Raw genomic sequence first — 57,671 nt, forward strand, 5'->3', positions numbered from 1 at the left:
ATCTGCTGGATAGGTTTATAGAACATAAAGAAAAGATCCTGAGATTCCTGACAGATTTGAAAGTTCCGTTTGAGAATAATCAAGCAGAAAGAGATATCAGGATGATGAAACTACAGCAGAAGATATCAGGAACTTTCAGAACAACACAAGGAGCGGAAGCTTTCTGCAGAATTAGAGCTTACATCTCTACAATTAGAAAGAACGGATTACCTGTTTTGGAGGGTATTATAGCGGCGCTCAAGGGAGCGCCGTTAACTATAATCTGAATAGTTACCTTTTTTATTCTTTTAAATTCTTGTTATCTATCTTATTTTTTTTATTTTACATTCGTTTTACTTTTTTATTAACCTAATTTATCTATTCATTTTATTTTTATATCCATCCCATTTTTTATATGTTATTTTCTTTTTTCTGTCAATATTTAAAAAACGTACCCCTTCAACTCCCGATCTCTCTTATTTTTCCAGTTGTCATAAGATAATTATATCTGCCTGTATGCTTAGCCTCTTCTATAGAGTACTGTAAAGGATACTGTAAAAATCCTCGTGCCTGATTTAGTTAATAGCTACTATTGAAATGTATGGACGCGCTTCTAGTTATTTTTGTTATGCTGTCTAAAAGAAGATTAAAATGCACAGGTTCAGGAAGGGTTTTTTACAGTTCTTATTTGTATTGGTTTACTGGACCTGTTTAAATCCCCATTTCCTTTTAGGTCAGTACCTTACTGGAAATAGATTATAGTACCGGAAATAAATTCTAGCAAGGTAGGCAAAATTCTAGCTACTCTCAAAACAGGGTTAAATGGAGTTTTGAGACAGGTTCAGCAGGGGTGTGAATTAATGGGAGCAAGCAGAATAATTATTCTAGTAGCTATTGCGCTTATCGCAAGTGCAGTTTACATGCCTGCATCCGCAAAAGAAATCATTGCGGGTAATGGCTCTGAAGCGAATTTCAGCTCCGTCCAGGAAGCGATAAATAATTCGTCTCCGGGGGATGTAATTCTTGTTTTACCGGGAATCTATAACGAAAGTGTAGATGTGAAAGTAGAAGGCTTGAGTATTCTTTCGGGATCCGGAAATCCTGACGATACTGTTGTTACGGTTTTTATTGTAAATGAAAATAATGTCACTATTTCCGGATTTGGCATACAGAAGTATGTAATCACCAGTATAAATCAAGAAGTAAAGTACTGTGTTGTAAAGAATAATAGATTTTTAGGAGTGGGCGCAGATACGGGCCCGACTGGTATTGTTGGTCAACACTGCTTTAATTGTGTGTTCTCTGACAATGTACTTTTTGATTCAGTTATCGGATTGCAGGCAGGTGGAGACATAACCAATGTTACGATAGAAAATAACACCATACAGGGCGGTTATATCGGATTGGGGAGTTCCAGTGAAAACAGAATTATCAACAATATGATATCAAACAATATCTCAGATACTGATGATAGCTATGGAATTACTCTCTTTGAAGGGCATTCTAACTATATAGCGAATAATCAGATTTCAGGCAGCAAATATGGTATTTTGATAGCTCGGCTTTCAGGAGCCAACGAGATAATCAATAATACTCTGACTTCCAATTATGTGGGACTCTCGGTAGCAGATGCTGCATCAGGCAACAATATCACCAGCAACATAATCACAAACAATAGTATAGGGATATGGGAAGAATATGCCTGGAATAATCTGGTGACTGATAACAACGTGTCATTGAACAAAGAATATGGAGTATATCTCAACCAGGTCAGTTATGAGGCTCCATACACTGGAACAACTCTATTCTACAACAATATATTCAACAACACAGTCAATCTCCTGAATGACACAATCAACTACTATACTGCAGATGCAGTAAATAACGGAGCAGGAATGACACCTGTTGTCTGGAATACTACAAAAAAGTCGGGAACCAGCATTTTAGGCGGATCTTATTTGGGAGGTAACTTCTGGGCAAAGCCCGATGGGACTGGCTTTTCGCAGGTCTGTATAGATTCGAACGGAGATGGAATTTGCGACCTGCCTCACAATATCACTGAGAACGATTCTGATTATCTCCCGCTTACTGCACCTCCCGCTCAGCTTGTAGATGGCCAACTCATCCTTACGGAAATTCGGCTCACAAAAAATGAGTCCGATCAGTATATCCCTGCTATCAATGGGAACAGGATAGTATGGACGGATACTCGCAATGACAATGAAGATGAAAATTACGATATCTATATGTATGATCTATCTGCTTTCAGGGAAACTCAAATCACAACCAATGAATCATGGCAGAGTTCTCCAGCGATATACAACAACAGGGTAGTGTGGGTAGATAATCGCAGTGGAAACTGGGATATCTACATGTATGACCTTTCTACTTCCAAGGAAACTCAAATTACCACTAATAAATCAAATCAGTTCAATCCTGTAATTTACGGGGACAGGATAGTCTGGACTGATGAGCGTAATGGAGTGGGTAATACCGATATTTACATGTACGATCTTCTTACTTCCAGGGAAACTCAAATCACAACCAGTGTACTACGTGATCTAGGTATTGCTATTTATGGGGACAGAATACTATGGGCAGTTAACCGCGAATACCAGGACGCCGGAAACACTGACATCTATGTGTATAATCTCTCCGAGTCCAGAGAAACCCAGATCGCTACCAACAAATCAGTGTACGGTCTCGCAATATATGGGGACAGGATAGTGTGGGCTGATGATCGCAACGGAAACGCCGATATATACATGTATAATCTCTCTACTTCGAAGGAGACTCAGATTACCACAAACGGATCAGAACAGATATATCCTGATATCTACGGGGACAGGATAGTGTGGGAGGATTGGCGTAATATGAACGATGGGGGTAGGCGTAATGTGAATAGTGATATTTACATGTACGATATCTCAACTTCCAGGGAAATTCAGATTACAACCAATGAATCGATCCAGCAAGCGCCTGCTATCTATGGTGACAGAATAATTTGGATGGATTGGCGCAATGGACATCATGACATTTATATGTGTATTATCTCGTCGAAAGAAGAATCAAAACTTAAATCACCTGTTGCTGACTTTTCTGCATCTCCAATTTCAGGATATGCACCATTAAAGGTACTATTCACCGACAACAGTACAGGTTCTCCTACCTCATGGCTCTGGGACTTCGGAGATGGCATTCATTCAAAACACTCTATGAATGCAACTCATACGTTTACCAGGCCAGGAAAGTATAATATCAGCCTTACAGTTGCGAATGCAAATGGCAGCAACACAACCATAAACCCCGGTTTTATCAACGTTAAGAGTTCGGAAGCTCCTGTTGCTGATTTTTCTGTGAATGTGACATCAGGAAACGCGCCCTTGAAGGTATTGTTTACGGATAATAGCACAGAATCTCCAACTTCATGGTTCTGGGACTTTGGAAACGGAATTAACTCCAAGCATGCCATTAACGCAACACATACATTTACTAAACCAGGTGTATATGATATTACCTTAACAGTAACCAATACGGCAGGCAGTGACACGATGAAAAAAACGGAGTATATAACAGTACAAAGTACGTAATCTCCAGACTGACCTGATTTAAAAATAATAAGAAAGATCGGGCTAAGAGATAGTATGAGTTGCTATTAAACCTGGAAAATGGATTATTGATTATACTGACGTTTATATAACTGATTGTTTATTGTATTTGAACTGAAAAAACAGAAAATATATCCATGGTCAGATCTCAGAACTTGATTCTGTTTACGGTTTTTTAGCAGCTGACTCCCTACCTGAATTTTTCATTAAGAAAAAAATTAATCAGCCTTTATTGAACAAAAAACACAGCTAGTTAATGTCTTTACTTTGAAATTTGTTCCGATTTAAAGAGGGGGACAAGAAATGGGGATAAATAGAGTAATTATTCTTTTAGCGGTTGCTATCTTTCTCATAGAAAGCGCAGTTTATAGCCCTGTATCAGCAAAGGAAATTATTGTAGATGACGATTTTGAAGTGGGCTTTATGTCAATTCAGGAAGCAGTAAATAGCTCATCCCCAGGGGACACTGTCATCGTGAAATCTGGAACTTATAAAGAAAATATAATTGTAAATGTAACCAGGCTGACTATCAGGTCAGAATCAGGGGAGCATGATGTGGTTGTAGAACCTCTTAATAAAAACGAAAGCATTTTTCTTGTAAAAGCCGATAATGTGACAATTACTGGTTTTAGTATTAAAGGAGCTGGAGAACCTCCCAACTATCCCAGAGGCTTTATCGCCAGAAACTTTACTGAAGCTGAGAGTCTAAATAGGGGTTTAGCTACTGAAAACATTCCTACTTCTATAGCAGAGGAGATTTTTAAGACCAGGGGATCCGAACACTACCGGCCTCCATGCGGGATCTCACTTGAAAATGCCAGTAATTGCATTATTACCGAAAACATGCTGTTTGAAAACTATAGAGGAATACGCTTTGATAATGCCAGTGACAATACTGTTTCAAAAAACCTGTTTTTCAATGATGGGATTGCTGCGAGCGAAGGAAGCGTGACAAATAATCTGACAGGAAATATCATTGAAAAGGGTTACATTTTACTGGGACCATGGGCATCGAATAATTTAATAACAGGAAATAAAATTTTAAACGGCACAGGAATAAGCTTTGCCTGTTGCGGAGGAGGCGATATTGTATCCTATAACACGATTATTAATTGCTCCAGTGGAGTCGATGCATATGATCGGAGCATAGAAATTAGGAATAATACGATTACTGACTGCTTTCACGGGATAGACCTTTCACTTTCAGGTGGGACTGGAATCTATAATAATAAGATCTCAAACTGCAGCATCGGGGTTAATTTAGGAGATGCTTGTCCTGGCATTCAAGTATCAAATAACACAATAACCTCCAGTGCAGACTGCGGAATCCTTATTCCAGACCATGAAGGTGATGAGCAGGTCTATAATAATTATTTTAACAATACTATAAACATAAAGCTGGGAATCAGTGACGGAAATACCTGGAATAATTCTCTTATCTCTGGTACTAATATTGTCGGGGGCCCGTTTATAGGGGGAAATTTCTGGGCAAACCCGGATGGCAAGGGTTTCTCTCAGACCTCAGGGGACTTTGACCTTGACGGCATCTGTGATTCAGCTTATGAGATTGGCGGTCCTGAAAATATCGATTACCTTCCCCTCTCAAGACCCCCAGAATCTGTGCCCATAACCGTAGGAGATGACGAGCCAGATGCCGATTATGACTCAATCCAGAAGGCTGTTTCGGCTGCTCCTCCAGGTTCAACCATTCTTGTTTATCCGGGGACTTATGTAGAAAATGTGGCTGTAACTATAGAAGGCCTGAAAATTTACTCAAGATCAATCGACCCTGAAGAGGTCATGGTTCAGGCTCTTAATCCTGATTACAATATCTTCCATGTGAATGCAAACAATGTCACATTCTGCGGGTTTACCGTGAAAGGTACAGGTGGGGAATCAGGAGAAACAGCAGGAGTATATATCGATTCTGTTTACGGATGCAGAATATGCAATAACACTGTATTAAACAATAGGAACGGCATCCTTCTCTCTTCTTCAGATGGGAATATCCTCAGGAGCAATAATGTAACAGAAAATGTCTTCGGTATCGTCCTGCTCTCTTCAAGCAATAACATTCTCGTAAAAAATACTCTCGTTAAAAATATCCTCATCAAAAACAGTGCAGAAATTAACAGAGACTCCGGAATATATCCCGATCTTTCAGATAGCAACCCTCCGGATAATAATACTCTCATTAATTCTTCGGATAATAATACTCTCATTAATTCTTCGGATAATAATACTCTCATTAATTCTTCGGATAATAACATCCTAATTAATTCTTCGGATAATAACACCCTAATTAATCCTTCAGATAACAATACTCTCATTAATAATACTCTCATTAATAATACTGTATATGGTACAGATTCTTCTTTCGGGTCTGCTGTTTATCTGTCCGGTTCAATCTCAAATATCCTTCAGGATAACGAGATAAGGGCAAATTCCTATGGGATCATGATGGAGACTTCGGAGAATAATACAATTACTCGAAATAACCTCAGAGAAAACACAGCCTGTGGAGTCCTGCTATCCGATTCTAATGGAAACAGGCTGTATGACAATTATTTTAACAATACAATAGATGTGAAGATGAAAAAGAGTGAAATCAATCACTGGAACATAGACAGGATCCGGGGAACGAATTTTATAGGAGGCCCCTATCTGGGTGGAAACTTCTGGGCAAAGCCGGATGGAAGCGGTTTTTCGGAAAATGCTAAAGATTCAGATATAGATGGCATCAGTGATTCAGCTTATATTATTGAAAGTACAGGCATAACTGATTCTTTCCCTCTTACGAGAGATCCCGAACCTGTACTGCTTATAGAGAACGGAGTTCCTGTTAAAGATTTCTCCAGGATTCAGGATGCCGTGGATTCTGCAATCCCAGGGAGTACAATCGTTGTTTATCCCGGTACTTATAAAGAAAATATTATTGTAGACAAGGAAAATATAAGCATAGTTTCAGAATCAGGAGACCCGGGAAATACAATAATAAAGACTTCCAATACTACTGAAGACGTTATTAATGTAACTTCAAAAGGCGTTAAAATTTCAGGGTTCCATATAGCCGCTGAACCCGGTTATACAGGAGAGAGAAAAGCCGGGATATGTCTATACAATACTTCTGAAAATACAATTGATAGCAATGTATTTTCTAAACATCTTTATGCCGTATATATGGTTTCTTCCGACTCTAATAATGTTATAAATAATGCTATGGAAAAAAATGAGCGGGGTTTATATCTTGAAGATTCGGAAAGAAATTCTATAACTAATAACATGGTTCTGAACAACATTGAGGGTGCCGTTTTGAATCAATCCGGCAATAATTCCCTTTTAAATAATACTATATCTCTGAACAAATATCAGGGAATCTATATTTATTCCTATATTTATTCCGACGAGCATGATTCAGCAGGTTCAAATCTGATTAAAGATAATCTTATTTATGGAAATGATTATGGGATTTATACATCTTTCTCTGAAAATAATACTGTATGGAATAATATCATAAATCTTAATTCAATGGGAATTTTTCTTTCTTATTCAAGTAATAATTTACTTAGGGATAATTTGATAGAATCAAGCAGGGATTTTGGGCTTTACATGTATTCAGGCAGTAACAATACTTTCTATAATAATCTCTTTAACAACACCTTGAATCTGGATCTCGCCTATGACAACAGGAATATCAGCTGGAACACAACAAAAACTTCAGGAAAAAACATCATAGGCGGGCCCAGCATAGGGGGCAATTTCTGGGCAAAACCCGATGGTACGGGTTTCAGCCAGAACTGTACGGACTTGGATGAGAACGGGATCTGCGATTACTCATATGAGGTTGATGAGAGTGAGTTTGACTACCTGCCGCTGTGCGCTGCCCCTCCTATGGGTATGGAAAATGGCTGTAACAGTTGAATCTCTGCTTGCTCTATTAGCCAGCCGAAATTAAATCCCATTAATCTCTAATCTGGAGCTATGGATTAGCTCCTAATTTTATTTTACTTTCCGTTTTCATTATTCTTTAGTTATGGTTGTCCACCGCTAACGGTTAGTTTTAGAGTAAAATGAAACCAATAACTTTGCTAGCTCTAAATTCCGAGTGCCCGATTCTAACCCGTGAAACCATAGCTATAACAGGTCACTCCTGTCACTCCAGAATTGCGTCTCGGGAGCACGCGGTCCTTTTCGCTTCGCTCAAGAGGACTAATTTATGAGTTATAGCAGTGAGCTTCGCTCAAGAGGATTAATTTATGGGTTATGTTGGTGAGTTTCGCTCAAGAGGATTAATTTATGAGTTATAGCAGTGAGCTTTGCTCAAGAGGACTGAATTATTGATATTTCGAACCCATAAAACCTATTTGCCATATAGAGCCGTTCTTGTCACGCTCGACGAAGGAGAGAGGCCTTTCCCAAGAAGAAGAAAAAAGAGGAAAAAATAGAAACTAAAAACAATGCCGCCTGTTAAGAGTGTCATTTTACTCAATTTCCTTTTTAATAAAAGACATAAAGAAAGACACAATAATTCCAAGGACAATAATTCCGGCCCCGACCATTATAGCTGCAGGGTCATAGCCTCCATAGGGTGCAGCAAGGTTTGACCGGGTTTCTCTGTAGACAATGTATAACAGGACAGCCGGAATTATTATTTTTATGCAGATATCCCACCAGATTCCGGCTCTGATATCCGAATAAGCGTTAGCCCATTCTCTTATTTTATCTGCACCATAGATCCAGCCGATTGCCACGGTCTCGAGGATGCCCACTATAATCAGCCCATAGGTATTGATAAAATGGTCTATGATATCAAGCCAGTAAATTCCCGCTCTGGTTGCATAGATAAGGCTGAAGAGCAGCCCAAAACAGATGGTAAGATCAACTGCCTTGCTTCTTTTCATCTCAAATTTGTCCATTATTGCTGAGGCAAAAGCTTCCACAAGAGAGATGAGAGAAGAAAGTGCAGCAATGACTATGCACAGGAAAAAAGCAACTGCAGTAAGGGTTTTTAATCCAGGGAGCATATTAAGGGCTTCTGGCAGCACTACAAAGACAAGGCCTATGCTCTGTGCCACTACTTCTTCAATTCCAAGCCCTTTGGCATAAGCCATATATCCGAGAGTCCCGAAAACCGCAAAACCCATAATGAAACTGAAGGCTCCGTCTGCCAGGCTGATAATGAAGGCGTTGTTTACAATATCACTCTTTTTCGGAAGATAACTTGAATAAGTAATCATTATTGCCATGCCAAGGCCCAGGCTGTAAAAGGCCTGTCCGTAAGCTGCCTGCCAGACCTTTATGTCCGTAAGTTTGCTGAAGTCCGGCTTCAGGTACCATTCTATTCCGTTAATCGAGCCTTCGAGGGTTATTGCTCTTAGTACAAGCACAATTAGAAGAATCCAGAGAAGAGGCATGAAGATCCTGCTTGACTTCTCGATTCCTGCCTGCACACCTTTTTTTTCAATCACCCAGACAATCAGCCATGTCATCAGCAGCCCTATGAGGACAGGGTAGGAGAAGTTTCCCAGATTCCAGGGAGAATCGGACACGTGTAATAATTCGTTATTGAAAAAAGCTCCCGTATCCGAGCCCCACCCAAGGGTGAAAGCTTTTACCAGGTATACAAAACTCCAGCCTACTATGACAGAGTAATATGTCGTGATAATAAAGCTGGCAATTACACCCCACCAGCCCATCCATTCAAAACTTTTCTTTGCCCGCTTAAGTGCTATTGGAGCTGAACCCAGAAACTTGCTTCCAAGCCCGAACTCGAGGATCAGAAGAGGAATTCCTGCAGTCAAAAGAGCAATCAGATATGGGATCAGGAAAGCCCCTCCTCCGTTTTCATACGCTATGTAGCTGAACCTCCAGATATTCCCAAGACCGACTGCAGACCCTATTGCTGCAAGAATAAATCCGGTTCTGGTGTTCCAAACTTCTCTTGTCACTAAAAATCACATCCCATAATCCGTTTTTGTTTCCTGCATCCGGAATAGTTCGGGTAAAAAATAGACTAAATCCGATAAAATAACTGCAGATTAGTCAGGAAGCGCCTTATTTGTCCAGCACGCTTCCAGTTATTCAATAAACATAATTTTAATTCCCTATTTAACCCAGAACTCCTTTTTTTAAATACGGATCAGGTAACTTTTTTCAGAATCTCCCAATTTTTTCTGCCGTATAAGTCAAATAACATACAGAGCAAATACTTACTTACATAATCAGGCCAATTATATGTTCAGTGCTAATTTGTCAGTATTAATTTGTCAGTATTAATTTGCCAGTGCTAATTTTTCAGTGTTAATTTTTCAGTGTTAATTTTTCAGTGTTAATTTGTCAGTGTTAATTTGTCAGTATTTTATTTCTAAACATTTCAATATTAACAATAGTGATAATATGTTTAGAATTTAATTATTATTGTTCATTCTGGCTGCAATCTTGACTGAATAAATTCCCTGAACTTTCCCCGGCAGGTACACTGTAACAAAAAATTCATGTGCAATAAAGTACTTCATTATAAATTATATGAGGCATTCATTGGAAATAAGGTTATTTTTGTCATTAGGTCTGTTTTTCTGCTTTATTTCAGGAGCGGAAGCTGCAGGCCCTCTTGTTCAGGATAGCGGGAATGCGAACCTTTCGGAACTTAAGGCTTTTGACCTGTTATACAAATATGAGACCGGGTGTATAGTAAATACCGTATCAATGTCTTCAACAGGGAACTATATTGTAGCCGGGGGGTTTGATCACAAAATTTACTATTATAATTCCAAAGGGACGCAACTCTGGAATTATACTACAGAAGATATTGTATATACAGTATCGCTTTCTTCAGATGGGTCTCGAGTTGCGGCAGGAAGCAATGATAAAAAAGTGTATCTTTTTAACCGGGAAGGAGATCTGCTATGGAGCCGCAAAACAGGAGGCAATCTCAATAGCGTAGCGGTTTCTTCCGACGGTCGGTACATTGCGGCAGGCAGCGAAGACGGTAAGATTTACTTCTTAGACGGGGAAGGTAAACTTTTATGGAGTTTTGATTCAGGGAACGCCGTCCGAAGTGTTGCTATCTCCAGAGATGGGTCTTACGTGGTAATCGGAAGTGCTAATAATTACGTCTACCTCCTTGACAGGGAGGGAAAAACGCACTGGGGAAAAAAGACCGGAAGCCTGATCAATTGCGTAAGCATGACTCCGAATGCTAATTATGTGGCTGCTGGGGGATCTAACTCTAATGTTTATCTTTTTGACCGTAAAGGAGAATTTTCATGGATGCACAACCCGAATTCGGACTGGGTCAGCAGTGTTTCTTTAACAAATAACGGCTCGCATCTTGTGGCAGGAAGTTTTGACGACAAGGTTTACCTGTTCAATCGCACCGGAGAAAAACTATGGGATTACAAAGTAAAAGACGACGTCTATGTTGTAGAAACATCCACAGACTCCTCATTCATTGCAGCCGGAAGCTGGGACGATAACCTCTATGTCCTCAATATGGGCGGGGAAGAACTATGGAATTACAGCTGCGGAGGGAATATTAACAGCCTGGATGTTTCTCGCGACAGCTCAACCATTGCTGTTGGTAGTGATGCAGGAGCAGTATATCTTTTTGAACGAAATTCCACAGCTTTTGCACTGCTTCTCGGAGACGAAAGCTTTTTGCCAAAAGAAACGGTCAGGGAAACGGATGCTGCTCTTGCAGTAAAAGTTATTCTGCCTATAACAGAAGATACTGCAATTACGGGGGGAATTGAAAATCAGGTCGAAGACGCTTCAGCTACCTCAAACAGCGCGGCTGAAAATACCAGAACTGAAGAAGACTCGGGTTTATTTGAGTTACCTTCTGAAGAGAGTTCTTTAAAGGTTCTGGAAATATTTGATTCGATAAAGTTTCCTTTTGCTCTCCTGATCGGAGCTCTGGCAGGTACAGCCTTCTTCTTGAAAAGAAGAAGCCTCAAACAACAGGAAATGGATGATAACCTGGAAGATTTTGAAGACCTTGAAGAAAACAACTCATCCGAGAATAACTGAGAAAATCTGGGATGCGAGGATGCGAGGATGCGAGGATGCCCGGATTTTCATCCGGGTTCATTTAACTTTTCCCCCGATTTCTTTACTTGCAGCCTCGGATAGTGTTCTTATATGGAACTCCGAACCGAGTTCTTCTGAAACCTTTCTGCATTTTTCCACATCAATCTCGGGGATCTTGACCACTGTAACCCTTATGGAAACCCCAGCTTTTTTTGCTCTCTTTACAAAATCAAGCACTGCTTTGTAAGCATTTTTGTGGACAGGTCTGCAAAGTTTATTATATTTTTCTTCGGATTCTGCATTAAGGCTGACTGAAATCGAATCCATGCCTGCGTTTTTCAGTTCAGAAACTACATCCAGTCCAGGATTAATCAATGCAGCATGCCCGTTAGTGTCAAGCCTTACTCTCATACCCCGGTTTTTAAGCCAGCGGGTAACTGTCAGCACCACATCGAACCTGAGGGTAGGCTCTCCAAGACCTGTGAACACGATTTCCCTGTAGTTTGAAAGGTCCAGCCCTTCAAGAGCTTCGATTATCTCTTCTGTTGACGGTTCTTTTGAAAGCCTCAGGTCGTACCCATAAACACCGTCTGCAAAGTTGCGGATGCAGAAGACACAGTCTGCACTGCAGCGGTTTGTAAGGTTAAGGTAAAGATTATTATGGGCTTCATAGTAGATTGTGTTCATACGAATCAAAATTCTTACATTCCTTATAACCATGACGCATTTATCGTTTTTTACTCTACCTTTTACTCTGCCTTTGACTTCACCTTTTACTCTACTTTTGCTCCAATTTTTACTCTACCTTCTACTACTTTTTATTCTACTTTATGCTCTACCCTGTACTCTACTTTCTACTATACTTTCCACTCCACCTTTTACTCCTCTACTTTGCTCTCTTCTTTAGCTTAATATCCGGCTCAGACGCAGGGTTTCTCTTATATTTTCTTATTTTTCTGCTTTTTGTTGATTTATTTCAGTTTACAGGTAATTGCCCTCCTTATCAAGCAGAAAGTTTATAGGTGATTATGTACTTGTAAGGTTCAATCTGCAGCATTTAGCTAGCAGTATCTATGTTTCAACTCATTTACTTTCCGCATTGAAGCATTTCAGGTTCTTTTTCTAGGAATTTGAATCTCCAATGTTGACAGATATGTGTTAAAAACCTATGATTGATGAAAAATTGCGATATCCGCAATTTCGAAGGAGAAACTTAAATGGCACAATTCGCTAAATTCGATGTTCCTGAAGAACTCACAAACAAAGCACTTGAAGCTCTGGAACTTGCCAGAGACACTGGAAAGATTAAAAAGGGCACAAATGAAGCTACCAAAGCAATCGAAAGAGGCAATGCAAAGCTTGTCCTGATTGCCGAAGATATCGAGCCTGCAGAGATTGTCGCTCATATCGGCCCTCTTTCTGAAGAGAAGAAAGCTCCTTACATCTTCATCAAGAACCAGAGAGATCTTGGTGCAGCCAGCGGACTTGGTGTCTCCTGTGCAACTGTGGCAATTGTAGATGCAGGAAAAGCAGCTGAAATGATCCAGGACATTTCTCAGAAACTTGAAGCTCTTAAATAATCCTGATAACATGGGGTGCTGATTATGGCTGAAGAAAGCACAACCGGCGGCTTCGCTGCCGAAGTTATTGACGTTATTGGGAACACAGGTATGCATGGTGAAGCCAGCCAGATCCAGTGTAGGGTTCTGGAAGGCAGAGACAAGGGTCGTGTAATCACAAGGAACTGTGTGGGCCCTGTCCGTATCGGTGACATTCTAATGCTTCTGGAAACGTCAAGAGAAGCAAAGAAACTGACTACCAGGTAAAAAGGTACGCGGTGAAAATAAATGGAACAGAGGAAATGCTATTTTTGCGGACAGATGCTGGAGCCTGGTACCGGTAAGCTCTACGTCAAAAAAGACGGCTCTACCTACTTCATGTGCTCCTCCAAGTGCATGAGCAACTTCGCCCTTGGCAGGCTTCCGCGCCGCACCGAGTGGACTGAGAAAGGCAAAATCCAGTTGAAAAAGGCATAATGCCGTATTAGTTCAACACAGTAAGGTGTGCAATATGGAACAGACATACGTTATGGTGAAACCTGACGGAGTCCAGCGCGGTCTGGTCGGAGAGGTTATTTCCAGAATCGAAAAGAGAGGCTTAAAGATTGTCGCTCTCAGAATGAATGTTATTGCCGAAGCCACTGCAAAAGAACACTATGGTGAACATGCAGCACGGCCCTTTTTCCCCTCCCTTATCGAGTTCATCACTTCCGGCCCCTCAGTCTCAATGGTAATTGCCGGAAAGGATGCAGTTAAGGTTATGAGAGCAGTAAACGGGGCTACAAACCCTGTGGATGCTGCTCCGGGAACTATCCGTGGGGACTTTGCTCTGGATGTAGGCAGGAACATTGTTCACGCATCCGATTCACCCGAAGCTGCAGCAAGGGAGATTGCAATTCACTTCAAGGACTCTGAAATCAGTAAGTATTCCAGAGTCGATGAGGTCTGTCTGTACGAGTAATGCAGGTGCTTCTTCAAAGTCTTTTCGTGTACCTGATTTTTTCGGCACGATTCCAGGACTTTGTTTATCAGGCGCCTGCAAAATGGGTCCTTCCGGGGAAACCCGGGCCCTTCTGGACCTGCAGCAAATAAGACGCGGGAATGAGAGAGGTTTTGTATATGACCGACAAGAAAAATCTACGGACTCCTATAGTCTGCGTGATGGGGCACGTTGACCACGGGAAAACTACTCTGCTTGACAAGATCAGGGGTACTGCAATTGTTAGCGGAGAAGCAGGGGCTATCACCCAGCACATCGGAGCAACCGAAGTCCCTATAGACGTGATTGTCAATAAGCTCGGAGACCCAAGGCTCAGGGACCGCTTTATGGTGCCAGGGCTGCTTTTTATTGATACTCCGGGACATCATGCCTTTACAACCCTCAGGAGCAGAGGAGGCGCACTTGCCGACCTTGCAATTGTTGTTGTTGATATAAACGAAGGCTTTAAACCCCAGACCCACGAGAGTTTGCAGATATTAAAAAGGTTCAAGACTCCTTTTGTTGTCGTCGCCAATAAGATCGACAGGATAGGCGGCTGGGTTTCACAGAAAGATATGCCTTTTGCAGCTACCTTCAAAAAGCAGTCCGGTGATGTCCAGGCACGGGTTGAGACAAAGCTCTACGAGGTAATAGGTGAACTCTATAACCAGGGCTTTGCCGCAGAACGTTATGACCGGGTTACAAACTTCCAGAAAACTCTGGGCGTAGTCCCTGTAAGTGCTGTTACAGGAGAAGGTATCCCTGATGTCCTTATGGTGCTTTTAGGCCTTGCCCAGAAATTCCTTGAGGCAAATTTGCAGTACAATGCTAAAGGCCCGGGTGTAGGGACAGTCCTTGAAGTAAAGGAAGAAAAAGGTCTCGGAGCAACCCTTGATGTTATCCTCTATGACGGCACATTAAAGAAAGGAGATACGGTTGTTATCGGAAGCCTGGGCGAGCCTATCCAGACAAAGGTAAGGGCTCTTTTAAAGCCAAGGGAACTTTCTGAAATCCGTTATGAGAGCAAGTTCCAGCAGGTGAATAAAATCACTGCTGCGGCTGGTGTGAAGATCTCTGCTCCGGGTCTGGAAGGCGCACTTGCAGGCTCTCCCATAAGGGTTGCGACGGAAGAAACCCTTGAGGATATCGTAGCCCAGGTAAAGTCCGAGATCGATGAGGTCAGGATTGATACGGGTTCAGTCGGGATCATGATTAAAGCAGATACCCTCGGCTCCCTTGAAGCCCTTGTCCATGAATTCCAGAAAGATGAGGTCCCTATCAGGAAAGCTGAAGTAGGAGACATCTCCCACAGGGACGCGGTTGAGGCTTCAACTGTTGAAGACCCCCTTTACTCGGTGCTTATAGGTTTCAATGTTAAGATTCACCCTGATGCCAGAGATTTCCTGCAGGAAAGCAACGTAAAGGTACTCACAAGTGACGTGATCTACCGCCTGATTGAAGATTACCAGAAATATGTAAAGGAACAGCAGGAACTGGCTGAAAAGAAGATTTTCGAAACGATAATTCGTCCGGGAAAGTTTAAAATCCTTCCAGGATGCGTTTTCCGGCAGAGCAAACCTGCCGTCGTCGGGGTAAGGGTGCTTGGCGGAGTCGTGCGGACAAACGCAGATGTCATGCTTGAAAACGGAACCGTCGTGGGCAAAATAAAGGGACTGCAGTCCGAAGGGGAAAATATTCCTTCTGCAAAGGTGGGCAAAGAAGTTGCGATGGCAATTGACGGTGCAACCGTAGGCAGGCAGATCAAAGAAGGAGACGTGCTCTATATTAACGTGCCTGAAAGGCATGCTAAGGTTCTTGAGCACGAAATCTACGATTCCCTTTCAACCGATGAAAAGGAAACTTTTGATATTTTCCTCGGACTCAAAAGAAAAGATAATCCTTTCTGGGCAAAGTAAAGGCTGATATGCAGGGCAGCGGTATAATTCACAGCTAGAAGGGACTCAATTAAAGAGTCAGGTAAAAAGTCAGGTACAGATCAGGTAAAACCCGGATAAAAAAAGGCAAGGCAAAGATTATTACAGATAAATCTGATTGGAGGATTTCACATGGCAAATTTTAAAGTTGTAGTTTCTGACCCAAAAGAAGCGCGTGCTTACCAGATCGACATTAAGGATGCTGAAGCAAACGCATTAATTGGAAAATCAATCGGTGACGTTGTTGACGGTGCCATTTTCGGGCTCGCCGGCTACAAAGTCAAGATCACTGGCGGCTGCGACGGCAGCGGTTTTGTTATGAAACCGGACCTTCCAGGCCCCAGAAGACAGAGAATTCTGCTGGCAGTAGGTGTCGGCTATGTTCCCAAACTTCCGGGACAGCGCAGGAGAAAGATGATGCGCGGCAAGGAAATTGCTCACGACATCGTCCAGGTAAACGCCAAAGTCGTTGAATACGGAAGCAAGTCCATAAGAGCCCTTCTCGGCCTCGAAACCGCAGCCGCAGAAGAAGCTCCGGCAACAGAGTAATTTCAAGTTCCGCCTTCGGGCGGGATTTAAAATACTCTTTATTTTTCTTTTATTTGATCATTTTTTTGCAGATTCCTTTTTGCATCACTTCCCATTTTATAGGTCTATGATTTTCTTTCAGAGGCGTTAGAGTTTTTACCTTGAGCACAGCGAAAATCTGGCTTCTCACTTTTAATCACCCTGAGTACATTTAAGCTTAGAAGAAAAGGACTTTCAATCAAACTCCCGGTTTTTCCCAAAGAACACTTTATATAACAATTTACAAGCCACCAATCTACCGATATCTGTTTGCGGAACCGTATCCCCGTATCCTACAGTTAGAAGTGTTGTGATAGCCCGGCAGATACTCAGGGATATACTGGCAAAACCACCAGTTTCTCCTTCTATAAAGTGCATCAGAATACCTAAGATTATTGTTAAGCTTAGGATAAAAAACAGAAATAAAACTAATTTACGGCAAATCTCATCTAAGGTTCTCGTAAAACGCCTGTTGAAAATTTTAATCACCAACAACCAGTAATACACTAAATGTGATCGCAACGCATAGGATTTGCTTGGAATAAAGTTTCGAGAGTGGTATTATCGACGGTTAGGAGATAAACTATTATAGACAAGATATAACTTCTTTTCATAAAGCATCATTATCAGTCGACTGCTTTAGAAGCAGGCGAGTAAAAGAGTCATGAACTGGACTATTTGAGTCTAAAAAACTGCACTTCAAAGATCTCAGGTTAAAATATGTTACTCAAGAGGCAGGATCAGGCAAGCCCTGAACATCTCAAGACTGACATTACCATGCCTCCGAGTATACATCGGGTTCAAATTTGCTCAGGAGGTATATTTGAACTCCATAGTTATTTCTAACATACTCAATATAAACTATAAGGTTTTTAGACACATCATCAAACAATCAGAATGAATACTTAAATTATGATTGCGTTTTTCAGCAATAATACTGAATGTGACAAGTTGTTTGATACTTTGGGAAGATCATATATGGATACGAAAAATAGTGCCATATGAAGGCATTTTGATTTTTATGTCTGAGATCTGATTATTTAGAGGAAAAATGGGTGTTAAACTATATTAATGAAAATTATGAATGAAAATCGTGTCCAATTTATGGAAGAGATCGGAATATGAGCCGAGGAGCATCTGGTGCTTAATTAAAAACAATGGGATTTAAAGTGTCTTTATTTGTTTGAGCCTGTAATTTGTTTGAGCCTGTCAAAGAATTTCATATACGTTCTTCGAGTGCATCCCGATAAACAGGATTTATGCTGTATATTGTACTCCTTCCCATTTTATTTTCTTCAATAAGATCTAAATCTTTTAATTGTTTTATATACCAGGTAACTGTACCTTTGGAAATTCCTGTTGTCCGGGCAAGATCCCTGTTGGTGTTGCATTCTTCTTCTAATATCTTAGAAATTATCTTGCGGGCCATCTCATTTTGAAGGACTGAAATAACCAGTTTTTCTTTTTCACCGTATGTGGAATTATTCTGGAAATATCGGACTTTTCCGTGATCACTGTGAGTTTCAACCATATTCTCCGTCTCGAGAATATTAAGATGATAGCGCAGAGTCCCACGATTCAGGTCCATGTAATTTGCAATCTCACTGATACAGGTCCCGGGACTGGCTTTAATAAAGGCATATATATTCTTTCTCTTTATAACCCCAACAGCATTTGAATGGTCTGCCACTCGAAATCCGAGTATTGCGAAAAGAAACTTTGCAGGTAATAGTAGTATATCTATTACCGACAGGATCTGCATGATAGCCAGCCAGAGCAGGAACTGCCAGTAGACTGTAAAGTCCCTGGCTACTGTTACTTCTTCTCCCGCCCTGGATACTCCAAATTCATCACCTGGTGCTGGGCTTACGATATATTCCGTAGCTCCGGCTGCCATTATTAAAAATAAAGAAAAAAAGAGAAGGAGATAGATTCTCCTGCAATTAACGCTGCGCAACGTTAAACGTGTAATCTTCAGTACCACTAACCGATTCTCCGTAGACTTTGAACATCCATGTTCCCTGTTCCACATATCCCTGTGAGGGATCTATATTAAGGCGTATCCTGCCGTTTACGCTTCCGTCAGAATTGTCACGATAGGTTCCGACTTTGCTTCCTGATGGAGTGTAAACGTTAAGGGTGAGGGAATCACTAGTACCACCCCAATTCAAATCAACTTCAAGAGAACTTACTTCTGAACCTGCATTTATTTTGTGAGTAACAGTCTGCCCCTGGATTATGTACTGAGTTGATCGGAGAGAAAAAACTGAATCCTCTGTATCAGAAAGATTTTCTATCCATGGGCTAACAATGTAATCTTTTCCGGCAGAAGCCAGACTGTCTTCAGTAACGGAATTTTCCGCGTGTTCCTCTTCGGCTGAAACCGTAGGCACAGCCATCAATCCTATTATTACACATAATACAAATATCATCCAGGATTTCAAATAATCATCCAAAAAAGAGCTTAGAAGTCCGGATATATATAACTTCTGTGTAAATTATCAAACAATCATCATATCTGCCTTTATGAAAGAATGTTACTAAATTAAAAAAATAGTCTAAAAAAAGACGTCATAAGACCTTTTATCTGGCATATTTCGTCAAAAAAGAAATAGAACGAGGATGAAAAGCACCCTCTACATCAGAATTAAATCGTAAATTTTATAAACTATTCAGATAAATTTCATAAAAGCTGCTTCCCTGCCCCATCTCCGGGCCTGCACTCATAAACCTCCGTGATCTTCATGACGGTAAGGGCTTTTGCAAGAAATATCTCTACATACTTCTGATCACTTTTAGCTATTTTTCAAAAACTTGGAACTAAAAATGAAATGTTGATTTTAACTGATTTAAGGCATACATCCTACCAGCATACATCCTATCAGATATGATAATATTCCTTTTATTTTTGATAGAGTTAAATACTCCCTGAAGTAAACAGGAATAAATATACCATGTAAACAACGTACAAGCCTACTGGAATGCCGACAGTAAGAGTGGCATTTTTAATTGACATATTTCGCGCATGCAGAAGTGCAAATACCCAGATGTATGCAGACAGCAAGAGACATAAAATTCCAATTATTTGCGAGGTGTAATACAGGGGATTATTTGAGAACATTTGTGTTACGCTTTCGGTTATGAGTTGCGGGTCCTGCGACGAAAAATCTGCAGATGCTGTTAGCTTGTACGTTATGACAACACCTATTAAACTGCTAAATATTTGTGGTACAAATCCATAACCTATAAACTCTAACGTCCTCTTGAAAGAGCCTTTTGAATCAAACACATAAGATATAGAATATAAAATTCCGGTCAGAAGGAACCAATATAAAAATGTCCCAATTAGACCTCCAGCAATACCGAATACAATTGCTATAGTGGATATGGATGAACTCATGTCAGAAGGTAACAATCCACTAAATTGATTCATAACCAGAAAATTTGAGACCATTGCAATTATAGCAGTTACAAATATTATCAATACAGGAAACTTAAAATCAACATTGTTTCTTGACTTTTCCCTGAAAAACGAATTCGGATCAAATAACAGATTATTAAAGTTTAGGTTATCCATATTTTTCACACCGTTGTACATCTTATGCAATAGATGGCACAAGATTTATAGAAAGTCCATATGTTTATCAGCTATTTAGATTTAACTTCTTATCTTGTTTTTTATCTTACAGCTTAAATCATAATCCATAATCCAAAAAATATAAGCGCAAGTCCACTGATTTTTTTCAGATACACTTTATATGAACGAATCTGTTTAGACAGAGTATAGCCCCCTATCATACCAACTCCAATAAAAGGCGTCAATACCCCTCCGCTGAAAGCAAGCAATAGAGCCAGATCATTAAGTGTCCCGTTTGTAATAGTCTTGTTGAGCAGTACAAGGAGCATTGGAGCAGTGCAGGGAACTTTTACAAAAGAAAACAATATCCCAAGAAAGAAAACTCCACCCAGAGTACCCGCATATTTCCTGGCAGAACTCTGAAAATAATTATCCAGAACTACAGGAGATTTCAAGACCCCCAGAAGGTTTAAGCCAATGAGAATTACAACGATGCCTGTAATATAAGAGAGACCTTCCAAATCGGGAATTGACTTTCGGAATGAGAGCAAACACAGGCCCAATACTAAGTAAGAACCTACCAGCCCCAATCCAAATACCGTTGCACGTACCATGCCGTTTTTTGCACTATTGCTCGTCCCTGCAGTAAAGCTTAAAAGAAATCCCAGTATGGCCATCAGGCAGGGTGAAAAACCTGCAAAAAGACCAAGAGAATAAGCAAATGGTAAATTCAGGTTTGTGTTTATATACTCGTTTTCCTGTTCTTTTCTCGTTGCCTCTTCTGTGGTATATTCAGTAATATTTTCCTCTTCCACAAGATATTCATCAATTAAAGTTTTTAGGTTTTCTTCAGTAATTTCTTCTTTGGGAATTTTTGTTTCATTGTTTATCACAATAGCCGGGACTTCAAGAAAACCGTATTTGTTCCATTGGTTGAAACCATCAGCAGTACTGGTTTCAATTTTTGATATAATAATAGTATTATTATATTGGGTTTCTATTCGATCGACAATTGGATCGGTTATTTTGCAGTCATGGCAGCCTTTTTGATGGAAATACTGAATTGTGATCTGATCTGCACCGGCTATCGGAATAAGAATAAGAAACAAATATATGACAGCCAGGGTAGCTATTGTACGAGAAATCCTTTTCATGAGAATCCCTAAAGTGTATTGTTTCTCTCACAAACTTGCATATGTCGATAATGCAAGAAAAAGGATACAGAGTCAATCATATTTTACAGAATTTCCGCTACATTGCCTACGGAACCTATTCTTTGATGACATAAGTAGCAAATATTGCAAATATTATCCCTAGAATAATCCCATTGGTAACTCCCCTCATTAAATTATGAATCAAGTATCCTAATAATATGCTGATGATCAAAGGTACTAAAAAAAATAAAATTTGTTTTTTCATTAAAGACTCCTCCATTATCAACAGTATTTAGCTTTTCGTTTCATAAATCTGTGTATGCTGATAATAGGAAACTCAATTATCTGAATTCTGTTTACGCTGCGACCATTTTATTCCTAATACCAGAAATATCAGCAGTATTCCAAGAATTATACTTCCTTTCAAAATAGGAAGAATAGGATAGCCAAGAACAAGGTAACGTACAAAAATGAAGGCACATGCGATTACGTAGAAAACCAGTAATCTCATAGGATCTTTTTGATTTGCTTTTCTCTCACCATAGGTTATTTTAGATAGTGTGCTTCCAGTAAATAGTATAACCAAAAACCAGAATATTTGATCTATATTGTAAACTAAAGAAGCGTAAAGGTAAGCGAGATACAGAAGTATTGTAATAATTAGAAGACCCATATGTTCTCGAATTGACGAGGAAATTTTAGTTTTTTCATCTTTATAGAGCTCTGTGATTTTTTCGTCATGAGACTTTGAGCTCAAAATATGGTTAATTATAAAGGAAATATTATTGTTATCAATTTGTTCCTTTTTTCTATACCAGACCATAAAAGAGAAATGGATAGCTGTAAAAAAGAGGGCCAGAATAAATACCCCTGACATCCCTAGCGGGATATATCCTTCCCTATTTAGGAGCCCGATTATTAAAAAACTAAAAAAAAGTACTGGGAATGAACGCAATAATTCCTCTTTTACAATATAATTTATATTCATATGTTGACCGCCTCTGTACCTTTTAGAGGTTTAAATTTAAATTCAGTATCTTTTATGCCTGAATTTATAGAATAATTCTCATATTCTAGTGTCATCAGAAGTTTGTCACCGTCATAACTTTAGATCTTTAGCAGCATCCAGATTTTGGAATCAATCCATAAAAGATGATGCCAATCTTCAGGTTCGCTTAGTTTACTCGAAATTACTTCGAGTTTATAAGTTTTAACTTCTCCTAAATATTCAATACCTTTGTAGTTTATAGTACAATTATCTGATATAGAATCAATAAATTCACTATATGTTGGAGTGAACTGTAAAGAATTATGTGAAGTGTTATTCGTTAACCATGTTTTGTTTTTAATTGGATCGTATTCCCATGTTAGTATTCCATCTAAACCAATTGTTAAACGTGTGGAAGGATTTACCCGGTCGACTCTTTTATACATATTAGGCTTTTTGATTAGAAAACTAGATTCGGTGGTTATAGATTCATTTCCTATAACATAGTCAATTTTTCATCATAAGATATATCATGTATCTTGCTGTTTATTTATTAAGTTTTTAGAGATCGATTCTGAGTTCACTCTTTCTTCAAAACCATAATAAAAAATTGCAAAAATAATTATTGCAAAGTAAGGAATAAACTCTTTTTTGGTACCATTTTCTCTCCTCATAAAAAATGAGAGATTTTCACCTCTCATATTATCATGAAAAGCCCGCTGATTTTTCTAACTTTGCTGTTTAGTTTCAATTTATTCCACCTCTTTATTTTTGTTTAAGAGGCAAGGAACAAACCTTAAAATAGCTTTAAAGTAATTTGTTTCTTGCCTTTGGGCACGCAGGATTCAGGGGAGGGCTCAAACTTTGCTGAATCCTGTAGAACATTCCCACATTCAAAAAACTCATAATCCCTTAAAAGTTTTATGTGTAAACTCTCAAACAGTCAGGCATAAGAGAAGAATACAAATCTAAAATAAGTTAACAAAAAAAATAGTTTGAGAGCTTACACAGAAGTTATAAATAGTGTTACTTGCCACCTATCGATTTGGCCTGCATCTTCGATGTTTGGACATCCCTTTTAGGAAAAGTAGCAACACTTTTTTAAGACATTATAATTTTCTATAATAAAAATTAAGTAAAACTGAACTCTACAAGATTTTTAGCCCCACAATATTGCTACTAACTACTTTTTAGTTATAAAATAAGAAAAGTTAACTCCAAAGGTAAAGTCATAAAACAAACAATCTGATCAGTTAAAGGAAATTTCATTTTATTACTGAAATCATAATCAAGATTTAACTCCTTATTCCAAAAATAAGGCAGGTTTGGAGTTTAAGAAATGATGAATTGAAAAACAAAAGTATTCTGACATAAAAAAAGATGGCAGTAAAATTGCGGTTAACTTTTCTAGATCCTTTTTGTATGTAACATATACAGAGTAATTAAATGTTTACTTGTATCTTTCTATCAGGTTTTTGTACGAAATGTTTATTTTATAGATTATACTTCTTCCTCTTTTTGTTTCCTTTATAATGCCTATTTCCTTAAGGTTTTTCATATACCAGCTAATCGTACCCCTTGAGACTCCGATTTCACGCGCAAGCTCCACGTTTGTATTGCATTTACCATTTAATATTTCTGAGATTATCTTCTGGTTCGTTACGTTTTGAGAAATCACAAAGATTTTCTTTTCTCTTTCACCATAAATGGAGTTATTCTGGAAATACCATGTTTTTCCACTATTCTTATAAATATCAATTTTATTTTGAGTTTCCAGAATTTGTATGTGATACTTAACCGTTCCCCTGTTTAAGCCAGTATTTTTCGCAATATCGCTAAAACACACTCCAGGATTAGCTTTAATATAGGCATAAATGCTATCCCGAGCAGGATTGTCAAGTACGTTTACTCTGTCTACAATTCTGAACCCGAGTATTGCGAAAATAAGCTTTGCAGGATTCAGCAGTATATCTATTATCGATAATACGTGCATCAGGGCCAGCCACAGGAGGAACTGCCAGTAAACTGTAAAGTCCTTAAGTTCTATTACTTCTTCTCCATTAATTGAAGCTCCAGATTGATCGCTCGGAAAAGGACTTACAGTATATTCGGTAGCCTCGGCTGTTGTTGCTAGAATAAAAAATAGTAAACAGATGATAAGCTTTTTTTCAAGCTTAGTGCTGGTAAAGATTAAATGTGTAGTCCTCGGTTCCACTAACCGATTCCCCATAAACCTTGAACTCCCAGCTTCCCTGTTCTACATACCCCTGGGAAGGGTCGATACTGAAATGTATCCTGCCATTTACGCTTCCATCAGAATTATCACGGTAGGGTCCCAAGTTACTTCCCGATGGGGTAGAGATCCTAAGCGTAAGAGAATCACTCGTATCTCCCCAGTTCAAGTCCACTTCAAGATAATTTATTCCTGAACCTACACTTACATAGTGAGTTTTAGTCTGTCCTTGAGTTATGTACTGGGTTGACAGCACAGAGAAAATGGGGTTTTCTGCATCAGATGAATTTTCTACCCAAGGGCTAATAATATAATCTTTTCCGGCAGAAGTAAAAGTATCTTCTGTGTCAGAATTTACCGTGTATTCCTCTTTGGCTGAAACCGCAGGAACAAAAATCAGTCCCATAATAATACATATTATTAATATAGGACTTACGCGGTTGAAGCACTTTTTCATAAGTTACATTAAAATACTTTTTTTAATATATTGGTATAAATATAATCAAAAAAAAAAAAATCTCTGGGTTGAATTAAATAAATCCTCCTAAATGCACTGATCTTGATTACATCAACTTTCTTATCGCTTCTTCWCGCGTATTTAGCTGTACCGAAGCTTCTAAGTGCAGTTATTTAGATTCTAATMATCCAGCTCATGACTCTTTTACCCGTCTTCTTCTAAGGCAGCCTCCGGATACGGAGGCTTTATGGGAAGAAGTAAAAGATATAGTCACTCCTTACACTGGATTTCTTGTTTTCGATGATACTGTTCTGGATAAACCATATTCCAAGCGTATGGATCTTGTTTACAGACAATGGAGTGGTAAACATCACCAGATTGTAAATGGCATCAATCTTGAAACCGTTRTCTGGACCTATAATGACGCTATAATTCCTGTTGACTTTAGAATTTACGATATAAATACTGATGGAAAAACCAAAAATGATCATTTCCTTGATATGTTGAATAAGGCAGAAGAACGTGGTTTTAGACCTGAATTTGTTCTGTTTGATACGTGGTATTCCAGCATAAAGAATCTCAAAGCAATTAGGAAAAAAGGATGGCACTGGTTGACAAGGTTGAAGAAAAACCGRTTAGTTAACCCTGATAAGACTGGYAATGTMGCAATTGAATTGTTAACTATTCCACCASAAGGTATGACGGTTCATCTGAAAGAATATGGTTTCATTAAAGTATTTAGGATAGTTTCCGGGGACGGAGACACGCAGTACTGGGCTACAGATGTACTGGATATGCAGGAAGAAAAAAGGAAAGATTTAGGGAAAAAAGCCTGGAAAATTGAAGAGTATCATAGAGGAATAAAGCAGTTTTGTGGAGTCGAAAGGTGTCAGGCAAGAAGAAATAGTGTACAGAGAGCACATATTATGATGGCACTAAGAGCATTTCTAAGATTTGAAATGCAAAGAATAAAAACAGGAATTACATGGTTTGAAACAAAGTTAAGCATTACAAGAAACGCTGTAAGTCAATATATCAGAAAACCAATATATGAATTAGATTAAAAAGTAAAAAACTCGAAAGCTGCCTGCAAAGCAGGCAAGTGCGTAAGTCCTATAATATTTTCCATCTTTTCATATTACTACCCAAAAAAGGTTAAAAGCCCGACTATATATAACTACTGTGCAAATTCTCAAACAATCAGCATTCCTGTTATTATTAAATATTGTTACGAAATTAGAACAATTGACTGAAAAAAAGTCGCCGGATAACTCTTATCCAGCATATTTTATGAAAAAAGAGATGCTGTGAGGATGTATTTTCGTCCTCAACGTCAGAATAAAATCGTAACTTTTATAAGCTATTCAGATAAGCATTCAGAGAAGCTGTTTTCCGGCTCCCTCACCGGATCTGCACTCATAAACTTCTGTAATTTTCATAACGGCAAGGGCTTTTGCAGGGAACCTGTCCCCCATGCTTTTCACAGCCTTATACATTTTTTTGTAGTCTTCCCCTTTCGATTTGATTTCGAAGCCTCTTTTTATTCGGTAGCATTAGATTTTCAACTGCATACAATGTCTGTTCAAATATAAGTTTTTTCCAAGCTCCAAGCAACTTTTTAAATGACAAAAACACTTTTTTATATTTATGCTCCTTCAATAATTTTAAGGAACAGTTTCTGCAGATTCATTTCTTCTTCCTCGAACATGGATACTGTACCACCTGCTTTCCTGACAGCTTTTGCAATCTCCGTACGAAGCTTCGTCTCCGCATGTACTTGCAGAGTTTCGTCCTGAATTTCAAAGTCGGTCACCCCCTCCACATTTTTCACGGCTTCTGCTGCCTCAGAGAGCGGAATATCCTGAACCTCAAGCAAATAATGCAAACCCTCCTTTGCTCTGATTATATCCCGTAGGTCTTCGACCGACCCGACTGCCAGCAGTTTTCCTCTTGCGATTATTGCTATGCGGTCGCAGATCTCCTCAACTTCTTCCATGGAATGCGAACTCAGAAAAACGGTAACCCCTTTACTCCGGTTAAGGTCTTTTATAAGATCACGCATCATCTGAGCTCCAAGGGGATCGATGCCGCTTGTCGGCTCGTCAAGGAAAAGGACTGAAGGTTCATTAATAAGAGCCTGTGCAAGCCCGAAACGCTTACGCATGCCTGTGGAAAAACCGCCTGTTTTCTGGTCGATGGCACGGGTAAGGCCCACGGTTTCAAGTAAATTTACAATCCGTTTTTCCCTGACTTCGGATTCGATATCATAGAGTTTTGCATAAAAGCGAAGGTTCTGCCTTGCAGTGAGGTTGTCATAAAAACCGGCAGGTTCCGGAAGAACACCTGTTGTTTCCCTTATGTTTATTACCTCGCGGACAATATCAAAGCCTGCAACTTTCCCGCTTCCTTCGCTTGGTTCAAGCAAACCGATTAGCATTTTCATGGTTGTGGTCTTACCAGCCCCGTTCGGGCCCACAAAGCCGAAAACTTCTCCTTTTCTTACCTGCAGGTTCAGATTATCAACCGCATGTATTTGATTCTCCTTCCCGAAAATTTTACTCAAATGAATGGTTTCTATAGCGAATTCATCTACTTTCGGTACGATTTCGTTTAGTTCTAATTCCATGCTTATTGATTCCATACTCGTTGATTCCATTTTATCGCCTTCCGAATTTACGTACTACAAAAACAAGCACAAGGACTGCAAATCCAAGCATTGCTATGCCTAGAAGTCCGCTACTTGCTGATTTTTCAACATTAACCTTGATACTTTTCTCAGAACTCACCAGGTCGTCACTCTTTGCCCGTATAAAAATTTCCTTAATACCGGAGCCGGCATTGGCATTTGCAGTTATCTCTACAGGAACACTTCTGGACTCTCCTGCTTCCAGCTCATCTATCGTTCCGAAACCCTGAATCTGCGCACTGATCCCATTTGCCTCATTAATTTCAAGAGTAACATCTTCCAGGTCTTCATCTCCTCTGTTTTCAATATTAACCCGGACTTCAGAAGAGCTGCCCGGATTCAGCGTCAATTCGCTGGGATTTGAATTGACTTTGAGCAGTTCCTCGTTTTCGATGTCGTTGTTAATGCCTACCTCAAGCTGCCGGGTAACTCTTTTATCCCCGCTCACCGCTGCTATTATGACCGGATAGAGTCCACTTGTGGCGTTTTGAGAAGGCTTGACCTTTACTGTAAATTTCTGTTCTTCTCCTGCAGGAAGCATCAGGGAAGCAAGCCTTCCTTCCTTGTCTTCCTCGGTAAGAAATTCGGCTTTCCATCCTTCAGGTAAGCTTAAGACTTCAAGTTTCAGCTTAAGCGGTTGATCATACCGGTTTTTCAAAGAAACCGCAAATTCCGCAGTTTTTTCAGGTCGAATATCAAATCCCATTATGTTGGAGTTCAGCTCTACGTACGCACTTAAATCCTCATCCAGGGAAAGTTCAGGGTTTATGCTTACGCTGAGCGGCAAAAATACACTCCGGTTTCCTTTTTCCGGGCATGCGGCTATCAAAATTTCGTAATCTCCTTTTGTTGCATTGAGCGGAGGATTTACAAGAATTTTAAACTCCTGGCTTCCATCTCCAGGAACTCCTAATCTCGTAATTCTGGCTCCGTCAGTGGAAAGCAGATCAATTCCCCACTCCTCGGGTTTCGAAACCAGAAAAATCCGAAAGTTTGCTCTACTATCATATTTATTTTCTACAAAAGCCCCGAAACTGACAGGAATCCCGGGATGGGTCTTTTTTCCAGGGATATCAGAATAAATCTCCAGGTTAGGCATTGCTGCCCTGTCAACCGTTACTGTAAATTCCCGAAAGATTGTATCAGAATTTGAAATATATTCCCCATAGGGCTTCAGACCTATTTTGATAGGATATTCTCCGTCCTTTGCATTTTCAGGAACTCTGATTTTAAGGATTAACTCCTTTTCACCAGCCTCTTTGGGCAGAGTTATGTGACTGACCTGGCTACCGTCGGCATAAATACCTGCAGTCCAGTTTTCAGGCACTTTACTTATGAAAAGCATGACCGATGTGCTCTTTGAGGTATTGTACCCTTTTTCCACAGTAAAGCTGAACTCTACAAGGTCCCCAGGTCTTGCAACCTTGCCACTGATGTCGTTCCCGACCGTGACCTGAGCGAAATCCGCTCCGGCCGGAAGAGACATGAGAGAGAATAGTGTGAGTATTATCAACACGATTGGGAGGAACTTCTCTCTTATATCAAGCACTTATATCCTCCCTCAAAAATTTCAGATACGCAGCTATCAGGAGGATTAGAGGAGCTGTGAACAGGACTGCAAGATTTGTCCAGAATTCTTTTAACCACTGAGCTAGAGTAAAACGAATATCCAGAATCCCACTTATGTTTTCCCTTTCTCCTCCTGCCCCCCATCCAAGGCTCGCTCTTCCAGTACTTAACTCTGCATAATGGTGCATTGGGGACAAAGCCGCAAGACTGTTAGTTATATCTAGGCTTCCAGCACTTACTATAGGTTCAAGAGAATAACGGAAAAAAGTCAGTATCCAGGTAAACATAATACTAAGAGTTAACCAGATAACAATATTATAGACAATTGAGTCCGTAGATTCTCTAATAAAGATAGAACAAACAAGCCCTATACCAAGGAATGACAGGGCATAAAGGAAAGTAAGAATAAACCAGACTGCAATTCTGTTTAATTCCATTAAGCTTACTTTTGTTCCCAGAAGGAGAATAATTGTTCCTAAGGAAATTCCGCTTGAGATCAGCATCACTACCAGGAGAAGAAGTACAGCTCCAAGCACTTTTCCAAGAATTATCGTGTCCCTGAATACGGGATGTGTTAACAAAACGTTCAAAGATGCTGATTTTCTTTCCTTTATTACGCTATCAAAGCTTAAGGAGATACCTATAAGTGGGCTGAACCAAGCCATCATTAATGAAGTATTATAAAATCCTTCAAGAACCGCTGATTGAGGTACAGGTATCTCGCCTATTTGGCTATAGAATTCTGTCTGAAGGATTTCTCTATATGTGACTGCAAATATTGCCAGTATTAAAGTTCCGAGTAAAGACAAAAAAATAGGACTCCAGAAGCTATCTGCAAATTCTTTTTTGGCAATTATCAGAGCTTTTTCGAAATCGCAATTCATTCTATCTTCCCCTCATATGTCTCTTCTAAGAAATGCTACATATGAAACTATAAACATCAGTGAAGGTATGCCTGTCAATATCACCAGATTTGACCAATAATCAGCAAACCAGGTTCCAAGTCCAAATCTTGTGTCAAAAATTCCAAAAGTGTCTTTGCCTGATGAAATTCCAAAACTTCCATAACTTACACGGACTCCGGTTACGGCTTCAGCATAATAACTCGCAAGAGAAAGTTTTTGTAGGTCTTCACTCATGGTCATGGCCTCTTCATTATTATTGAGGTCGACTATTAATTCCCCGGTGATAATAGATGAAGCAGCGGTAACTATAGCTCCGAAGATCAAAACCAGATTTATCCAAACTACAAGTCCGGAGATAAATGAGCTTTCGGAACTCTTAGAAATAACCGAAATTAACAGGCTGAAGGCAAAAAAACCTGAGAGATATAAGAAAGTGAGTAATGAAAAGATGAGGATCCGGTTTAGTTCAGAAAATCCAACATCTATCCCTGTTAATATCAGAAGTGTGCCTATTGAGGCGATGACCGAAATAAAAACTACAAAAATAAGAGCTCCAAGACCTCCTATGATTTTTCCACTTATGATATTGTCCCGGAAAACAGGATGTGTCAGCAATGTGTTCAATGATTTCGAATTTTTTTCCCTAATGACCGAATCAAAGCCAAGGGAAAGGCCGAGGACAGGAAGAAAAAGTGTTATTACCTGGGCAATATCAAGAAAGCCAAATTCAAATATATTAAATCCGTTTTTTCCATAGTCAACACTCATTGAAAGAATGATCAATGTGAAAATTCCAAGTAACATCCTGAAACTAGGGCTGCATAGATGATCTGCAAATTCTTTCTGAGCAATGACCTCGATATTTCTCAGGTCTGCCTTCACAGAAAAATCCTCCTGCAAATGAAAAAAAGAAGGAGCAGGACGACAGTAATTCCCCTGAAGCCCGGAACCTGAAATTCGGGCCTTGAATCTTCCTCTTTTTCAGAATCAGAAGATGTTTCCGAAACTACGGATTTTTCCGGAGATGCAGAGGAGTTCTCTTCCACGATAAGGACTTTACTTGCGGGTCTGTATCCTGCTTTGCTGGCATTTATCACATATTTTCCTTCAGCAGGACAGCTGTAGTTCAGAAAGCCTGAGCTGTTGGTAAAACCAATTTCTTGTTCATCAAGGGTTAGCAAAGCATCTGCAACAGGTTCCGACATGCAGTGGACTCTGAGTTCGCAGTTTTCTCCCCCAGTGGGCGTCAGGAAATCAATAGAAAGAGGGTCTTCGTATCCTCCGAGTTTTATTATAGATAAATCTGTGGGGTCGTTGCTAACGAGCAGTCTGCTCCCGTCAGGACTCCAGCCTTCTAGAAACCTATAATCTTTACCATCTTCAGTAAGTTGTATTTTTGTTGATCCGTCCGGAGTGAAAACAAAAATAGAACCTGATGAAATAAGACTGATGAAGTCTCCTGAAGGGTGCCATTCATAATCCGTTATTGCAGACGCGATAAGGTTTTTTTCACTTCCGTCAGGATTTATCGTATAAAGATTATCGTCCTGTGCAAAAGCTATTTTATCTCCTTTAGGGCTCCAGCTGGGTTTGAAGATGATATATCCTGGAAATTCTTCAAGCAATTTTACATTTTTTCCTGTAGAATCTGCCAGAAATATATTGACTCCGTCATCGTTTACGGTACTGAAAATCAGGCTTTTCCCATCTGGACTGAAACTAAAAACATCTTCATTTCTGAAAAAAGATCCTGTTGAAAGTTGAACTTCATCTGTTCCATCAACTTTAATTGAATAGAGACCGAAATTATCATCAACATAGAAGATTCTGCTGTCATCAGGGTTCCAGGCAATCACTATCCCGTTATCCGCCAGTCTTTTATTCTCAGTTCCGTTCTCATTTATTATCCAGAGACCAGTTTCTTCGTCTTCGGTCTGGCCAGTAACGCTATACGCTATTTTTTTGCCATCGTTGCTCCACAGTGCAGCCTCTACACGATCAGATGTATCTGTAAGCTGCTTGAGCACATAGCCATCCTGGTCAAGTAAATATAATTGATAATTCAGAGGGTCCAGATCCATTATTATAAGGGCTTTTGTACCTTCCGGATTCCACATAAAATTAGTTTGCCATTCAATATTCAGAACATTTTCCTTTACTTCGTCAACTGATGTATAATTACATTTACCTGCAGTCTTGATCAATGTTTTATCCGGGTCTGCAATTACATAAAAGTCCCTTACTCTGGGAATATTTGAAAAAATTTCAATCCGGTTTCCATCCGGACTCCAGGATGTTTCCTGTGTCTGCAGGTTTTCCGGGATGTGCAGGCTCAGGGATTTTTCTTTTGTGTTGCTTGGAGTTGATGCAAGTTCTCGAATTCCGCTTCCATCTGCATTCAGCATATAAATTGCATGAAGAGTAGCTCCATACTGAGAGTTAATAGATGCTTCTACCAGCAATTTGCTACTATCAGGACTCCATGAACCGCTAATTATGGGTTGTTCTTTGAGATTGGTTCCAGAAGATTCTACAAGACTGTCAAAATAAGGGTTCACTATTTGTGATACGGACGTAATTTTTTCAACGCCCACACTAAGATTTTCAGATGAAGCTGCAAGACCTGTGGATGTGCTTGAAACAAACAGGATTAAAAGTAAGCTCATTTGCAATATCTTTCGCATATAATCCCTTATGAATGTAAATTTATTCATTTCTCGGCTTCCAGAATATTTTAAAAAAATAAAAAAGTCAGGCATCTATATCCCTCCTTAAAAAAGTCAAAAATGAAAGAATAAAAAGCGGCAGAGGAGCTATAATTAAAAAGAGCAGATTCGGCCAGAACTCACCAAACCATTGAAAAATAGTAAAGCGTGTATCAAAAATTCCCTTGATTACAGGTTCACTATTAACTCCTCCCCAGCTAAGATCAATATCTCCGACTGATACTTCGCTGTAGTGATGAAGCGGTGAAACAGTTACCATTTTGGATGCCAATTCGAAAGGTTCGGATTGCCCGGTAACAATTGATGCAATTGCAATAATGATCGAGCCAGAAACAATGCAGATTGAAAGCCATATTATAACATTGTACACCAATGAATCCTCAGCATCATTGGACACGATAGATAATAATATTGCAATTTCAGCGAAGATTAATACGTAAAAAAAATTGAAAATTATGGATACTATAATTCTTATGAATTCTGTTTCACTCATGGAAACGCCAGAGAGCATAAGAATGGTTCCGGCCGGAACTATCGTCGAAAAGATAATGACAGTCATAAGAACGCCCATTATCCCGACCATTTTACCAGCTATTATGTTATCTCTGAAAACCGGATGGGTCAAAAGTACGTTCAGGGACCCAGACTTTCTCTCTTTTACAATAGTGTCAAATCCCAGTGCAATTCCGATCAAAGGTGAGAACCATCCGATTTGCCAAGTAACACTTCTGAAGCCGGACATTAATGTAAACTCACCTCCAGACTGCTCCACCATATATTCTCCCAAATATACACTTCGATATGAAAAAGCAAAAATTATCAGGGTATAGGTAGCAATTAAAGCTAAAAATAGTGAGCTTGATGTGATATCTGCAAATTCTTTTTGTGCAATTTGGAATATATTTTTTACATTTGGGATCATACTTTTTATTTGTCGGCTCATCGTCTTTCCCTCAGTTACTTATATCCTGCTTCAAAAAAGCCATAAAAGATATGATAAGCATGATTAATGGTGCTGACAATAAAATTACTATATTTGTCCAGCATTCTCCCAGCCACTGGTTAAGCGTGTAACTTAGATCAAATATTCCTTTAACGGAGTCAGGACCTATTTCCGAAACTCCTCCCCAGGTCATCTCTGGAACTCCGATCACAAGCTCCGAATAATAATGAACTGGAGTTAGTTTTTGAAGTTGTGCGTTGAGAGCCAACATGTTTTCATTGTTGCTGTAGTCAAAAATAGATTGACCAGTAACTGTTGTCGCAATCACAACGATAAGACCGCCGTATACAACGCATAAGATCAGCCATGCACAGATTCCATAACCCAGAGAATTGACCGCATTTTTTGAAACGATTGAGGTGAATATCCCCAGTAACAAAAAAAATGATAAATAAAGGTAGGTCAATACCGTAAATATGAATACTCTGCTCAATTCAGAAAAAGTTACTTGAATACCGGAAACGAGCAGTATAGTCCCTACTGACACTATTACAGAAATAAAAACCACAAGCACAAGGGTTATCATTGCACCCAGGATCTTACCTGTGATGATGTTGTCCCTGTACAATGGATGGGTCAAGAGAACATTTAAAGAAGAAGATTTTTTTTCTTTGATTATGCTATCAAAACCGAGTGAAATTCCTAGCAAGGGCAGGAACACAGCAATAATCTGGGCTACATCAAGAAAGCCCATTTCAAATATACTGAGACCATTTATTGAAGCGCGATAGCTAAAAGAAAACAAAATTATTGCAAAAACTGAAACCAGGGAAACAAATCTCGGGCTCCATAAGTTATCTGCAAACTCTTTCTGTGCAACCACCAGGACATTTTTAATATTCACTTCCATTCATATCCCCTGATTAACCTTACTATTTTTTGTTTATTGTATGGAAATAAAATAGTACAGATATAAGCCCAAAACACGTTAAACATGCAGTAAATCCAGGCAGTTCTGCATCATTTGCATCTGGGGGAGTCACAATTTCCAGGGCAACTTTATCACTGATTTCCTGTTCACCTGTATAACCTTTAACTGTGACTATCCGACTTGTGGTAGAGTACCCTTCTTTAACAGCTCTAATCTGAAACTCACCTTCTTTGCTAAACCTGTATACCAGAGCTCCTTTTTCGTCTGTTGTTCCAACAGATTCATTCCCTGCAAAAATGGTTACACCACCAATTTTTCCGGAACTTGACCTGACTGAAATATTAATATCAGACTCGCTCACAGGACCTCTTTCAATTTCTATGAACATTGGCAAGTCATATTCAGGTAATTCCAGAAGATAATCCTGAGAAACATAATCCTTGTAGGAATTCTCCTCATCGGAAGAGGCTTCTGGAGAAAATGTCCTGGCAATGAGATAACGTCCAGCCGGACTCCAGCTTATCTCCTCAATATAAGAAACGGGAAGTTGAATTGTCTTTAATTCTTTTGTGGACGCGTTGATTAAGGCTAACGTATTACTCTGAGTTTCATTTGCAACTCCAAGAACCAGGTCCCCTTTGTTATTCCAGGCATATCCGTTTTGAAATATGTCCCAGTGTTTTTCTCCTGAGCCGTCGCTGGACATTAAAACATACTCAATAATACCTCGATCAGATAATCTATTGTATTTACCGGAAGAGTGAGTTATTTCGATAAATTCTCCTGAAGGGCTTAAAGATACAACAAAATCACTGGAACTGCTGAACAACCGGGTTTTGCTGTCCCCATCAGCAGACATGGAATAGAGGGTATATATGCTTCCAGTCTCATTTTTCGAGAGTTCCTGAAATATAATATTATAACTGTCAGGCAACCATCCATAAACAATACCGTAATTAAGAGATACCGGCCGATTGGATTGTTTATTTTCTACATCAATAATGTGTATATCAGAAATTAGCTTGCCAGACTCTTCATTCCCTATAAATTCGTATGCAGCAAGTTTGCTGCTATCAGGACTCCACGCAGTCCTGTCAAAGCAAATATTATCTGCTGAAAAAACTGTATTTACCTCATTGCTTGCAGGATTCAGAATGAAAAGATCTCCCTCTTCTGCAAAAACGACCTTTTTTCCATCAGGAGACCAGATAAAATCATTATTACTAAATTTAGTTTTATAATTCTTTACCGGAGTCTCTTCTGAAACATTATCTACCAGATCCAGAATAAACACAGATGATTCCTTATTTTCGTTAAAACCAGCATACAGCAGCTTATCACCTTTCGGAGACCATTCGTAGACAGGTCCCTCCAGTGAAATCTGTTCCTTTGCGAGCAAATCCAGACTTTCCGAGTCAACTACATTAATGTAGTGGGTTCCGCCAATAAAATGAACATTACCACCCGAAGATTCCTGATACATGAATGAATCTCCCGCGCGGTTCCATACTGGTATAGCTATTCCGTTGTGTCCATTTCTCTGGCGAGTATAAGGTGTGTTTTCGGCCCAGGCTATTAGTTTTTCCCCGGACCCGTCCCCATTTGCAAGGTACAGAGCCTGCACCTGTGCCAGTGTTGTCTGGCTCTCCTGATTCTTCGTACAGACATCAATTAATACAAAAACAAGAACACGAGTTCCGGAAGGGTCCCAGTAAAAAAATAATATCGGACTTCCATCTACATCAAGGCGGCTTTTGTCCACGCGGCTTAAAGCATCTTTACCAATAGTCTGATTGAGATCAGATACTAATGAGGCATCCATTGGATCAGAGCTTATGTTATCTGCAGAGGCTAAATCCATTGCAGAAATCATCAACACAAATATTAACAACATATACAATAGATTACATTTCCTATACATTGTTCCACCATTTGCGAGTGAAAAAAATTAAAAGGAGAAAAGATCAATTTCCTTCTCTTTAATCAAGCTGCGGATTTCTTCCAGCGAGGAACTTGTATAGGCTATTTCCTCCATCGATTTTAATTCGAGGCAAGGGATCAGTATACACATCGCCCCAATGGTCACTATAGGAGGAACTGACGCGTGCTGTATAAGAACTCGATGTTTTGTACAGCCTCATATCCCCATTGGCACCATCAATAAATTGTTTCTCTAAATCTATGTACACATTCTCTCCAGTATATGCAGTAAACTTAAACCAGTCTGGCACACTCGAACTTTTTACATAACTTCCATAAATCCAGAGAGTTCCTTCTGGGACACTAATTGTAGTCGCCTCACCATAGGTATGTCCAACTGCCATGGCGGTTCCCATGTTCAGAACTAGAATCGCTGCAAATAACATACCGATTTCAAGTTTTCTCTTTATTGTCATATATTTTTACCTCGCGATTTTGCTCCCGAGGCAGGATTAGTAAGACTTAAATATTCTTAAGGTTAACATGACCATGCCTCCGGGCATATGGAGGTCAAGTGGATCCTTCAAAGAAAGTTTGACCTCCATAGAATTACTACTAACACACTCTATATAAACCACAAAGTTTTTCGTCAGATCATTAAACAATCAGGATAGATATTGAATTTATGATTTCGTTTTTCAATGATAATATTTAATAGCACAAATCATTTGATGCTCCAGATAAAGTTCATATATAAACACAAAGCTGTACAATAAAAAATATTTTGGTTTATTTATGTTGAGCTTTAATTACGAGCTTATCCTAAAACTCAGAATTTGCTTCTCAAATCTTATATTCCGAATAATCGACCAAGTTTCTAATCATGAAAAATAATCCTAAAAATTGTTAATGAGTATAAGTTAAATGGCTTTTAAGATAAGCTCTATTAGAAAATGAGGCAAATGAGCACTGAATTATACGAATAAAAACTACGTCTTTTTTTTGAGAAGGTTCATAATATAAATCTAGGAGAATGGAGGAGTCTAAGCGAAAAATGATAGAGTTTAAAGTACTTTCGTTTATTTGAGCCTACTATTCAAACAATTTCATATCCTTTTTGATTACATCCCGATAAACAGAATTTATACTGTATGTTGTCTTCCTTCCTATTTTATTTTCTTCAATAAGATCTAACTCCTTTAATTGTTTAATATACCAAGTAATTGCACCTTTGGAAATTCCTATTGTCCGGGCAAGATCTCCGTTAGTGTTACATTCTTCCTTTAATATCTTTGAAATTATCTTTAGAATCATTTCATTTTGAAGGGCTGAAATAACCAGCTTTTCTTTTTCACTGTATGTGGAATTATTCTGGAAATATCGGAATTTTCCTAGATCATTGTGAACTTCGATCATGTTTTCCATTTCTAGAATATTGAGATGATGGCATAGAGTCATCCGATTCAGACCCATATTATTTACAATCTCACTAACACAGACCCCAGGATTGGTTTTGATAAAGGAATATATATTCTTTCTCTTCAGAACTCCAACAGCATTTGAACGATCCGCCGCTCGAAACCCAAGTATTGCGAAAATAAGCTTTGTAGGATACAGTAGGGTATCTATTATCGATAAGATTTGCATAGTTGCCAGCCAAAGGAGGAACTGCCAGTAGGGTATTGGGATGACTTCAAGTTCTACTACCTCTTCTCCGTTAATTGAAGCTCCGGCTTGATTACTTGGAGCGGGGCTCACAATATATTCCGTAGCTCCGGCTGTAGTTGTTAAAAGAAAAAATAGTAAACAGATGGCAAGCTTCTTTTGAAGCTTAGTGCTGGTAAACATTAAATGAGTAGTCCTCGGTTCCACTGACCGATTCTCCATAGATCTTAAACTTCCAGACTCCCTGTTCCATGTATCCCTGGGAGGGGTATATATTGAGGCGTATCCTACCGTTTATGCTTCCATCAGAATTATCACGGTAGGTTCCGATTTTGCTTCCTGAAGGGGTGTAAATGCTGAGAGTCAGGGAATCACTCGTATCTCCCCAATTCAAATCCACTTCAAGATAGTTTACTCCCGAGCCCACATTTACATTGTTAGTTATAGTCTGCCCCTGGCTTATGTACTGGGTTAATCACAAAGAAGAAATAAAATTCTCTGTATCAGAAGAATTTTCTATCCAGGGGCTAACAATGTACTCTATTCCAGCAGAAGCCGGAGCATCTACCGTGTTTGAATTTTCCGTGTGTTCCTCTTCAGCTGAAACCGCAGGCACAGCCATCAATCCTATAACGATGCATAATACTAATATTTTCCATCTTTTCATAATACTACCCAAAGAAATGGGTTAAAAGTCCGAATATATATAACTTCTGTGTAAGTCATCAAACAATCATCATATCTGTCTTTATGAAAGATTACTACTAAATTAAAAAGATCGTCTAAAAAAGGCGTAATGATACCCTTTACCCGGGATATTTCTTCAAAAAAATAGAGATTTAAGGATGTTTTTTCGTCCTCAGCATCAGGATAAAATAGTAAATTTTTTATATAGCCTCTTAAAGGCTTTCAGAGAAGCTGCTTTCCAGCTCCTGCACCGGATTTACACTCGTAAACTTCCGTGATCTTCATGACAGCAAGGGCTTTTGCAGGGAACCGGTCTCCCATTTTCTTGACAGTTTTGTACATATTCTCGTAATCTTCCCCGTCCGTTTTAACTACAAAATCTCCCTTTATCTGGTAGCAGCCCTTGACTTCAGGACCCCATACATAGATTGCTCCTCTCGGGTTTTCTTCAAGGTTCTGGCGAGTCTTGTGGAAGTAGTTATCTGCAATCCAGATAGTTTCTCTGTCTTCCTGGAGCTTGCAAAAACCAATTGGTATTACGTTCGGATCTCCATTTCTGGAGGCGGTTGCAAAGGGAAAAATCTTCATTTTTTCAAAATCTTCGACCATTTCACTGCTCAGTTTGACCATTTACTTCACTCCTTCATTGAAGCTTTTTTTATTAATATGGATACAATGAATATATAACTTTGAAGGCATCAAAAACATAGAATGTTCAAAGGTTTCAGTTCTGCTTTTTTACCTGCAGGAAAAATATGCAGAAAAAAAGCCTAAAGGGAAGAAAAAAGTAAAGAAGCGTAGAGAAAAAATGACGAAATGCAATTAATGTAAAGAAAAAGAGATAGGGGTAAGAATAGAGATAGGGAAAAGGAAAGAGATAAGGATCAGTTGCCGGAAACAAAACCGTGGACCTGACCCGTGTGCCTCTTAACAGTTGAGAATCTTGTCCAGGAAATACTGGTGGATGCGCAGATCATCGGTTAATTCCGGGTGAAAAGCAAGAGCCAGCACGTTTCCCTGTTCTGCAGCAATAATCATATCTCCAAGCCTGGAAAGAACCTTCACACCTGGCCCGCAACTTACGATTCCAGGAGCCCGGATAAACACGCCGGTAAAAGGAGAGTCAAAGATAGCTACTTCAAGTTTCGCCTCAAAGGAATCTCTTTGCCTCCCAAAAGCGTTTCTGTTGACTCTGGTATCCATTATCCCTAGCAGTTCCTGGCCTGTCTTCTCTACCTGCTGGTCTCCTTCCTTTGCAAGCACGATAAGTCCTGCACAGGTCCCGAGGGTAGGAACTCCTTTTGCAGCCGCCTCCTTAATCTCTTCCGCAATTCCCTCGCGGGCAAGTAGCCTGCAAAGTGTTGTACTTTCTCCGCCAGGAATCACAATCCCGCTACACTTCGGGACAATTCCTTTATGCTTTATCTCAACTACCTCTGCATCTATTCCTCGTTTCTCAAGGGCTCTCCGTAAAGCATCAACATGCTCAGAAACCGCTCCCTGAATAGCGATTACACCTATTTTCATTAAAAACACCATTTTCCAGAAATTAATCATTCATTTGTTGACTCAAAAAATGTAAAAATTAAATTGATTCTACTCTTACAAACCTATAAGAATAAATCTGTTTTTAAAAAATTAAATTTTAGCCCCTTGAAAGAAGCTAATTTATAACGTAAATTAGTCCTTTTAGCTCAGCTCAATAGTAACCCGTAAATTAGTCCTTGAGTTTAGCTCACTGCAATAACTTCCAAAGTAGTCCTCTTGAGCGAAGCGAAAAGAACTGCGGGCTCCAGAATCGCAATTCGGGTGGCGCAACTCGGGATTACTTAGTGGATTTTACCAGCCGCGTTCCTGAAGGGCTTCCTCTACTGGAATCATATCTGCACAGATACCTTTCATACCTGCACCCACGCCTTTTGAGATTTCAGCGAGTTTTGCAGGGTTATCGTAGTTGTTTACAGCTTCAACGATTGCTTTTGCCATCTTTTCGGGGTTTTCAGCTTTGAAAATTCCTGACCCGACAAAGACCCCGTCTGCACCAAGGCGCATCATAAGTGCGGCATCTGCAGGGGTTGCAACTCCGCCGGCTGCAAAGTTTACCACGGGCAAACGCTGCATTTTAGAGGTTTCAACTACAAGTTCTATCGGGGCTTCGATATCCCTTGCAACCATTATAAGTTCTTCTTTGGTCTTGCCGGCAAGAGCACGAATTTCTCCCTGGATCTGCTTCATATGCTTTACTGCCTGGCTGACGTCGCCTGTTCCGGCTTCTCCTTTGGTCCGGATCATGGCTGCACCTTCGTTGATCCTGCGGAGAGCTTCTCCGAGGTTTCTGGCTCCGCAGACAAAAGGCACTGTAAACTGGGTCTTGTCTATGTGATAGAAAGGATCTGCAGGAGTAAGGACTTCGGATTCGTCAACCATGTCAACGCCAAGCGCCTCCAGGATTTCGGCTTCGACAAAGTGTCCGATCCTTGCTTTTGCCATAACAGGAATGGTGACCGTATCAATGATCTGCTGGACAATTTCAGGGTCTGCCATCCGGGCAACTCCACCCTCTTTTCTAATATCTGCAGGGACAGCCTGAAGGGCCATAACAGCAACTGCTCCGGCTTCTTCTGCGATCCTGGCCTGTTCTGGAGTTGTAACGTCCATGATCACACCCCCTTTCTGCATCCGTGCAAAGCCCCTCTTGATAAGTTCGGTCCCATGTCTCAATTTTTCAAAGTCCATGAATGTCATCCTCTTTGTTTTGATCAAATCTGTAGTATATTGCCGTGAAAAATCTTTTCCACAGATGAAAAGGCTATAAGACCCTTTCCGCCAGTTACAACCAACAGGTTGCGATTTTTAGTTTGCTGTTTCTCCAGTGAATTGTGAATACGCTCAATAGTTAAAAGCATTATTTAAGCTATTCCTTAATTATAGAGCACAGATTAAATTAACTTAAAATGATTTAAAATTTGTTATCTTTTATACTGAGCATCAACATTGGTATTAACTGTCCTGTTTATCTGGCCTTTTTAACATCAGCTGTACTTTGAAGCCTTAAGTAGCCAATTTACAGTATTTTCTTAAAATATATTTATAAATAAATTTCCCAGTTTGATCTGGCTATCTCGAAATCATATGATTTAATCTTCCTAAGTGATTATATAATTTAGTTCAATATATTACATGTATTATTATATAATACAGCACATAATTCTTGAGATAAAGTACAGGAAATGAGATTAAATCCGAATCTTCAACGCTCAGTTCTCCAATATAAAGTTTTTGTAAATTACCCGAGAGACAGGACGCAAAGATCTCTTTTAGAAGGTGTATGCTTCCCTCAATAACTCCTTTTCCTCAGATAAGTATACGAAAAGCTGTATGAAAAAAATAATTATAAGGCATGCAGAACCATTCAATATAGAGCATTTTTTCCGGGATGGTTCTGGATTTCAGAGATTTACTGTTTATTTACTTCGGGGGAGTCAGAAGATGGGGATTAGACGTATGAAGGTATTATTGATATGTGCTTTTTTGTTTACTGTACTTACCGCGTTGCCAACACATGCACAGATGGAACAGGGCGGGTCAGGTGCGGGGATAGGTTCTGGAATGATGCAGGGTTACGGTTTTGCGCAATATGACAGCAGATTTAATGGTTTTGGTTCGATGTCCTTTAAAGAAGTATCAGATAATTTCGGAGTCCCGGTTGAGGATGCCCTCTCTGACCTCGAACTTCCGGAAGATATGGACACGCAGCTCACAGTTCTGGAGATTGAAGAGCTGTATGGTGTCTCAGGACAGGAACTTGCCAGTTACATGGCAATGAACATGCAGCAGGGGAATATGTCCCTGAATTCGAGGGAAAAACTCTTGATGCGTCAGCAGGCCATTCAGATAATGCGAGCCGGTAGAGGCAGGGGAATGTTTTTCATGCGGCAGGGGAGCTTTGCCTGCGGAAATTTTACCACCTTCAACTTCAACGAAAGCGGGAGAATAGAAAATTTCGCTGTAGGAGGAAACCTTCTCTTTGACTCTGTTGAGGTTTCGGGTTTTGAGTACCTTGACGAACAGATTACGGAAACAACAGTGTTTTACCAGGATATTGACAGCCAGATCCTTATTCAGGATTCCCCGATGGGAATTCTCCAAGTCAGGGCTTTTGCAAATAAAACCGTCACTTTTAACCTAGCAGATGGGGTAAAAGCAAGCCTGGAAAAGGATATTTCCAGTGAGCTTGAGAGTCTAGCTCCCATAAAAGTTATCGCAAACAATTTTGAAGGATATCTGGTGTTTTTCAGGAATCCCTGTGCCGAGAACCCCGAAGGATCTATCAACGGGACTGATGCAGGGGTAAAGGGTGACGAGATCACAGTCAATCTTATAGAAGATAGTGTGGTAATGTTCAGGGCAAGTCCCATGCAGCCTTCATTGATGCAAACCGGATACAGATACAGTCATGATTATGCTTACATGAATCAGGTGCTTAACAGGGAAATAGCAACCGGAAATTTCGGAGCTGAGATAGCTTTCCGTGCAGGTTCGGATCAGGTTTCCGTTACAAATTATGCTCCTGTTAACCTTAAGGTAAGGGACAGGGACCGAGACCGTATTGTGCTCTGTGTTGAATCAGAGATTCCGGATGGAAGAGTTATTAACATAAATGTGGATAACGAAACCATCAATCTCACCAATCCCGAACTCCTGAGGATCAGATATGACGGTTCAATAATTGAAGAAGCTGACAATATTGATGAACTCTTTGAAAGCGGAAACAAATCGCTTTGCTACAGGCTGGAGGAAGATGGGACAGTTTCACTCGCGGTGTATATCCCACAGTTCTCGGGACATGAAATCATAATAGACCTTGTATCCGAAGGAAAGGAGAGTGCAGCAGATGTATTCGAAACTGATGAACCGGCTCTGGATAAAAATGAATTAGATGGAGCCGATGAAGAAATAAACGAAAATAAAGAAAGGGTTTTAGAAACTGGAGAGCCTAAAACTAAGAACGAAGAAAGTGATACAGAATCGTCTCCAGCTTTTGAATTATGGTTTGCAATCACGGGCATGGCAGTAGCGTATGGGCTGAAGCACAGGGAATAAAACTCAGAACCATATTGCCTTGCTAAATGGTAGAAATCTTCAAAAAATTGAAGATTTTACCCAATTTATCCAGGATTCTTGTTTATTTCGCGTATTCTTTTACCCCATCTCTTCCGTACAGGTTAAGTTTCATACAGATACTTACAGAAATCCATATAGTAAATGCAGGAATGAAGCTCTTTAAGAACTCTATAAATGTAACTCCAAGGTAACTGGCAGTGTTGGTTGTGTCAAATCCTGTATCAAGAACAAGGGCAGATACCCCAAACAACATGAGAGCAATAAATACCCTGGTAGCTCGCTGCCACATATCTCCGGTATCTTCCGGAAGCCCTTTATGCATTATGAGAAGATATGCTGCGTTCGTGCCAAGGAAATATCCTGCTACTTCGCCACTTATAAGGTACAGGGCTGTAAGAAGGAAAGGGATTAGGAACATGATTGAGTAAAAAAATAGATTCTTCTGCCTGAAAACAGGTTCAAAATTCTCCTTTTTGAAAAAATCATCTTTTAACGGGCTTTTAAGGAAGCGCGTAAAAATAATAAGAATAATTAAACCCAGGGCAGCTCCTCCCAGCACGTCTCCTAAAAAATGCCTCCCCAGGTATATCCTTGAAAAAGCTATGAGCAAAACTACTGCAGGAGCTAGCCTGCTGATCGTTCTGCTGTTGAAGATGCTGGAGGTCCCTCCCCAGAGTGCGGTGGTAAGTGCGACATGCCCTGAAGGGAGACCGAAGGGAGAATCTGGAAATATCTCCTGAAGGCGAAAAGCCTTAAGAACCTCCCTGTCAGGAAGTTTAAAAAAGCCTGATTCCCCGCTTCCATTAAAAGGAGTGGTGTTTTTTATTCCATCTTCCAGGTTAATTACCCTGCGATCTACAAAATCCGGCCTTGGGAAGGCAATCATTACCTTAAAAACTTCGGTAATCAGGGCAGTCCAGAGCAACAGCTGGAAAAGAAGAAAACCTTTCTTAAAATCAATCCCGAAAGCAGTGATAATTATTATGCCGGCAAAAAAGGCGGGAGACCCCATTGAGGTTATCAAAACCATGAGGAAAGTAAACCATTCGGTTCCAAGGGACTGTAGGTAAAGTATAGGTTCGGTCTGGAACAAAGGACATAACTCCTGATAAATACGCGTAATATGAATTGTAGAAGCTTACAGCACCCGGAAACTGCCCACGTACTCAGAAAAAAATCTTCACTGTACTCAAAAGCTCCTCGACCGTAAAAGCCTCTGTTGATTTTATATTGAATTATTTAAATGTTGCTTTCTAAATAGATGGAAACCGGAAGCTCAAACTTAAAGCTACAGACTGAAAACTTTCCTTCAGAGTATCTTTCTTCACATTCCCTGCAGATTATCCGAAAGCGCCTGCCTGACTGTTCATGCAGTATGTTTCCATCACATGAACAGCTGCTCTGTTTTGTCAGATTCTTAAAACTTGAAAAGCTATTTATTATTGTGACAGCAAATTATCGGTTGCTTTAATTTCATTATCTCTGAATCTAATAGAAATCCTCCCCGAAAATAGAAATTTCCTTCCTGAAGCGATCCACTTACGAAAAATGAGGCTAATTATTTTATGTTGAACCAGATAGATGACACCCGCAAGAAACGAGCAGTTATCATTTTCCTTGCCACCATTCTTTTCATCTCCATGAAAGGGTTTCTGTCTCCTGTAGTAGGTGTTGGCTTTGTTCTCCAGAAAGAAGTTATTGGGGTCAGTGGGGATCAAAAGGTTGTAATATTCCAGAGTGATATCGAAGGGATCCTGGCTGAAAACGATTCTCTCAGGCTACTCCTTCCTGAAGATTCCGAAAATCTCCAGATCAGTGAGATAACTGAAACCGAGCTTAAAAAAACGTACCCTGAGATCGAGTACATTGTTCACATGAGGCTATGTACTGAAGATTCGGTTCGAGAGTACAGAGTGAACAGAGAGGATTTCAATATCCTTAATATAGGCACTGTTGCCAGATTCGAAGTTTATCGCTCTGAAAGGACAGTAATCAGAAGAATTATTGAAGTTTAATTTGTTCAAATGGCAGAAATGGAGAAACAGGATTTCAGAGCTTCCTTTATTTGTTTTTTTCCTTTTTCAGGCAGTCCATTTTTTTATTAACTGGCGCTTTTTGGGGTCAAAAAGAAATAATTGCTGGCTTGCCCGAATTGCGTCTCGCCCGAATTGCGTCTCGCCCGAATTGCGCCTCGGGAGTACGCGGTCCTTTTCGCTGCGCTTTGCTCCGCTCAAGAGGACTAATTTATGGCTTATAGCATTGAACTCCATTCAAGAGGATTAAATTGATATTTTGATCAGTATAACCATATTCACCATACCAGACACAGAAAACAAAGCGGGGAAAATGCGCAGCTGTACAAAAAAAACAGAACCAAATGCTGTCCGGTCAGTTCTTTTTCGTTTTTTTGTATCCTTTTGACTGGTGGGGCCGGCAGGCTGGCGAAGGCACTTTATAATTTTAGATTAAAAGCAGTCCCTGAAGTCAGGAAAAATGCTTTTAAGGAAAAGTGGGCATTTCTTAGCATCAAGCTTCTCTTTAATTGTGAATTCATGCCAAACCTAATTTTATTCTTAAATCAGTAACGCTTTAGAGAACTATTTATTATGATAAGAAATTCGATTGATAATTAAGAATATGGATTAAGAGAAGCAATATTAATTTCGGGATGGTTGGCTGCAACCTGTCTGACAAAAAAGGAAGAGTCAAAAGATGAGTTTCCTGTTATTCTGAATGAACTCAATCAATGGATAAGGGCTACAGGCTTTCGGTTAAAAGTTTTCGGTTAAAAATTTTCGGTTAAAAATTTTCAAATTTACCTTTTTTGAGGGAATTTACTATTCCAAGTTTTATACTCTTCAATATATAATTGGTACATACTTATATTATGATTAATAAATTGCATGTAATTATAGTACGAACGGGGAATTTAATGTTCTGGAATTTATGATAATCATGAGAGCATGACATTCTCCGGTTGTAAGGTTAATATGAGGGGGTTACATGAATCGAACTAAACTACTAATAGTGTTTTTGTTTCTTGTAAGTTTTCTTGGAGCTACAGGCTGTGTGGAGTCTTCGGACTCAGATGAAGTGCCAGAAGAACCCGTTGATCCGGAACCAATCCCGGATGGGCCGGAGGCTGATGGAGGTGACGGAATTGAAATTGGGGGCAATGCTCTTGCTTCCGAGTCCAGGACTGTGAACTCTGAGACTGCAGAGGATTCAGGTCAGATTCGGACTCTCACAGTTAACATCACAAGCGAAGAGCAGGACTATCCGGCATATATTGCTGCTCCGGCTGCAGAGGGGAATTATTCGGCTGTGGTGCTGCTTCATTCCTTTAACGGCCTTGAGCCAGGCTACCGTGATATGGTGGACAGGATGGCAGGTGACGGATTTGTCGTGGTTGCTCCTCAGTGGCAGACCTATTCCCGCTCACCTCCTGATTCAGAGGTAGAAGCCCTTGTCAGAAACAGCGTAACTTACCTGGAAAACAGGGATGATGTTGATCCGGAAAAACTGGGGCTTACCGGTTTTTGTGCAGGCGGCAGGTATACTATGCTCTTCCTGCCCCAGATTGAGGAGTTCGAATCTGGGGTTGCCTGGTATGGTTTTCCTTATTCAGGCGGGACTGATACCCAGCCGGACGAGCCGGCAAGCCTAATAGACCAGATGGAAGACCCGGTCCTTGTCATCCACGGCACACGGGATGAGCCGAGCAGTATCTCAGATATCTACAAATATGCAGGCGAACTGGATGCAGCTGACAAATATTTTGAACTGAAAGTTTACCAGGGGGAACCTCACGGCTTCATGATCGAAGAAGGAGAGCTTTCTGAAAGCTTCGTTGCACAGGACGCATATGAGGAGATGGTGGATTTCTTTGACAGGACGCTGAATTACAGGACACTGGATAATTCATCTGAGTGACCTGAGAGACATTATTTACCCCATCAATTCATTTTATTTTTATAAAAATAATAATTCATTCTATTTCTGTCAAAATAGAGATTTATATTTTGCCTATCTCCAGGATTTCTCTTTTAATATGCTATTTTTATTTTTCATTATTACCGGAAGTAAAAATAACTTTGTAACTCCCGAATACGATTTTTCAAAAAAGAAATATAGCTTTAATATAGATTTAATATAGATTTAATTATTATAATTAATCAAAAATGCTTTTGCCAGGAACAAAGACTATGGTAAACACACTTTCTCACCTGGGAATAGGTTTTCTCATTGCCCTGGCTTTAGGCCTGAAAGGAAGGAAAGTAAATATTGTGGCTTTTCTTTCCATACTTCCTGATCTGGACTTTATTCCATACTCGGTGTTTATATCTGTTAGCAGCAGCCTGACTCATGAGACCAGAATCCAGCTTTTCTATCTGTTCGGACACAGGGAGTTTATGCATTCAATCCTGTTCATTTTTCTGGTTATGCTTTTAATCTGGGTAAAAAGCAAAGACTGGATTCTTACTTTTGGAGGGTTTCAGGCCATTTTATCCCATGTTTACCTGGATTATATTACAACCTGGAAAATGCGACCTTTCTATCCGTTCAGTACAGATGCATCCATAATGGGAGCAGCCTATTTCTATGATCCCCTGCTAAATTTACTTCCACTTCTGCCCCTCTCCATTGTAATTTTGAGAGGTTTGAAGAAAAGGGGAATAATAAATGGTAAATTCAATAACTTTTGCAGTTTTGTGAAAAGGAGTGATGATAAACTCTACGCTTCTCTTATCCTTGTGCTCCTTGTCTGGATTATTTTTATGCCTGTTTCAAAAGCCCTTCTGATCAACCATATATCAGGGGTAGAAGAAGCTCAGATAAGTTACCAGAATACTTATCCCGAATCAATGAGCAGGTTCCTGACTGCATACTCGTTTAACTCCACTCATTATAAAGTCCTGAAAGTCAGCTATCTTTCAGGAACCGAAAGGAGTGGGTACGTTGAAAAAATTTCAGTAAATGGAGACATCCCTGATGCTCCTGCCTATATTGAAAGAGCTGAGAAGCTCTATAGTGCTGGCGTTCCTCAGGAAATCGATTATCCGGTTTATGTGGTTTCTGAAGACAATGATTCTGTAATAGTGACCCTGACTGATGCAAGAAACCCATATGCTGAAAACTGGGCTTATTTTAAATCAGTTTACAACTTTATTTTTGATAAGGATAGTGGAGAGTATCATGTTTATGCAAGTGTCCAGGGAGGGAGAGAAGAGAAGCTTGGTGAAAACTGGTTTGGGTGATCCTTTTTCAGAGAATTTTTTCAGGTGATCTATTTGGGTGACTCCTTAATCCTGAGGAAGAGCCGTATAAACAGGTTATAAGTCCTGATAGGTTCTGAGTTCTGTTTTGTCTTTTTATCTTATATAGAGGTTAATTATTCATTTGTTTATATTAGGGAGTAATTATCCATTTGTTTATATAATAGAAAGTAGATATAAGGGCAAAGTTATCATAGCATTAAAACTTCCTTATCCGGATCCATTCCCAAATTGTGGTTTTCTTACACCTCATTCAGCAAAAACACATCTCAATAACATCTGTTAATGCACACCTTAATAACATACTATTAATGCCACAGAACTTAAATTCATGGTAGATTTATGGTAAATACACTTTCCCATATTGGAATTGGTCTGCTCCTTGCCCATGTCCTAGGTCTTAAAGGAAAGAAGAGGCTTGGCCTGGTTCTCCTTTCTGTAATTCCTGACCTTGACTACCTCGGCTATTCGCTATTCACGCTCATCAGCGGCGGAGTAAGCCACGAGGCTCGAACCCAGCTTTTCTTTTTGCTGGGCCACAGGGAGTTTACACATTCGGTTTTTTTCGCTTTTATGGTCGCATTGCTCATCTTGCTTAAAACCAAAGACAGGGCTTTCACATTCGGAGGGTTTCTGGCTGTTTTCCTGCACATCTTCCTGGACTACACTACAAGTGCGAAAATGCGGCCCTTCTATCCGTTCAGCACAAACGAGTCTGCCCTCAGGGCTATATATCCTTTCGACCCGGTGATAAATGTCCTTCCTCTGCTGCCTCTCTTCATCGTGGCTGCCGAATATATGAAAAACAGAAGACAGTGGGATACTAAAAACAAGGGTAGCTGGAACATTAAAAGCAAGGGTAGCTGGAGCGTTAAAAACAAGGATAACTGGAATATTAAAAGCAAAAACAAATGGAATCTAGAATTCAAAGACAGATGGAGCATTAGAAGCAGAGATATATTGAATAGAAAATTAAGCAGACTAAACGGGTTCCATAGTTTCGTAAACAGGAACGAAGGCAAATTCTATGCCTCCTTTATTATAGTTCTCCTTATCTGGACCACAATGTTCCCTGTTGCAAAAGTCTTCCTGGTAGACCGCATCTCCAGAGCAGAAGGGACCGAGATAAGTTACAACGACACCTACCCTATATCCATCGGCAAATTCCTTGCAACATATTCCTGCAGCGATTCCCAGTATAAACTCCTCGAAGTCAGCTACTGGTCAGGAGTTGAAAAAAGCTTTTATGTCGAAAAGGTAACCGTAGCCGGGGATGTCCCGGACGCCTCTACTTATGCTGAAAGAGCCGGGAAACTCTACAGTAACTCGGTGCCTCAAGCGATCGATTACCCTGTTTATTCGGTTTCTGAAAAGGATGGGTATGTAACCGTAATTTTGAGCGATGCCAGAAATCCATATGTTAAAAACTGGCCTTATTTCGATACGGTTTACAGGTTCGTATTTGACAGGGAGAGCGGAGAATATGAGGTATATGAGAGCCACTACGGTAGAGCAGAAAAGAAGCTCGATAAGAACTATTTTGAGTGACTCATTTTGAGTGATTCATTTTGAGCAATTCCGTAAGCAGGTAGATTTTATTGAAAATTTGCTTAATAAAAATAATATAATTTCCGATTGCAGCTTTCAGAAAATAAAAAGGCTGCAATAGGAATTAGCACATCGCGGGTAAAGAAATACTTCTCCCATTAGCAATTAAATAAGTTTCTGGCGCTGCGCTGGACTATGCCAGACTGGGGACACCGGAATTATTCCATGCCCATATTTTGAATTTTCTTGAAGTACTTGTCAATTTCTTCCCAGTTTACTATATTCCAGAACGCGTCTACGAATTTAGCCTTTTCATTTTTGTAATCGATATAGTAAGCGTGTTCCCACATGTCCAGAACCATCAAGACCGGATAATCCGGAATCAGGTTTACATTGTGCTTTTCGATCTGCATGAGCCCAAGCCTTTTGGTATCATTGCAGTAAGTTAATGCCACCCAGCCGGAGCCTTCTACGCTTGTTGCAGTCTGCGTAAACTCCTTTTTAAACCTTTCAAAATTTCCGAAATCTTCTTTGATCACATCAGCCAGTTCGCCGACAGGTTCTTTGCTGGCGTTGCTTTCAGGAGTCATCTCCCACCAGAAGTAGTCGTGAAGGACGTGCCCTCCTAGGTTAAAAGACAGACCTTTTGCAGCGGATTTATAATCAAAATCCGTGCCTTCTTTCCTGGCTTTATCCATCATTTCCAGAAGCGAATTCGCATTAGTCACATAAGCCTGATGGTGTTTGTCGTGGTGTATACGCAGCTGTTCTTCGGAAATATAAGGTGCGAGGTCTGCGTATCCATATTTCAATGGTGGTAATTTGTACAATTCTTTAGCCATATTATCCTACCCTCTTGTAATCAATTGGTTTCGCAAAATTCGTACTGGAATATGGACCTGTACTTTCCAGTCCAGGAAACTTAGTTCCAGTTCAAGAAATCCCATTACAAATCCTGCTAACCAATTTTCCCCTTAACTACGTTAACAGAAATCTATTTTAAAATAAATCTATCTCAAACCACTTTGCTGTTTGATCGTTTCAAATACATATTAAACTGCCATATGGCATTCTAAATGCAGAATATAGTTATACTTCACATCTATTTAAAGGTAAAAGATACAAACTATGAGATATTTTTGCAGAAAATATATCTGATATATTCATCAAAACGTTTGTGCTATAATTATTTATTTTCGCTTTCGGCAGGTGAACGTAAAGATTCATTTTTATCTTTTACTGCCATTGATTATCTCAAATATTTGAATATTGTATCAGTATTGACCTTTTTTGCTATCTAACTAGGATTAAAACTATTTTATATCCGGTCTCAAAACCCATTTTAATTCTTTAACAGTTAATTTCTCAGAACTGATTTTGGAATCAGAGGCTTAATTGGCAATTCAAAATACGAGATCCAGAGATGCTAATTTTGAATTTTGGGATCGGCTCTAAAATAAATTTTTTGTAAATAATATTTATTCCTTAATATAATTCGAAAATAAGAAATTTTTGTGAAATGACAAAATTCAATTGAATTAAAATAAAACCGCAAAAATATATCTGAAAATAAGACAATATAATTAGTACTAATTTTTCAAAAAAGTATTGAATGAGCTGATCCCAAAACCAACTTTATTTCCACATCAATAAGAGTTTAAGAACTATTTTCCCAATCAAAAGATCGATTGATTATTCCAAATTCGAGATTTAGGGGCTTAATCGTGAGTTTTAGGATCAGCTCAATATTAAAAATATACTTCGTCCCATATTTTATAGGCCAAGTATCGTCGAATTTTGGATCTGATTAACCTTTCCGAATCGAAGCTGAAAATAGAACTTTTGAAAATGAAATTATAATTGACAAATAACTATCAGAATCAATAGTAAATAGGAGATGATTAAAGTGACAGTAGAGGAAAACCTGCAACTGATGATAACACTGGATGATGCATGGAACTCACAGGACTGGGATACATTCAAGAAACGTCATGCTGAAGAGACCGCCGTATACTGGCCGGGTCAACCGGAACCAACAAGAGGAAGAAAAGCGCATCATGAAGAAGCTGTACAATTTTTTAAGACATTTCCGGACAACCATGTAGGGAACAGACCTTATAAGGTGCTTTTTGGCCAGGGCGACTGGACCTGTTCTGTGGCTACATTCACGGGCACCATGAAGGGACCCATGATAGCGACCGATGGAAAGGAAATTCCACCTACAAACAAGAAGTTTGAAGTTGAATTTTGTACGGTCGCTCACTGGAAAGATGGCGAAATCATCGAAGAAAAACTTTTCTACGACCTTATGTCACTGATGAAGCAGATTGGCTTGATGTAAGGAAGGAAATAATCAGTCGTTCAAATCTACCTGCGCTTTTGGTATCTTCTGCTTTTTGATATCCCCTACATTTTTGATTTTTCCTGCTTTTGGCAAGCCCTTTCAATTAAAGATATATATTTTCACAGTTCTCTCCCTTAATTAAGGGATAAAACAAATGGTAAACACACTCTCCCACCTGGGAATTGGCCTTCTGATCGCTCTCGCCCTCGGCTTTAAAGGAAAGAAAAGAGGCACCCTTGCATTTTTATCAATCTTCCCTGACCTGGATTTCATCCCATACATCCTCTTTGCCCTCGCCAGTGACAGCGTAAGCCATGAGACCAGAAACCAGCTCTTTTACCTCCTGGGCCACAGGGAGTTCATGCATTCCATCCTTTTCATCCTGCTTGTCACGCTTTTCATCTGGATTAAAACAAAAGACCGCAGGTTCACAGCCGCCGGGTTTGCAGCCATTTTTTCCCACAGCTACCTTGACTATGCCACCAGCTGGAAAATGCGCCCTCTCTACCCGTTCAGCACCGAATCATCCATAATGGGAGCCGTCTATTTCTTTGACCCCCTGGCAAACCTCCTCCCCCTGCTGCCTCTCTTTATCGTACTTATAGGATATGCGAAAAGTAAGGGAAAATGGAACGGAAAATTCAACAACTTCTGTACTTTTGTCACCAATAACCGGCGCAGCCTCTACAGAACCCTTGCAGTTGTGCTTGTGGTCTGGCTTACAGTCCTGCCGGTAGCGAAATTTTTCCTTGTTAACCATATTTCTGAAGCAGAAGGGACAAAAATTAGCTACCAGGGAACTTACCCTGTCTCCTTCGGAAAATTCCTGGCCGCATATCCATATAACGATACGCATTACAAGATTATGGAAGTCAGCTACCTGTCAGGCATCGAAAGAAGCGATTATATCGAAAAAGTTAACTCAACCGGTGGCGCTCCTGATGCCTCTGCCTACGCAGAGAGAGCCGGGGAACTCTACAGCACAGCCGTTCCTCAGGAAATCGATTATCCTGTTTATTCGGTTTCCGAAGATAACGGTTCGGTAACTGTCCTGTTGAGCGATGCCAGGAATTCCTATGTTGAAAGGTGGGCGTATTTCAGGACGGTTTACAGGTTTGTTTTTGATAAGGAGAGCGGGGAATACAAGGCTTATGCGAGTGAACAGGAGGGAAGGGAGAGGAAATTGGAGGAGAATTATTTTGGGTGAAATTTATTTTCAAAGTCACTTAATTCATAATTCCAGAACCAGGGGAGATCATTTAATGAAAAACCAATAAAATCTTCGTCACGAGAAATGACTCCTAAGTCTTTTGCTTCTTCCCAATATTGTTCAACTGCTTCAAAGAATTCCTGAAATATTTCAGGGTAATATTTCAAAATTCCAATTAGCATATAATTAAAATTAGCACTTTCCTCTAATCCGTGATTTCGTTTAAAAAAAGATGAGCGCGCTTTATCATATAAATGCCACAAACAATTTTCAATGTTGGAGGCCAATATATCCATTGCTTTTGAAGCAGTTTCATCTTTTAGCTCTTTGCCTTTCAGAAGTCTTGCAAACAATGGATGATGAGCATTATAGACGACCTTTTCAGGCTCCATAATAAATAAATCAGGTGGATGAACAAATAGTGGTGTTTTTTCTATCGTTGAATCACTATGCATTTGGCATGTGAACTTACGATAAGAAATAGAAAAAGTACCTTCACTTATTTTGTTGTTATTGAAAGTTTTGATTACTACACCTGGTATGGAAGTGAGATATATATCAGATAAATTTCCCAAAGTATGCTCAAAAAAAATATTTCGTCGCCCTTTACCTTCTTCTTCATGCATCAAAAGAATTGCCTCTGTACCAACAAGACGCTTGGTCTCTTTTAATATAACTGTATCAGGTATTTTCTCTGGCCAGTCATTGATATCAGTAATTGCTAAGCTTGTTGCATTCAGGTTTTTCATCGTTTTGTATACTCTTTGTCCATTATCTGAAATCGTTAATAAAGGAGCATAATTCATAAAAAGATTTTTAATGTTGTCTTCAAACTCTTCTTCTCGATAAGTAAATCCTTGAGAATGTCCTCTATGCAAACTCAAGATTTTATTTTCCAATAATTCATTGACACATTTAATATATTCTTCAGATGGACTTGAATCTCTAAGTATTTTCAGGTATGTCTCAAATCCGTCCAAAAATTTAGATTGAATTCTATCAATTAATTTTCTATATTTTTCATCCTCTATTATATTTGACCGATTTGGAGACAATGATACTTTATAATGACCTGAAAGATTTATTGACGCTTGAATATCATAAAATAAATTACTAGGTAAGAGTTTATCGTAAGGAATTGAAAATCCTCTTTGGGCAAAAACGCTATAATTTGAGAGAGAAAATCTAGATTTACAAACTAGCAATTTTCCTTCAATGCCTTCTTTTTCGCCATCGAACGTAACTTCAAAGTATTCATTTATATTATTTGCATCATGTATTTTCTCACCTGGCAAATAAGGCTCATACGTCTCGATTTTCTCACTTGTCTCAATGACTATTGGGTACTCTATAAAAGGAGCAATTTCAGAGATTTTTTTAGTTAATGATGAAGGAGAAAAAGGATGATTAGGTTTCAAAGACAGAGTAATTTTAGTTCCAATTTGTGAACTAGTGGTCGGCCTTCGAATAAAGTAATCATAAGCAGTTGGAATTTCGACGTTTATAGGGTCAGGTGGATGTAATGGGTCAAGTGGTTTTCTCCTGCTTTCCACTCTAAAGTTGGAAGCTACCATAAAAATAGAGAGGATACCTATTCCGAACTCACTTACTGGATCAATTTCTACTCCTCTTGACCGGCATTCTGAACTGTTGTAATAACTTTTTCCAATTTGCAAAAAGTAATTCTCGAAAATATACTCATCCATTCCAATTCCATTGTCTTCAATAATAAGTTCCCCGTTTTTCAAAGTAACTTTTATAAACGGAACGAAAGAATTTCCTTCATTCTTTTCCATTGCTTCCCGATAACGAACAGCGTCTACAGAATTCTGTAAAAGTTCGCGGAGTGTTAAAGAAGGATCTCCATATAATCTCTCCCCCATCAAAAGATCAATAACTCGATGAAAATCAAGTTTAAAATGGAAATCAGAATAGATATATTCATCATTAGATCTAATGTTCTCTTTTGTAACTGGTTTTAATAGATCTAGTCTATATTTTTCTGCTAATTTATCTTTATATCGTGAAGTTAAGAGGACACTTTCTTTACGTTCGGTTTCTATCGTGTCAATAAATTCTCGGAGTGCACGTTCGTAAATTGGATGTTCACATTCTGCTTCTACACTAATTTCTTCTGGAGAGATTTTGCAGCCAAGAATCGAAAGATGTTTTTTCCACTCCTTTATGCTTGTTTCATCCTTTGGATTAATAAAATCAAGTAAACATCTGGGAGTACGTTCTGGATCAAGATCCAAAATGTCAGCTAAACGAAGTATGACAGATAAATACTGCGCATTAACATTCTGATCTCTAACCAGAGCATCACGACGCCAGCGTTTTGTATCGTAAAGATCTCTTACAGGCAAACCGTGACTATCACATACTGCTTGCACTAATTTATAATATGGAACTCCTTTACATGATATGGGTGTTTGTTCCAACCCATATTTTTCTTTGATTAATTCGCGCGAACGTTCTACGTGTTTTTTACGGAGAAATTCAGTAAAAAGTTTATCTTCAATAAATGTCGCTGAACGATGATCTTCATTCTTTTTGGCTTCATCAAGTTTAAGGCTTAATTCCTCATTAGAAACAAGAAGCTTAGAAAATTCGGGATCGTTTTTAATGATTTCTTCTCTTTCGTCCCGTGAAGCTGTCATCCCTGCATCATGAAGGTATGCAGCGTAAATGAGTATAGACAACTCGATAATGTTTAAATTCTCAAGAGTATCTGAGGGTATTATTTTTCCCATCAGTTCTACTACTTTTGCGCTATGATTGGCATTATGCAGAGTGAATTCAGGCATGTTTTCAGGAATTCTTTCTAGTAAAGGAGTAATTTCACGAATGACTGAGATTATATTTTCTGAAACTTCATGTTCCCCCGATGATTTTTCTTTTTCAAGAAGTTTCTTAAACAGTACTGTTTGTTGTAATCTCAGAATCGCATCTTCGGACATTTATTTTCTCCTTTACTGTTTGCGATTCCTTTTGACGTATGACCTGATTAATTTTTTGTTTTTAATTTTACATGTTAGCTAAATACTTACACTTTTTTTCGCGCTTCTCCGCCT

The 57,671-nt window shown here is 39.5% G+C and carries 47 protein-coding genes; 18 read left to right on the top strand and 29 right to left on the bottom strand.

Annotation, left to right across the window (positions count from 1 at the left end; genetic code table 11):
* The 3 genes from FXV91_RS14745 to FXV91_RS14755 all read left to right on the top strand — a co-directional run.
* On the top strand, nt 1-266 hold a 266-nt coding region (locus tag FXV91_RS14745), incomplete at its 5' end, for a transposase (protein ID WP_229391444.1).
* Between the two features lie 573 nt (nt 267-839).
* Nucleotides 840-3,569, top strand: coding sequence for a PKD domain-containing protein (locus FXV91_RS14750; RefSeq protein WP_229391445.1), 2,730 nt, complete (start codon nt 840-842; stop codon nt 3,567-3,569).
* Nucleotides 3,570-3,890: 321 nt separating this feature from the next.
* The gene (locus FXV91_RS14755) at nt 3,891-7,508 is read left to right on the top strand and encodes a NosD domain-containing protein (RefSeq protein ID WP_229391446.1); all 3,618 of its coding nucleotides are present in this window, start codon (nt 3,891-3,893) and stop codon (nt 7,506-7,508) included.
* A gap of 560 nt (nt 7,509-8,068) precedes the next feature.
* On the opposite strand, the gene FXV91_RS14760 is transcribed toward FXV91_RS14755, so the two are convergent.
* Nucleotides 8,069-9,535 carry a sodium-dependent transporter gene (locus FXV91_RS14760; protein ID WP_229391447.1) on the bottom strand — a complete coding sequence of 489 codons (1,467 nt, stop codon included), beginning with the start codon at nt 9,533-9,535 and terminating at the stop codon, nt 8,069-8,071.
* Nucleotides 9,536-10,142: 607 nt separating this feature from the next.
* Here FXV91_RS14760 and FXV91_RS14765 point away from each other — a divergent pair.
* Nucleotides 10,143-11,615 carry a DUF5711 family protein gene (locus FXV91_RS14765; protein WP_229391448.1) on the top strand — a complete coding sequence of 491 codons (1,473 nt, stop codon included), beginning with the start codon at nt 10,143-10,145 and terminating at the stop codon, nt 11,613-11,615.
* A gap of 57 nt (nt 11,616-11,672) precedes the next feature.
* On the opposite strand, the gene FXV91_RS14770 is transcribed toward FXV91_RS14765, so the two are convergent.
* Nucleotides 11,673-12,335, bottom strand: coding sequence for a TatD family nuclease-associated radical SAM protein (locus FXV91_RS14770; protein WP_229391449.1), 663 nt, complete (start codon nt 12,333-12,335; stop codon nt 11,673-11,675).
* Nucleotides 12,336-12,832: 497 nt separating this feature from the next.
* On the opposite strand from FXV91_RS14770, the gene rpl7ae reads away from it, so the two are divergent.
* The 6 genes from rpl7ae (at nt 12,833) to FXV91_RS14800 (ending at nt 16,636) form a co-directional block, all read left to right on the top strand.
* Nucleotides 12,833-13,195, top strand: coding sequence for a 50S ribosomal protein L7Ae (rpl7ae, locus tag FXV91_RS14775; protein WP_229391450.1), 363 nt, complete (start codon nt 12,833-12,835; stop codon nt 13,193-13,195).
* A 24-nt stretch (nt 13,196-13,219) separates the two neighbouring features.
* Nucleotides 13,220-13,441: a 30S ribosomal protein S28e gene (locus FXV91_RS14780; RefSeq protein WP_011034384.1), complete on the top strand. Its 222-nt coding sequence runs from the start codon at nt 13,220-13,222 to the stop codon at nt 13,439-13,441.
* A 21-nt stretch (nt 13,442-13,462) separates the two neighbouring features.
* Nucleotides 13,463-13,651 carry a 50S ribosomal protein L24e gene (locus tag FXV91_RS14785; protein WP_229391451.1) on the top strand — a complete coding sequence of 63 codons (189 nt, stop codon included), beginning with the start codon at nt 13,463-13,465 and terminating at the stop codon, nt 13,649-13,651.
* Nucleotides 13,652-13,685: 34 nt separating this feature from the next.
* Nucleotides 13,686-14,135, top strand: coding sequence for a nucleoside-diphosphate kinase (gene ndk, locus FXV91_RS14790; protein WP_229391452.1), 450 nt, complete (start codon nt 13,686-13,688; stop codon nt 14,133-14,135).
* 158 nt (nt 14,136-14,293) lie between these two features.
* Entirely contained in the window at nt 14,294-16,069 is a 1,776-nt protein-coding gene (gene infB / locus FXV91_RS14795; RefSeq protein WP_229391453.1) for a translation initiation factor IF-2, read from the top strand.
* 150 nt (nt 16,070-16,219) lie between these two features.
* Entirely contained in the window at nt 16,220-16,636 is a 417-nt protein-coding gene (locus FXV91_RS14800; protein WP_229391454.1) for a 30S ribosomal protein S6e, read from the top strand.
* Nucleotides 16,637-16,849: 213 nt separating this feature from the next.
* Here FXV91_RS14800 and FXV91_RS19920 read toward each other — a convergent pair whose 3' ends face one another.
* From FXV91_RS19920 to FXV91_RS14840, 8 genes are all read right to left on the bottom strand, one after another.
* Entirely contained in the window at nt 16,850-17,161 is a 312-nt protein-coding gene (locus FXV91_RS19920) for an ion channel (protein ID WP_345945529.1), read from the bottom strand.
* Nucleotides 17,162-17,873: 712 nt separating this feature from the next.
* Nucleotides 17,874-18,551, bottom strand: coding sequence for a winged helix-turn-helix transcriptional regulator (locus tag FXV91_RS14810; RefSeq protein ID WP_229391456.1), 678 nt, complete (start codon nt 18,549-18,551; stop codon nt 17,874-17,876).
* A gap of 46 nt (nt 18,552-18,597) precedes the next feature.
* Nucleotides 18,598-19,053 carry a hypothetical protein gene (locus FXV91_RS14815; RefSeq protein ID WP_229391457.1) on the bottom strand — a complete coding sequence of 152 codons (456 nt, stop codon included), beginning with the start codon at nt 19,051-19,053 and terminating at the stop codon, nt 18,598-18,600.
* 518 nt (nt 19,054-19,571) lie between these two features.
* Entirely contained in the window at nt 19,572-20,231 is a 660-nt protein-coding gene (locus FXV91_RS14820) for a YIP1 family protein (protein WP_229391458.1), read from the bottom strand.
* A gap of 113 nt (nt 20,232-20,344) precedes the next feature.
* Complete coding sequence (locus FXV91_RS14825) at nt 20,345-21,385, bottom strand: cytochrome c biogenesis protein (protein ID WP_229391459.1); 1,041 nt, start codon at nt 21,383-21,385, stop codon at nt 20,345-20,347.
* A gap of 337 nt (nt 21,386-21,722) precedes the next feature.
* Nucleotides 21,723-22,373, bottom strand: coding sequence for a hypothetical protein (locus FXV91_RS14830; RefSeq protein WP_229391460.1), 651 nt, complete (start codon nt 22,371-22,373; stop codon nt 21,723-21,725).
* Between the two features lie 1,450 nt (nt 22,374-23,823).
* Entirely contained in the window at nt 23,824-24,588 is a 765-nt protein-coding gene (locus FXV91_RS14835) for a winged helix-turn-helix transcriptional regulator (protein WP_229391461.1), read from the bottom strand.
* Nucleotides 24,548-25,012, bottom strand: coding sequence for a hypothetical protein (locus FXV91_RS14840; RefSeq protein ID WP_229391462.1), 465 nt, complete (start codon nt 25,010-25,012; stop codon nt 24,548-24,550). The genes FXV91_RS14835 and FXV91_RS14840 overlap by 41 nt, the downstream gene beginning before the upstream one ends.
* 128 nt (nt 25,013-25,140) lie before the next feature.
* On the opposite strand from FXV91_RS14840, the gene FXV91_RS14845 reads away from it, so the two are divergent.
* Nucleotides 25,141-26,127 (top strand): transposase, encoded by a 987-nt coding sequence (locus tag FXV91_RS14845; protein WP_229391580.1) that lies wholly within the window; start codon nt 25,141-25,143, stop codon nt 26,125-26,127.
* Between the two features lie 581 nt (nt 26,128-26,708).
* On the opposite strand, the gene FXV91_RS14850 is transcribed toward FXV91_RS14845, so the two are convergent.
* The 15 genes from FXV91_RS14850 to pdxS all read right to left on the bottom strand — a co-directional run bounded on the left by FXV91_RS14850 (nt 26,709) and on the right by pdxS (nt 41,831).
* Nucleotides 26,709-27,719, bottom strand: a complete 1,011-nt coding sequence (locus tag FXV91_RS14850) for an ABC transporter ATP-binding protein (protein ID WP_229391463.1) — start codon at nt 27,717-27,719, stop codon at nt 26,709-26,711.
* A 1-nt stretch (nt 27,720) separates the two neighbouring features.
* Nucleotides 27,721-29,298: an NEW3 domain-containing protein gene (locus tag FXV91_RS14855; protein ID WP_229391464.1), complete on the bottom strand. Its 1,578-nt coding sequence runs from the start codon at nt 29,296-29,298 to the stop codon at nt 27,721-27,723.
* Complete coding sequence (locus tag FXV91_RS14860) at nt 29,291-30,202, bottom strand: ABC transporter permease (protein ID WP_255680638.1); 912 nt, start codon at nt 30,200-30,202, stop codon at nt 29,291-29,293. Before FXV91_RS14860 ends, FXV91_RS14855 begins: the two co-directional genes overlap by 8 nt.
* A 12-nt stretch (nt 30,203-30,214) precedes the next feature.
* A complete protein-coding gene (locus tag FXV91_RS14865; RefSeq protein ID WP_229391466.1) occupies nt 30,215-31,105 on the bottom strand; it encodes an ABC transporter permease in 891 nt (296 codons plus the stop codon).
* Nucleotides 31,102-32,889 (bottom strand): TolB family protein, encoded by a 1,788-nt coding sequence (locus tag FXV91_RS14870; RefSeq protein ID WP_229391467.1) that lies wholly within the window; start codon nt 32,887-32,889, stop codon nt 31,102-31,104. The genes FXV91_RS14865 and FXV91_RS14870 overlap by 4 nt, the downstream gene beginning before the upstream one ends.
* Before the next feature lie 85 nt (nt 32,890-32,974).
* On the bottom strand, nt 32,975-33,892 hold the full coding sequence (locus tag FXV91_RS14875) for an ABC transporter permease (RefSeq protein ID WP_229391468.1): 918 nt from the start codon (nt 33,890-33,892) through the stop codon (nt 32,975-32,977).
* 10 nt (nt 33,893-33,902) lie between these two features.
* Nucleotides 33,903-34,802, bottom strand: coding sequence for an ABC transporter permease (locus tag FXV91_RS14880; RefSeq protein WP_229391469.1), 900 nt, complete (start codon nt 34,800-34,802; stop codon nt 33,903-33,905).
* A gap of 22 nt (nt 34,803-34,824) precedes the next feature.
* On the bottom strand, nt 34,825-36,696 hold the full coding sequence (locus tag FXV91_RS14885; RefSeq protein WP_229391470.1) for a hypothetical protein: 1,872 nt from the start codon (nt 36,694-36,696) through the stop codon (nt 34,825-34,827).
* A gap of 106 nt (nt 36,697-36,802) precedes the next feature.
* On the bottom strand, nt 36,803-37,219 hold the full coding sequence (locus FXV91_RS14890; protein ID WP_229391471.1) for a hypothetical protein: 417 nt from the start codon (nt 37,217-37,219) through the stop codon (nt 36,803-36,805).
* Nucleotides 37,220-37,835: 616 nt separating this feature from the next.
* On the bottom strand, nt 37,836-38,615 hold the full coding sequence (locus FXV91_RS14895) for a winged helix-turn-helix transcriptional regulator (RefSeq protein ID WP_229391472.1): 780 nt from the start codon (nt 38,613-38,615) through the stop codon (nt 37,836-37,838).
* Nucleotides 38,575-38,835 (bottom strand): hypothetical protein, encoded by a 261-nt coding sequence (locus FXV91_RS14900; RefSeq protein WP_229391473.1) that lies wholly within the window; start codon nt 38,833-38,835, stop codon nt 38,575-38,577. Before FXV91_RS14900 ends, FXV91_RS14895 begins: the two co-directional genes overlap by 41 nt.
* Before the next feature lie 48 nt (nt 38,836-38,883).
* Nucleotides 38,884-39,075 carry a hypothetical protein gene (locus FXV91_RS14905; RefSeq protein WP_229391474.1) on the bottom strand — a complete coding sequence of 64 codons (192 nt, stop codon included), beginning with the start codon at nt 39,073-39,075 and terminating at the stop codon, nt 38,884-38,886.
* A gap of 242 nt (nt 39,076-39,317) precedes the next feature.
* Nucleotides 39,318-39,725, bottom strand: a complete 408-nt coding sequence (locus FXV91_RS14910) for a pyridoxamine 5'-phosphate oxidase family protein (RefSeq protein ID WP_229391475.1) — start codon at nt 39,723-39,725, stop codon at nt 39,318-39,320.
* A 297-nt stretch (nt 39,726-40,022) separates the two neighbouring features.
* On the bottom strand, nt 40,023-40,622 hold the full coding sequence (pdxT, locus tag FXV91_RS14915) for a pyridoxal 5'-phosphate synthase glutaminase subunit PdxT (RefSeq protein WP_229391476.1): 600 nt from the start codon (nt 40,620-40,622) through the stop codon (nt 40,023-40,025).
* 312 nt (nt 40,623-40,934) lie between these two features.
* Nucleotides 40,935-41,831: a pyridoxal 5'-phosphate synthase lyase subunit PdxS gene (gene pdxS / locus FXV91_RS14920; protein ID WP_229391581.1), complete on the bottom strand. Its 897-nt coding sequence runs from the start codon at nt 41,829-41,831 to the stop codon at nt 40,935-40,937.
* Nucleotides 41,832-42,584: 753 nt separating this feature from the next.
* Here pdxS and FXV91_RS14925 point away from each other — a divergent pair.
* Nucleotides 42,585-44,198: a hypothetical protein gene (locus tag FXV91_RS14925; RefSeq protein ID WP_229391477.1), complete on the top strand. Its 1,614-nt coding sequence runs from the start codon at nt 42,585-42,587 to the stop codon at nt 44,196-44,198.
* A gap of 82 nt (nt 44,199-44,280) precedes the next feature.
* Here the strand turns inward: FXV91_RS14925 and FXV91_RS14930 are convergent, their stop codons facing one another.
* Nucleotides 44,281-45,312 (bottom strand): phosphatase PAP2 family protein, encoded by a 1,032-nt coding sequence (locus FXV91_RS14930; protein ID WP_229391478.1) that lies wholly within the window; start codon nt 45,310-45,312, stop codon nt 44,281-44,283.
* Between the two features lie 472 nt (nt 45,313-45,784).
* On the opposite strand from FXV91_RS14930, the gene FXV91_RS14935 reads away from it, so the two are divergent.
* Nucleotides 45,785-46,234, top strand: a complete 450-nt coding sequence (locus FXV91_RS14935; RefSeq protein ID WP_229391479.1) for a hypothetical protein — start codon at nt 45,785-45,787, stop codon at nt 46,232-46,234.
* A 66-nt stretch (nt 46,235-46,300) separates the two neighbouring features.
* On the opposite strand, the gene FXV91_RS14940 is transcribed toward FXV91_RS14935, so the two are convergent.
* Nucleotides 46,301-46,453, bottom strand: a complete 153-nt coding sequence (locus FXV91_RS14940; protein WP_229391480.1) for a hypothetical protein — start codon at nt 46,451-46,453, stop codon at nt 46,301-46,303.
* A 769-nt stretch (nt 46,454-47,222) separates the two neighbouring features.
* Here FXV91_RS14940 and FXV91_RS14945 point away from each other — a divergent pair.
* The 3 genes from FXV91_RS14945 to FXV91_RS14955 all read left to right on the top strand — a co-directional run bounded on the left by FXV91_RS14945 (nt 47,223) and on the right by FXV91_RS14955 (nt 51,043).
* The gene (locus tag FXV91_RS14945) at nt 47,223-48,152 is read left to right on the top strand and encodes a dienelactone hydrolase family protein (protein ID WP_229391481.1); all 930 of its coding nucleotides are present in this window, start codon (nt 47,223-47,225) and stop codon (nt 48,150-48,152) included.
* Between the two features lie 272 nt (nt 48,153-48,424).
* Nucleotides 48,425-49,477, top strand: a complete 1,053-nt coding sequence (locus tag FXV91_RS14950; RefSeq protein WP_229391482.1) for a metal-dependent hydrolase — start codon at nt 48,425-48,427, stop codon at nt 49,475-49,477.
* Between the two features lie 360 nt (nt 49,478-49,837).
* Nucleotides 49,838-51,043 (top strand): metal-dependent hydrolase, encoded by a 1,206-nt coding sequence (locus FXV91_RS14955; RefSeq protein ID WP_229391483.1) that lies wholly within the window; start codon nt 49,838-49,840, stop codon nt 51,041-51,043.
* A 218-nt stretch (nt 51,044-51,261) separates the two neighbouring features.
* On the opposite strand, the gene FXV91_RS14960 is transcribed toward FXV91_RS14955, so the two are convergent.
* Nucleotides 51,262-51,885: a superoxide dismutase gene (locus FXV91_RS14960; protein ID WP_229391484.1), complete on the bottom strand. Its 624-nt coding sequence runs from the start codon at nt 51,883-51,885 to the stop codon at nt 51,262-51,264.
* Nucleotides 51,886-52,940: 1,055 nt separating this feature from the next.
* Between FXV91_RS14960 and FXV91_RS14965 the strand changes: the two genes are divergently transcribed.
* Nucleotides 52,941-53,384 (top strand): ester cyclase, encoded by a 444-nt coding sequence (locus FXV91_RS14965; protein ID WP_229391485.1) that lies wholly within the window; start codon nt 52,941-52,943, stop codon nt 53,382-53,384.
* 157 nt (nt 53,385-53,541) lie between these two features.
* Nucleotides 53,542-54,594 carry a metal-dependent hydrolase gene (locus tag FXV91_RS14970; protein ID WP_229391486.1) on the top strand — a complete coding sequence of 351 codons (1,053 nt, stop codon included), beginning with the start codon at nt 53,542-53,544 and terminating at the stop codon, nt 54,592-54,594.
* Here FXV91_RS14970 and FXV91_RS14975 read toward each other — a convergent pair.
* Nucleotides 54,582-57,557 (bottom strand): ATP-binding protein, encoded by a 2,976-nt coding sequence (locus FXV91_RS14975; RefSeq protein ID WP_229391487.1) that lies wholly within the window; start codon nt 57,555-57,557, stop codon nt 54,582-54,584. The genes FXV91_RS14970 and FXV91_RS14975 overlap by 13 nt on opposite strands.
* Nucleotides 57,558-57,671 lie beyond the last annotated feature (114 nt).

This window comes from Methanosarcina sp. DH2 (genome assembly GCF_020804225.1).
Taxonomy (GTDB): domain Archaea; phylum Halobacteriota; class Methanosarcinia; order Methanosarcinales; family Methanosarcinaceae; genus Methanosarcina.

What these genes read in the sequence shown, in the direction of transcription:
- FXV91_RS14750 (WP_229391445.1), top strand. Translation starts at nt 840, where the DNA reads ATGGGAGCAAGCAGAATAATTATTCTAGTAGCTATTGCGCTTATCGCA.
- FXV91_RS14755 (WP_229391446.1), top strand. Translation starts at nt 3,891, where the DNA reads ATGGGGATAAATAGAGTAATTATTCTTTTAGCGGTTGCTATCTTTCTC.
- FXV91_RS14770 (WP_229391449.1), bottom strand. Translation starts at nt 12,335, where the DNA reads ATGGTTATAAGGAATGTAAGAATTTTGATTCGTATGAACACAATCTAC.
- rpl7ae (WP_229391450.1), top strand. Translation starts at nt 12,833, where the DNA reads ATGGCACAATTCGCTAAATTCGATGTTCCTGAAGAACTCACAAACAAA.
- FXV91_RS14780 (WP_011034384.1), top strand. Translation starts at nt 13,220, where the DNA reads ATGGCTGAAGAAAGCACAACCGGCGGCTTCGCTGCCGAAGTTATTGAC.
- FXV91_RS14785 (WP_229391451.1), top strand. Translation starts at nt 13,463, where the DNA reads ATGGAACAGAGGAAATGCTATTTTTGCGGACAGATGCTGGAGCCTGGT.
- ndk (WP_229391452.1), top strand. Translation starts at nt 13,686, where the DNA reads ATGGAACAGACATACGTTATGGTGAAACCTGACGGAGTCCAGCGCGGT.
- infB (WP_229391453.1), top strand. Translation starts at nt 14,294, where the DNA reads ATGACCGACAAGAAAAATCTACGGACTCCTATAGTCTGCGTGATGGGG.
- FXV91_RS14800 (WP_229391454.1), top strand. Translation starts at nt 16,220, where the DNA reads ATGGCAAATTTTAAAGTTGTAGTTTCTGACCCAAAAGAAGCGCGTGCT.
- FXV91_RS14810 (WP_229391456.1), bottom strand. Translation starts at nt 18,551, where the DNA reads ATGGCAGCCGGAGCTACGGAATATATCGTAAGCCCAGCACCAGGTGAT.
- FXV91_RS14815 (WP_229391457.1), bottom strand. Translation starts at nt 19,053, where the DNA reads ATGGCTGTGCCTACGGTTTCAGCCGAAGAGGAACACGCGGAAAATTCC.
- FXV91_RS14820 (WP_229391458.1), bottom strand. Translation starts at nt 20,231, where the DNA reads ATGGATAACCTAAACTTTAATAATCTGTTATTTGATCCGAATTCGTTT.
- FXV91_RS14825 (WP_229391459.1), bottom strand. Translation starts at nt 21,385, where the DNA reads ATGAAAAGGATTTCTCGTACAATAGCTACCCTGGCTGTCATATATTTG.
- FXV91_RS14830 (WP_229391460.1), bottom strand. Translation starts at nt 22,373, where the DNA reads ATGAATATAAATTATATTGTAAAAGAGGAATTATTGCGTTCATTCCCA.
- FXV91_RS14840 (WP_229391462.1), bottom strand. Translation starts at nt 25,012, where the DNA reads ATGGGACTGATTTTTGTTCCTGCGGTTTCAGCCAAAGAGGAATACACG.
- FXV91_RS14850 (WP_229391463.1), bottom strand. Translation starts at nt 27,719, where the DNA reads ATGGAATCAACGAGTATGGAATCAATAAGCATGGAATTAGAACTAAAC.
- FXV91_RS14860 (WP_255680638.1), bottom strand. Translation starts at nt 30,202, where the DNA reads ATGAATTGCGATTTCGAAAAAGCTCTGATAATTGCCAAAAAAGAATTT.
- FXV91_RS14870 (WP_229391467.1), bottom strand. Translation starts at nt 32,889, where the DNA reads ATGAGCTTACTTTTAATCCTGTTTGTTTCAAGCACATCCACAGGTCTT.
- FXV91_RS14875 (WP_229391468.1), bottom strand. Translation starts at nt 33,892, where the DNA reads ATGAGCCGACAAATAAAAAGTATGATCCCAAATGTAAAAAATATATTC.
- FXV91_RS14880 (WP_229391469.1), bottom strand. Translation starts at nt 34,802, where the DNA reads ATGGAAGTGAATATTAAAAATGTCCTGGTGGTTGCACAGAAAGAGTTT.
- FXV91_RS14885 (WP_229391470.1), bottom strand. Translation starts at nt 36,696, where the DNA reads ATGATTTCTGCAATGGATTTAGCCTCTGCAGATAACATAAGCTCTGAT.
- FXV91_RS14890 (WP_229391471.1), bottom strand. Translation starts at nt 37,219, where the DNA reads ATGACAATAAAGAGAAAACTTGAAATCGGTATGTTATTTGCAGCGATT.
- FXV91_RS14905 (WP_229391474.1), bottom strand. Translation starts at nt 39,075, where the DNA reads ATGAAAAGATGGAAAATATTAGTATTATGCATCGTTATAGGATTGATG.
- FXV91_RS14910 (WP_229391475.1), bottom strand. Translation starts at nt 39,725, where the DNA reads ATGGTCAAACTGAGCAGTGAAATGGTCGAAGATTTTGAAAAAATGAAG.
- pdxT (WP_229391476.1), bottom strand. Translation starts at nt 40,622, where the DNA reads ATGAAAATAGGTGTAATCGCTATTCAGGGAGCGGTTTCTGAGCATGTT.
- pdxS (WP_229391581.1), bottom strand. Translation starts at nt 41,831, where the DNA reads ATGGACTTTGAAAAATTGAGACATGGGACCGAACTTATCAAGAGGGGC.
- FXV91_RS14925 (WP_229391477.1), top strand. Translation starts at nt 42,585, where the DNA reads ATGGGGATTAGACGTATGAAGGTATTATTGATATGTGCTTTTTTGTTT.
- FXV91_RS14935 (WP_229391479.1), top strand. Translation starts at nt 45,785, where the DNA reads ATGTTGAACCAGATAGATGACACCCGCAAGAAACGAGCAGTTATCATT.
- FXV91_RS14945 (WP_229391481.1), top strand. Translation starts at nt 47,223, where the DNA reads ATGAATCGAACTAAACTACTAATAGTGTTTTTGTTTCTTGTAAGTTTT.
- FXV91_RS14950 (WP_229391482.1), top strand. Translation starts at nt 48,425, where the DNA reads ATGGTAAACACACTTTCTCACCTGGGAATAGGTTTTCTCATTGCCCTG.
- FXV91_RS14955 (WP_229391483.1), top strand. Translation starts at nt 49,838, where the DNA reads ATGGTAAATACACTTTCCCATATTGGAATTGGTCTGCTCCTTGCCCAT.
- FXV91_RS14960 (WP_229391484.1), bottom strand. Translation starts at nt 51,885, where the DNA reads ATGGCTAAAGAATTGTACAAATTACCACCATTGAAATATGGATACGCA.
- FXV91_RS14965 (WP_229391485.1), top strand. Translation starts at nt 52,941, where the DNA reads ATGATTAAAGTGACAGTAGAGGAAAACCTGCAACTGATGATAACACTG.
- FXV91_RS14970 (WP_229391486.1), top strand. Translation starts at nt 53,542, where the DNA reads ATGGTAAACACACTCTCCCACCTGGGAATTGGCCTTCTGATCGCTCTC.
- FXV91_RS14975 (WP_229391487.1), bottom strand. Translation starts at nt 57,557, where the DNA reads ATGTCCGAAGATGCGATTCTGAGATTACAACAAACAGTACTGTTTAAG.